Source organism: uncultured Rothia sp. (assembly GCF_963555405.1).
In the GTDB taxonomy this organism is placed as follows: domain Bacteria; phylum Actinomycetota; class Actinomycetes; order Actinomycetales; family Micrococcaceae; genus Rothia.
In genome coordinates, this window is record NZ_CAUVVO010000007.1 from 57,672 (window position 1) to 113,341 (window position 55,670).

A 55,670-nucleotide genomic window follows, 5' to 3' on the forward strand; every position below is an offset into this window, starting at 1 on the left:
CCTCGGCAGTATTCGCCAAGAGGTCAAGATTCTCAGAAGCCACCGACTCGACCGCATCCGCGGCACCGTTCTTGCCGGGGGTTACCTTCTCCAGAACAACCCTGTAAGACCCCTCATAATTCAGCGCGCTACCGGGGACGTTCAGCGTCTCCTCAGCGGCACCATCGTGGATGCGCTCAGCGGGAATAACCTGCTCCAGAGCCTTCTCGCCGGTCAGCTCGCCAAAAATATCCGTTGCCTGAACCGAGAAACGGTAATAGCCCTCGGTAAGCTTCGGAAGATTCGAGACACGCGCGGTGAGAGTATTCATCTCCTGATACGGGTTGACGCGCTTATACGGAATGTACAAGTCCGGCCGCGCTACAGGCTGGTCAGGGTTCGGCTGGTTATCGCTCGGCTGCCCCGACCGCACCGGAAGGAACTGCGCAACACTGGTCAGCAGACTACCGCTATAATCCTCCTCACCCGGGTGAGGAAGATTAGAACCGTAGATACCAATCATGTAGAGCCTACCCGGCTTCAATGTACCTGCCGGAATCGTCATCTTCGTGCCGAAATAGTTATTGCGGAAACCCGTACAGTGATGCAGGCAGTTGCCCGTCAACGGAACAACATGGGAGAAAACAGGGCGTCCCATAATCTTTCCGGTAGCCGGGTCTGCCTCGTATAGAGTGACGTACGCCTGGCTGTCGTATCCACCTACGATATTCGGGGGAAGAATATGGTAGCCCTCAACCGTCAGAGTCGTATCCTGCCACGGCTTATCAATCGCCGAAATGCTGTAGCGGTACGTCGGCTGGTCAGGCTCAGGGTCGCGCACCGTGGGCAAGGGAATTCGTGCCGTAAGACGAGAATCTTCATACGGATAGTCGTGTGGGTCAGGCTTATCGGACGGGTAGTAAGTCAGCACCACGTCGAAGAGGGTACCCTCAGGAACCATCATCCACTGCTTCGGAATGTCAAGAGTGAACGTGACGCTCCCATCGGGATTATCGTGGGCCTTACCCTCAGCGCGGAGGTCGGCAACCTTGCTGCCGTACTGTGCCTCAGGAAGGGGATTGCCGTAATGTGACTGAAGGTAATTCTCACCGCGCTCCACAATGCCGAACTCATACAGCGTGTACTTCGAGCGGAACTCGGCACTCAGCGGCGCGGTGGTTACAGAGACAGTACCGCCCTCAGAAATGTTGAGGGTGCCCGAGGTGAGCTTCATGCCAACCGGGTTGTCAGGTTTCTTATCCTCAGCGGCGGGGGAGGCGGGGGTCGCCTGTTCCGGGTCTGCTTGAGCGGGTGCACCCTGAGTCGGTTGGTCAGATGCCGCCTGGGTTGGTGTGGCCAGTGCCGCCGGGGTGATACCCGCAAGCGGGCTCAAACCCAACAGTAGCGACAGGCTGAGCGCACGGGCGCTCGCCGGGTGGCGCGGGGCGGTGGAATGGCACCGGGCGCCTCGTGGTGTGAAGAATGAAGACATCATTATCCCTTCTACAAAAAACTGTACGGTGAGTGAAGCGAGCGAGTAGATGAAGCGAGCGAAGAAGTTGAGCGGATATAGTCTGAAAAGCCAGGCTAGGGGAGAAGAAGCCCTGTAAATCCTGATGTCAGGCAAGAGAAGCCGCTGGGGAGGGGAGGAACAGAGGCTGCACCGGCGGGCTGAAAAGCCGAACTATGTCGAGCATCCCAGCCCACCGGTCACCCATCACCACAACCGGGCTCTACATGAGGTGGCTGCCGCCGTGCGCCAAGCGGTACAGCATCAACGCAAAATCACCAGAGGAAATGGAAGAATTGTCAAAGTCCTCATAAGGGTATTCCCCGTCAACTTGGTAACCCCACATGCGGTGATCAACAGCCCACTGAGCCTCACGCCAGAAAGCGCTACCCTCACGAACCTTATGCTGCCAGCCACCGGAACTCTGGGGCGCATCCTGGTTACCCGGCAGCGAAGAAGAGGTCGGTGCCTTGGGCGTGACCTGACCCATCGCCTTCTGATACCTGTACAGGAAAGCCACCGTCGACGGGGTCGAAAGGGGCGCATCCGGGTGGAACTTGCCGTCCGCCCAACCGAAGGTAATACCCTTCTGACGAGCCCAAATATACGCGGCGTAGTCCGGGTCGTTCGTTGCCACATCCGCGTACGGGCTAAAAGCAGGTAGCTCAACCTTCGGGGAACCAGCTAAGCGGTACAGCGCCACCGTTACATCGTGGCGCGTCAGATTGCTATGCCAGGACATCGGCGAAGGACCAGGTAAAATCTCACGATCGGCAAACCAGCGTTCAGCAGCCTGCAACTCATCCTCACGCGTCAGCTTCAGAGGAATATCCTCGAAAGCAAGCTGCTCCACCGACTCTCCGGCACCATCCTTACCGGGGGTGACCCTCTCCATAAACAGACGGTACGCACCCGAATAGCTCAGCTGCTGATCAATCGTCAGATTCAGCTCCACCCTGCCGTCCTTGATGAGGTCAGCCGGGATTGCCTGCTGGAACACCGTCTGACCGGTCAAATGACCCTGCTCATCAACATGCTGCACCGAGAGGCGGTACGAGCCTTCACCCGGTGCAGAGAGCCCGGTAGCGCGTGCCGTAAACGAGTTCGTCTTCGCGTACGGGCTCAAACTTACCGACCCAAGGTGCAGTGCGGGCCCCGTGGACTCCTGATCGGGGGAATGCACCGGCAGGAACTCCGCAACATCATTCAGCATAGAACCCGGAGAATCTTCCATGCCGGGGTAAGGCACCCCGCCACCGTACACGCCCATGAAGTACAGTTTGCCCGGCTTCAACGTACCCGCCGGAATCGTCATCTCCGTGTTGAGGTAGTTGTTACGGAACGTGCCGTAGTTATCCTGCCGGTTAGTGAACTCCAGCGTGTGCGTGAACACGGGCTGACCCACCATCTTGCCTGTTGCCGGGTCAGCCTCATACAAGGCGAGAACCGGCTGTTCACCATCCCCCGCGAAGTTATTAGCCTGCGAGAGGACGTGCCAACCCTCAACCCTCAGCGTCGTATCCTTCCACGGGTTATCAATCGCAGACCGGCTGAAACGGTAGGTTGCGCGGGTCGGCTGCACATCCTGAACCACATCAATATGGGCGCGGATGTAAATACGATATATCGGACTCAACAAATCCCGCTCATTTACATCCGAGGGGTAGTACGACATGAACACGTCAAAGAGCTCGCCGTCCGCCGCCTCAACGTACTGCGGGGGAACCTCAAACGTGTAGGTGAGGCTACCGTCCGGGTTCTCACGCACCTGATGCTTCAAATCCTTGAGAAACCCGCCGTACTGGTCGAGAGGCGGATTATTATTACGCCAATCATGCACGTACACCGATCCACGTCGCACCAGAGCCAGCTCGTAGAAGGTGTACTTCTGACGGAATTCAGCGCTCAACGGGGAAGTCGTCACCGACACCGTGCCGCCCTGAGAAATATTGAGGGTTCCCGAATCGACCTTCAGCTGCACGTTTCCGGGGTTCACCGGGCGAACCGTATCAGCGGGAGGCGGCACCATCGGAAGCTGCGCGCTCACCGTGAACTTATGGCTACCGTACGAATACTCAGAGTTCGAGAACGTTACCTGAACTTCTGCCGTCGAGCCCACGTGAGAGGGGTAGAACCCGTCATCATCCTGAACCTTATATTCGATTTCTACCGTACGGGTGCCGTCAGGATTGCGGGTTACGATTTCGTCGCGCTTGTAGTGCTGGCCCGCCACATCGTTGACCGCGAAAGGCTTGGACTCACCAGAGGTAGCGTTATAAATCCGCACAGAGTCAATGTAGTACCCCAGGTCCACCTCGGGTGAAATATTAGAAATAGTTACCTTATAGACGCGGTCCTGACCGGGATCAAAATTCTGCGCATCAACAGATACCTTCGGCAGGGTATTCCTGAACGAATTATCCTGGTACGCCATACGCGCGGGGTTATTGCCCACAGGAACGAAGGGGAACTTACGCGACAGCTTATTCCACCCGTGGGTTTCCACACCGTAAACATCTAGGAAATACCCCTTACCGGATTTCAGGACTCCCGCGGGGATCGTGATCTTCTTCTGGAAGTAGCCGTTAGGAATCAGGCCCTCGAAAATGCGCTGATTCTCTTCCGTATCCGGCGCCTGGAACTCGCCCAGAGAAGCCACGCTGTAGGTCCTAATTGTTCCCTGCTCAGACAGCGTGAAACTCAAGGAACTGACATCCTGAAAACCGGTACCCGTCAGCGTCACCTCAACCGGCTGACCTGAGGCAATCTGCTCCTCAGAAATAGCCGAAACATCATAGGTGATGGAGGGGAGCACAGCCTTCGGGAGGTTGAACTCCACCGGCAGTGCCGTACGGACGCGGTCCTCAGTGTTCCATGCGTAGGGGTGCGCATCGTCTACGGGGTGGTAGGTGAGAATGACCTCGTACTCCAGGTTTGCCGGCAGGCTATTTGCCGGAACCGTCAGGTCGGCACTGAAACTGCCGTCAGCGGCCGGTTTTGGGGCGTCAAAGACAAGGCCGCGGTGATCAAGCTTCTGGTAGGGGTTAGCGTAGGTCGAAGAGCCCTTCGGCGCGATTGTGAGGCTACGCAGCTCATGATGCGCCAAGAACTCGGGGGACAGCCCGGTACCATCCACGTGCACGGTACCGCCGTGAAGAATGTCGAGGGAGCCGCTGGATACGCGCAGGGTCGGCAGGGAAGCATCCTGCTTATCGCCCTGCGCAGGTTTGTTCTGCGCAGGTTCGTTCTGTACGGGTGCGTTCTGCGCGGGGGCGTTCTGTGCAGGGGCTTCTTGAGGCGCCGCCAGCGCCACCGGGGTGATACCTGCAAGCGGGCTCAAGCCCAGCAGCAGTGACAGGCTGAGTGCACGGGCGCTTGCCGGGTGGCGCGGGATATCGGAGTGGCGCGGGGCGCCTCGTGGTGTGAAGAATGAAGACATCATAATCCCATCTACAAAATTTATACGGTGATTGAAACGAGTGAGTAGATGAAGTGAGTGAAAAAGTTGAGCGGATAAAGCCTGAAAAAAACCCTCAACAGGGGAGAAGAAGCGTTCTGGAGAAACGAATAGGAGGGGCGGTACCGGCGGGCTGAAAAGTCGAACTACGTCGAGCATTCCAGCCCACCGGTTACCCCTCACCACGACCGGGCTCTACATGAGGTGGCTACCGCCGTGCTCCAAGCGGTAGAGCATCAACGCAAAATCACCAGAGGAAATGGAAGAATTATCAAAGCCCTCATAAGGGTATTCCCCGTCAAAGCGGTAACCCCACATGCGGTGATCAACAGCCCACTGAACCTCACTCCAGAAAGCGGTACCCTGACGAACCTTATGCTGCCAACCGCCAGCACTCCGAGGCGCATCCTGGTTACCCGGCACAGACGAGCTACGCGGCAACGAGGCAGAGGTCGGCGCCTTCGGCGTGACCTGACCCATCGCCTTCTGATACCTGTACAGGAAAGCCACCGTCGACGGGGTCGAAAGCTTCGCCTCCGGGTGGAACTTGCCGTCCGCCCAGCCGAAGGTAATACCCTTCTGACGAGCCCAAATGTACGCGGCGTAGTCCGGGTCGCTCGTTGCCACATCCGCATACGGGCTAAAAGCAGGTAGCTCAACCTTCGGGGAACCCGCCAGGCGGTACAGCGACACCGTCACATCGTGGCGCGTCATACCGCTATGCCAGGACATCGGCGAAGGATTAGGCAAAATATCACGCTCAGCAAACCACTGCTCAGCCGCCTGCAACTCATCCTCACGCGTCAGCTTCAGAGGAATATCCTCGAAAGCAAGCTGCTCCACCGACTCGCCGGCACCATCCTTACCGGGGGTGACCCTCTCCAAGACCAGACGATAAGCACCCGAATAGTTCAGCTGCTGAGTGATCGTCAGGTTCAGCTCCACCCTGCCATCCTGGATGCGATCGGCGGGAATCGCCTGCTGGAACACCGTCTGACCGGTCAAACGCCCCTGCTCATCAACATGCTGCACCGAGAGACGGTACGATCCTTCACCCGGATCAGAAAGCCCGGTAGCGCGCGCCGTAAACAAGTTCGTCTGCGCATAAGGGCTCAGGCCCACCGACCCAAGGTGCAGCGTGGGCCCCGCAGAGTCCTGCTCGGGAGAATGCACCGGAAGGAACTCCGCAACATCATTCAGCATAGAACCCGGAGAATCTTCCATGCCGGGGTAAGGCAACCCGTTCCCATACATACCAATAAAGTAGAGCTTGCCCGGCTTCAACGTACCCGCAGGAATCTTCAGCTCCGCACTGAAATAGTTATTGCGGAACCACCTGGTGTTAACCCCGTAGTACGTGTAGTCATCCCGCTGAGTGAACACAGGCTCACCCACCATCTTTCCCGTTGCAGGGTCAGCCTCATAGATAGCGATGACCGGCCAATCATTACCAACCATTTCACTAGCCTGGGAGAGGATATGGCGTCCCTCAACCCGCAGCGTCGTATCCTTCCACGGGTCATCGATAGCGGATTGACTGAAGGTGTAGGTTCCACGGGTCGGCTGCGCATCCTGAACCGTATCAATATGCGCGCGGGCATACAAACGGTTCGACCTACTCGAAGGTTCCGGCTCAAATTCATCCGACGGGTAGTACGTCATCACCACATCGAAGAGCTCACCTTCGGCAGCCTCAACGTACTGCGGGGGAACCTTAAACGTGTAGGTGAGGCTACCGTCCGGGTTCTCCCGCACCTGATGCACCAAATCCTTGAGCATTCCGCCGTACTCGTCGAGAGGCTCATAACTATTGTGCTCCGCATACACGTACACCGACCCGCGCTGCACCAGAGCCAGCTCGTAGAAAGTGTACTTCTTACGGAACTCGGGGCTCAACGGGGAAGTCGTCACCGACACCGTGCCACCCTGAGAAATATTGAGGGTTCCCGAAGTCACCTTCAACTCAACATTCCCCGGGTTCTCCGAATCAACAGCATCAGCGGCAGGAGGCACCATCGGAAGCTGCGCGCTCACCGTGAACTTATGGCTACCGTACGAATACTCAGAGTCCGAGAACACCGCCCGCACTTCAGCCACTGAACCGCGGGAAGAAGGCCTATTGTAGGAATCGCCGTGAACCTTATACTCAACCTCCACGGTCAGAGTACCGTCAGCGTTGCGGGTTACCAGCTCGTCACGCTTATAGTATTGGCCCGCTACATCATTCCTCGCAAAATATGCCTGCTCACCAGAGGTAGCGTTATAAATCGCCACAGAATCAAGGTAGTACCCCAGATCCACCTCGGGTGAAATATTAGAAATAGTCACCTTATAGACACGGTCCTGACCGGGATCAAAGTTCGGGGAAGATACAGAAACCTTCGGCAGGGTATTCCTGAACGAATTATCCTGATACGCCATGCGCGCAGGATTATTGCCCACAGGAACGAAGGGGAACTTGCGCGACAGCTTATTCCACCCGTGGGTTTCTACACCGGAAACACCCAGGGAATACCCCTTACCGGACTTCAGAACTCCCGCGGGGATCGTGATCTTCTTCTGGAAATAGCCGTTCGGAATCAGGCCCTTGAAAATGCGCTGATTCTCTTCCGTATCCGGTGCTTTCAGTTCACCAAGCGAAGCCACGTTATCGTTCGTGACCTTTCCCTGCTCGTCATGTTCGGATAGGGTGAATTTCACGGTACTGACATCCTGAAAACCGGTACCCGTCAGCGTCACCTCAACCGGCTGACCTGAGGCAATCTGCTCCTCAGAAATAGCCGAAACATCATAGGTGATGGAGGGGAGCACAGCCTTCGGGAGGTTGAACTCCACCGGCAGTGCCGTACGGACGCGGTCCTCAGTGTTCCATGCGTAGGGGTGCGCATCGTCTACGGGGTGGTAGGTGAGAATGACCTCGTACTCCAGGTTTGCCGGCAGGCTATTTGCCGGAACCGTCAGGTCGGCACTGAAACTGCCGTCAGCGGCCGGTTTTGGGGCGTCAAAGACAAGGCCGCGGTGATCAAGCTTCTGGTAGGGGTTAGCGTAGGTCGAAGAGCCCTTCGGCGCGATTGTGAGGCTACGCAGCTCATGATGCGCCAAGAACTCGGGGGACAGCCCGGTACCATCCACGTGCACGGTACCGCCGTGAAGAATGTCGAGGGAGCCGCTGGACACGCGCAGGGTCGGCAGGGACGCATCCTGCTGATTGCCCTGCGCGGGCGCGTTCTGCGCAGGTTCGTTCTGTACGGGTGCGTTCTGCGCGGGTTTTTCTTGAGGTGCCGCCTGCTGAGCCGCCACCGGCGTCAAAGCCAGCAGCGGAGACAAACCCAAAACCAGGGAAGCACCCGCAACCTTTCGGCGCGTGCCACGAGCAGGCTTAAAGAACGAGGACATCATTATCCAATCTGAATTTTCTGCATGAAAGAGGGCGAATGAGAAAAGAAGTTGAGAGGATAAATGAGTGACAGTCCACCGCACCGAACTCGCCCCGAATCCATATCGTAGAGGAGCCGTAGCGGCGGCATGCTGAAGTGCAATTTCAGCCTACCAACCCGCCCCTTGAACATTCAATGAAAACACGAGAAAAACATGCCGATGAGAGTTATAAGACAAAAAAATCAAAAACTACGCCCCGGCTTTGTATAAAGCCCAAACCCCCCAAAAAGACCACACATAGAGAAATAAAAACTGGAAACATCACCAGCACTAAAACGGCACCCAGCAGCGACTGCACCAGCAGCGCCCGCACCAGAAAACGGGCACACGAAAAGGGGCGGTGAAAGAAAAACTCTCACCGCCCCTTCTATAGCCACTATCTTCAGCTGCTGTTCTTAGAAGTCAACCCAAGCTAAAACGTGTAGGGTCAACCGCCTGGTTCACGGCACCTGCCGAATCCTAATCATCGATATAGGGGCTACTGGGGATGGTGTCAAGCATGTCGAGCATTGACAGGACACGAGCCAGCTCCTCGCGGGTAGCAGTCTTGGTCGGACGGAAATCCTTGCTCTTATAGTGATATCTCGTATCGATATTCACCGACGAGTGCAGCCACACCGACTCGGTGTAGAACGGGGCACCCGGCTTCATATCCTGCGGGGTAGTGGGACGGAACCAATAAGAACGACGACCGGGGGTAAGCATAAAGTAACGGTAGAAGAACGCAGCCATCGTAGCGCGGCTAGCCACCGCCTCCGGGTGCATCTTACCGTCAGACCAGCCGGAAGTCAGACCGTTCTGATACGCCCAAATATACGCCGGGTAACGCTCATCCTTCGGGGACAAATCCGGGAAAGGAGAACGCGCAGGAAGCTTCACCTTCGGCGAGCGGGCGCCTCGGTAGATTGCATCCATCAGGTCGCCGCGGGTCACCGCACGCTTAGGGTAGAAGCAACGTTCCTTATCGAGCAGCAGAACCTTTGCCTTACATGACCTGTAGATATCGGGGGCGTACTCGCCATCCATATCAATGTCCACAATGAAAGGTGCCCACGCGAACTCCGTGTCAATCTTGGGGCGAACTTCAAGAGTGCGCAGAATGGTGTACTGCTGACGGCGCGGACGAAGAGACAAGCGAACCCCGTAGTTTCCATTCGGGCCACCGGTGATCTCAGAATCAATGACGTGATGCCTAATGTAGACATCATTCTCGATGCGCTTCTTCGGCTCAAGAGAGAAGAAATAGAACTGGGTGAAGCCCTTCTCCTTGGTGTAGTAGCCAACCTCAATATACGGGGTGTACAGACCGGTATCAAGCACAGCCTGCAGGCCGGTAATCTCGTAGCTGAGGTTGAAGCCGCTAATATCAAACGACGCCTCGGTAACCTTGAAGGTCAGCGGGGTGGTCTTAACGTCCAAGGTGGCAGCCTGGGCGTTCTGCTCGCTGGCGTGGTAAGCGCCCAAAGCGCCAGCGACTGTTAGTGCTGCTGCACCCTTAAAAAGGGCGCGACGAGAGGAAAAAGTAGACATAACGTTGTCCCATCGATGTGTTTCTGAGTGGTTACTTCTACGCTAGCAAACCAATAACCATTGGGTAAGCCTCTAGTCGTTTGCTATACGTACGTGGCGTGACGTGTTTCCATATGTGTTGAGTTGAAAATGTGAATGTTAGTGAGTGAAATACCCGCCACCAATGGCGAGACGTTTAACACTATAAACATTTTTACTCGCAAAAAGAAGGCGGCTAGCTAGACACTAACCGCCTTCTCTGCTCATCAAAAGCTACCCCTAAAATGTGGGGAAATGTGGTTTTACAAGGGGTAATACAGATTTAAGCCCCTAGAAAAATAGTTAAAAAATTTTCAATATGATGCAAAAAATAAGAGGAAATAAATAGTTGGGCAACCTACTGCTCATGCACCAGCAGCGTCAAAACACCCGCCTTACGCGCCGTCGGCAGGGTGCACTCCACCGACCAGTCCTCGCTGACCGCCTCCAAAAATTCGGCAATACCCGCCGTGGAGCCATCAATAGGACGAGCCGCCAAACCCGACTGAATCAGGTAGCGCGCAAACAAGCCACGGTAATGCTTCGCCATGTGCGAGACAACCTTACGCGACCCATCAGCCGCGACACGCTCCACACGAACCGCCAGAGTCTGCGACGGGGGAGTCACCCACGACTTCGCGTAGGCGGCAGAACGGCAATCCAGAATCAGCTGGTCCTTCGCAGTTGCCTCCAGGGTGGTACCCAGCGCGCCCTTCCAGAAGGAGGCGAGCGCACCAATCGAACCCAGCTTCACGCCCATGGACAGGCGGTAGGCGGGGATTGCATCCTCGGGGCGCAGAATACCCCACAGCGCCGAAGAAATCAGCAACGACCAGTGCGCGGCGTCGCGTTCGGCGGGGGAGAAGCTTGCATAATCCAGCGCCTCGAACAGCACACCCGTGTAGGTGCAAATTGCGGGCTGCGCCGGTTCGGTGAGCAGGCGCGTGTTGCGTTCCACCTCTGCTTCGAGGGATGCACCCACCTTGAGTTCCGCCAGGGCGTCGGGGCCCGAGCTAACTGCCGCCAGCTCCTCCAGGACGCTCTCACGCTCGGCAGTGAGCTCGGGGAACGAGAGGTCAGCGAAGCATACGGGCGCGTTGCCAGCCGGGGCGGGGGTCTTACCTTCAGACGGGGGAAGAAGAATCAGCATCTCTCCAGTGTACCCGCGAGACGCAGGGTAGCTACGAGGCGCAGTGTAGTTGCGAGACGTCAGCGTGCCCGCGAGGTCGCTAGTGTACCCATGTGTACCTGCGAGACGAACCCAGAAAATAGCTACCGCCAGGGGTGTGCGTATAATGGGTGAGGTGAAACGGGCCGTCCGGGCAATCGCGAGGCACACGTGCTTCGAGGAAAGTCCGGGCTCCACAGCACAGGATGGTGGATAACATCCACTCGGGGTAACCCGCAGGCCAGTGCCACAGAAAGTAAACCGCCGCGGTTCGCCGCGGTAAGGGTGAAAGGGTGGTGTAAGAGACCACCAGCGGGCGCGGTGACGTGCCCGGCTAGGTAAACCCCATTCGGAGCAAGGTCAAACAGAATACGCCATGGTAGGGTAGTGCGCCCGATCCCCGTCAGCTTCCTTTACGGAGGTGGGGTGCGTATTCGGGTAGGCTGCTTGAGACGTGCGGCAACGTACGTTCTAGATAGATGATTGCCTCGAAACGCCCCTTTAGGCGGCGTTTTAGACAGAACCCGGCTCATAGGATGACCCGTTTCACGCTACCGTTAGCTGACGGAAAACATTATCGGCTGATGGAAAACGAAGACCGCGAATGCGCTTTTAGAGTGCATTCGCGGTCTTCGTTTTAAGTTCTCGGGAGGTCGGTCCGACCTTCAAAAGAGCTCGTGATTAGTGGCCGAAGGGATCCGGATCCACGCCGGGCATCCACGAGTTACCGTCGACGGTCCAGCCTTCCTTCTTCACGACCTTCTTCATCTTGCCGGTCCACTTCTTGTTCAGACGGTTCACGTACAGCTTGCCGTCCAGGTGGTCAGTCTCGTGCTGCATGCAGCGTGCGAACCAGCCGGTCGCCTCAAAGTGGACGGGGTTGCCGTGCTCGTCAAGACCATTCACGGTCACCCACTCGGCGCGCTTGAGGGGGAAGCCGTAACCGGGGAAGGACAAGCAGCCCTCTTCCTCCTCGTACGGGTCCGGGTCAGCGGTAGAAATCTTGCCCAGGGTCAGTACCGGGTTGATGATGCAGCCGCGCGGGGGAACGCCGTCCTCATTCTCCATCTTGTAGGTGAAGATGCGCAGGCCCACGCCAATCTGCGGTGCCGCCAGGCCCACACCGTTGGATGCGTCCATGGTTTCGTACATGTCAGCTACGAGTTCCTTGAGCTCATCATTAAACTCGGTGACGGGTGCCGCGGGGCGGTGCAGAACGGGGTTGCCGTGAATAACGATGGGGCGAATAGCCACGGAATTATCCTTTGCTTGTGTTGAATGGGAACTTGCCGGGTACACCGTGCGCGGGTGAACCGGATTGAGGGTAAGCGAAAGGGTCGTTACGGATAACCATAACGACCCTTTCCATCGGGGTGATCGACGGGGGTTGAACCCGCGACCTCCTGGACCACAACCAGGCGCTCTGCCAACTGAGCTACGACCACCATGTGCTTCGCTTGGTTTCCCTTGCGATATGCAACGGATACTACTGTACAGGAGATTCAGAAACCTGCCAAGTTGAAAAGCCGTGATGCTCGTTACATGTTGTGCTTACGTCTCGGATGCCTCAGCCGCATCAGAAACGGAAGCCTCAGCCTCGCGCTCAGCCGCCTCGCGTGCGGCACGCTCAGCCTCCACCTCACGCGCAATCTGCGCCGAAGCAATCGCGTCCGGGCCCTGCGGCACAAAAATGGCGCGGCGGTAATACTTCAACTCATCAATCGAGTCCTTGATATCGCCCAGCGCGCGGTGGTTACCGGTCTTCGCCGGGGCACTGTGACGAGCCGCCGGGTACCAGCGCGACGCCAGCTCCTTAATGGTGGACACGTCAATCACGCGGTAGTGAAGGTGCGCCATGACCTCTGGCATGTAACGCTCCAAGAAACGCTTATCCATACCCACCGAGTTGCCGCCCAGCTGCGCCTTGCCCGCCACCGGAACATACTTCTTGATGTAACGAAGCACCTGCTCCTGCGCGTAATCCATCGACACACCGTGCTCAATATCGGGCAGCAGACCCGACGCCTCATGCATCGAACGCACAAAGTCATTCATGTTCTCCAGCGCACCGGCAGGAGACTCGTCACCGGGCTTAATGACGAACTCAACGCCAGAACCCAGAATGTTCAAATCGGCATCCGTGACCAGAACGCCCACCTCGACGAGAGCGTCATTCTCCACGTCCAGGCCGGTCATCTCGCAGTCAATCCATACAATACGTTCACTAGAAATACTCACCCTCCCACTCTACCCCCAAATGCCGCCGGTCCGGCGGGCAGCACGTCACAAAAAGGGCACAAGATGGTGCAAGACGGCACAGGCGGATGCGCAAACGGCGGCAATGGGGGATAACTGCGCCACTCTGCGTGCCCTTGAGGAACGTCCACAAGTGCCTTCGCAACAGTGATTCTCGCAAGTGCATCCAAGGGCTCCGGTATGATAAAAACCAGAACGACGATGCAGACAGAAAGGGAGTTATGCGCGCACCAAAGGAGCTAGCACACCGGCTCAACACCCCCGGCGCACACGACGCACCTCTCTCACCCAAACTCTTGGACTACGTCAATAACCACCGTCTGCGCACGGTGATTATCGGCACCATCGGCTCCATCATGGTCACCCTCGGCTCCTACGCCGTCGGCTGGCTCGCCGACAGCTCCAGCTTCTGGCGCTATGACATTATCCGCGCCATCCGATTCGAAGCCGCATGGGTCATCACCGGCATTATTCTGCTCGCCCTCGGTGCTATGATCATGTGCCGTGAATGGCTGCGTATCTACCAGAAAATGGGCGACTGGAACGAACCAAACACCATGCGTTGGATGATCGCCGTCATCACCAGCTGGTCCCTGCCGCAGGTCTTCGCCTTCACCATCTACAGCCGCGACATGTTCTCCTACTATGGACAGGGCATGGTCATGGCGCACGGCCTCAACCCGTACAAGCACGGTGTCTCCGAAATCTCGAACTTCATGCAGAACGGTGCGGACCCCATGTGGGCGGAATCCCCGCCCCCGTACGGCCCGGTCTCCCTCACGCTCGAAGAGTGGATTGTGCGCCTGGCGGGGGAGAACATCGACCTCTCCCTCTTCTACTTCCGCCTGCTCTCCGTGCTCGCGGTCATCGGCATCCTCTTCTACGTGGCAAAACTCGCCAAGGCACACGGCTTCAACCAGGTCCGCGCCCTCTGGCAAATCGGCCCGAACCCGCTGTTCATCGCATCGTTCATTGCCAGCGGCCACAACGACTCGCTCATGACCATGTTCATGCTCGGCGGCCTCTACTACGCCAAGCGCTACCGTGACACCTGGTGGGGCGGCCCGCTCGGCGTGACCTTCGTAGCCCTCGGCGTTGCCGTCAAGCCGCTCGCTCTCGTGGTGCTGCCCTTCGTGGGTCTGCTCTGGGCGGGTAAGAACGCCTCCTGGCCGCGCAAGTTCATCTTCTGGGCGCTCTCCGGCGTGCTGCTGCTCGCCGAAATGGCGCTCATGGGCTGGGTGACCGGACTGGAATTCGGCTGGATTAAGGCACTGTCCACCACTGGTGGCCAGTACATCTGGTACACCCCCTTCGGCCTAGTCATCGGCGCCGCATCCCTGTTCGTTCAGGGAGACGCCTTCGAGGTCGTCCGCAAGCTCATCGAGACCGTCGGCAAGGGCATCGGCATGCTCGGCGCAGTAGCCATGGCATTCGTTGGACGCGACCGCAACATCGTGCGCCACGCCGGCCTCGCGATCCTGTTCATGCTCCTGTGCAGCCCCATGATTCAGCCCTGGTACCTGCTCTGGGCCATCCCGATGCTCGCCGCAACCGGCCTGCGCTCGCACTTCCAGCTCATGTGGTACTTCATCACCACGCTGTTCTTCATGGCGTACGGCGTGAGCGACCAGCTGAACGTGTCACCCTACCTGCGTGACTTCAACCAGGACATGGGCCGACTCATCGCGACGGTTATCTGCCTGGGCTACATCATCTACCTGGTCGCCCTCGACCCGGCAACCCGCCGCCTGGTGTACGTGAGCCTGCACCCCACGCAGATTCGACGCACCACCATCCGCCTGTGGTGGCAGCTGTTCCCCGGCGCAACCCGCCGCCGTGCACGCCGCCGCGAGGTGAAGAAGGCAGAACGCGAAGCCGCCAAGGTAGGCTCCTAGCGCGTCAGCCGGATGCGCCGCCCAACGGACCGGCCCCCGCGTGAGAGGCGCGGTGCATGAGAGGATCAAATTCTCATGTACCCTAGAGGAAGGCCTCAGTAGCTCAGAGGATAGAGCAGGAGCCTTCTAATCTCTTGGTCGGGGGTTCGATTCCCTCCTGGGGCGCCGCACAAAGAACCGCCCCGCACCTTCACAATGAGGGTGCGGGGCGGTTTTCTGTATGCTTTGACGTTTATTTGCCGCCGTACGTAAGGAGGCGGTGCCGGGAGGCTATTTCTTAGTAGGGGCTATTTCTTGGTCGGGTTCGTGTCCTTGCAGGAGTTGAGCACGCGCTCCATAACCTTCTTCTCATCCGCGGTCACCCACAGCTTGTACTTCGCCTTCACGTGCACCTGACGAGCCACGTAGGTGCAGCGGTAGGCGGTGTTGCTCGGCAGCCACTCGGAGGCGTCCGCATCGGACTTCTGCTGGTTCGCCGGACCGTCTGCGGCGAGCAGGTTCTCCGGGTCGTTCGCCAGCTGGCGGCGCTGCTCTGCGGTCAGGTCCTGCGCGCCGGTCTGCCATGCGTTCGAGAGGGCCACCACGTGGTCAATCTGCACAGCCGAGGAGGTCTTCTTGCCGCGCTTGAACTCGATGGTCTTGCCGGTGTACGGGTCAGCCAGAGTGCCGCTGATGACGGTGCATGCGTGGGTCCTGACCTTGAAACGAACGTTGGTCAGGTCGCGGCGCAGAATGTCGTCGCGGGTGTTGCACTTGTTGCCGTCAACGTCATCCCAGGCGGGGCCGAACTGGTCGCGGGAGTAACCGTTCTTCGAGGCGCGATCCTTCACCTGCAGGGACGCCAGTTCGTTCTTCGCGGTCGCAAGATCCGGTGCGAGCGCGGTCGCGGGGTCAACCGCCTTGTACGGGTTCTTGACCTCGGCGAGGGTTTCCGTTGCGACGTTCGCTTCTTCGTCATCTGCGGTGGATGAGGTGCTCTTATCGGTGCCAAGCAGCCCATCCACGCCGTTCTTGCTCACGTAGACCAGGCCAATAATCAGCACGATCACAGCAAACAGGGCGAGCAGGCCGTAAATGAGGCGCTTCTTCTGCGGGTCCATCGAATCGGGCAGCTTGGGCAGGTTGCGCTGCAGCTGCTGAAGTTCCTGCAGGGAGGGCAGGTTGTTGTTCGCGGGCTTTTTGCTCACGGGTTCTCCAAGACGGGTAGACGGGACGCGGCTGAGTGCACCGCATCATCAAGGATAGAGGGAGCGGGGTGGAAATAGTGAACTTGAGGGCAAAAATAGCCGCCCCGACGCTGAGATACCTGTCACGATGCTGTGCGGGGTGGAGGTTGCGGAGGTTTTGGTGAGTGGGGATGGGGGTCTTAGCCGTGGGGGAGCGGTCGTCATATTTCTGTGGGGAGCGCGCTACTTACGGGCGATTTTTGAAAAAACAGGGTGAAAAGTTCAAAAACTCTATCCACAGACGGCACTCAAAACCGCAAAACGCAAGGTTATCCACAGAAGCAGTAGCCGCAGGGTGCAGGGTCGGCTCAGCGCTGGCAAGGTGAAGGAACCCACCCACTAGTTTCTAAGGAGAAACCATGAGCGACACCATCCTGATCCGCGGATTCACCGCCTCCGACCCGGCACTGAGCACCCTGCCCAACGGGGTGCCCGTCGTGAACTTTCGCCTCGCCAGCACCCCGCGCTGGCAGGACGCCACCGGCACCTGGAAGGAAGGCACCACCAACTGGTACACCGTGAAAGCCTACCGCCGCCTCGCGCAGAACATCGCCACCTCCATTGAGAAGGGGCAGCCGCTGGTCGTGAGTGGCCGCCAGCGCATTAGCCGCTGGAACCGCGAAGACGGCACGCAGGGCACTACCGTAGAGGTGGATGCCCTCGGCATCGGTCACGACCTGAACTACGGTACGAGCACCTTCGCCCGCACCGTGGAGAAGCGCACGGTCAACGAGGGCTCCCTGCAGGGCGCACCTCAGCAGGGTATGCCGGGTGCGCCGCAGCAGTACGCGCCGCCGCAGGAAGCACCTCAGTACGCACCCCAGCAGAACCCGGAGGTGCCGGGCATGACCGCTCCGGGTGCTTCGGCACAGAACAGTGCATCCCAGGGCGGGGGGAGTGCAGAGTGACGAACCCCCCTTCTAAAAGTGCTCCCCGGATGCTTGCATAAACGCGGGTGCATTGGGATAATGGAGCATTGTGTTGACATCGGGCACGCCCCTGCCGCAGGGGGAAGAGCGACCAACGATGTCAACCTTCGGGCACCAATCCTGTCCGAAGCATCAAGTTTTCTGTCCCGCAGAGGGGCAGAGCAATCTGAGTCTATTTGACCTGCGGCAGATGACTCTGGAGATCTACAACTATGCAGACTCTTGACTTCCTCGACAAGAAGTCCCTCCGTGACGACATCCCCGCATTCGGCCCCGGTGACACCCTGAACGTTCACGTTAAGATCGTTGAAGGTAAGAACCACCGTATCCAGGTCTTCAAGGGCTTCGTCGTTGGCCGCCAGGGTGCAGGCGTTCGCGAGACCTTCACCGTCCGCAAGGTTTCCTTCGGCGTTGGTGTTGAGCGTACCTTCCCGGTTCACTCTCCCTCCATCGAGAAGATCGAGCTGGTGACCCGCGGTGACGTCCGTCGTGCAAAGCTGTACTACATGCGCGACCGCCACGGTAAGGCTGCTCGTATCCGCGAGAAGCGCGAGTTCTAATCTTTATAGATACAGAATTCTGTTGCAAACCGCTCCCCAACCGCATTCCGCGGGCAAGGAGCGGTTTTTGCATATTCTGAGACCCCGCTTTCTGAGAACCTTGCCGCTCTCAGAAAATAAAAGCCCAAGAGCGCAAACACTCTCGATACAATAGCTAGGTACCGTTTCACTCGAGCTAGGTATCTCTCAAACGAAAGGCTCACTCCAGCATGGCAGACGACAAGAACACTGCGAACACCAGCCCCTTCCCCGAGGGATACCAGCCTCAAAGCCGCCGCGAGCGCCGCGAAATGGAAGAGTACTTCGCGCGCCTCGCCGCCGAAAAGACGGCAGATGAGAAGGCCTCGACCGAGAAGGCAGCCCCCTGGAGCGCTGTCTCTTCCACCGAAAGCGATACTAAGAGCACCTCTGAGCGCGATCACGAGGTGGTAGCTAGCGCCGAGGCGAGCGCCGCCTCCGCAGATGCCGCCGTTGCGACTTCTTCCGCCGCGAAGAACACTAAGCGCGAAGAAGCCACCGACGAGGAGACAGCCGCAGACGTGGAAACCACCAAGGACTTCTCCGAAATGACCCCCAGGGAACGCCGCAAGGCAAAGCGCGCCGAACAGGCAGAGCTGACCTACTCCCAGGCGCAGGAAGAAGGCCGCCTCGGCGAATGGCTCTGGGTGCAGGCACGCGAAGGCGGCACCGTCATCCTCTACGCGCTGGTCATCGCATTCCTGGTCAAGACCTTCCTGCTGCGCGGCTTCTACATTCCTTCCGGCTCCATGGAGCAGACCCTGCAGGTCAACGACCGCGTGTTCATCAACGTGGCGGGCTCCTACTTTAGCGAGCCCAAGCGCGGCGACGTCATCGTCTTCAAGGACTCTCAGGGTTGGATTCCCTCCACCCAGAAGACCAGCAGCCCGCTCAAGGATGCCCTGTCCTTCGCGGGTATTCTGCCGGATACCTCCTCGAACTTCCTGGTCAAGCGCGTTATCGGTACTCCCGGTGACGTGGTCGAAAGCGACGGCAACGGCAAGATCAAGGTCAACGGCGTAGAGATTACCGAACCGTACCTGTACCCGGGCAACCCGCCCTCCGAGCTGGCGTTTAAGGTGACTGTGCCCGCCGGCAAGTACTTCGTCATGGGTGACCACCGCAGCAACTCCGCTGACTCCCGCTACCACATTAGCGACGGCACCGCGTTCATCTCCAAGGATGACGTGCAGGGTAACGTGTTCGTGGTGACGTGGCCGCTGAACCACTTCGGTCTGCTGCAGGATCAGAGCTCGGTGTTCTCCTCGATTCCCGCACCGACCTCCACCCCGAGCGAATAAGCGAGCGTAGCAATGATGGTGAGCGCCCAGAAGAGCGCAACGAAACCCGCTCAAGCTAAGCCCGCGAAGGCAACCCCGCCCGCCGCCGACCTCGAGTACGAGCAGCAGCTCTTCGCCTCCGGCGCCCGCACGGTTGCCGGAATCGACGAGGTAGGCCGCGGCTCCATGGCGGGCCCGGTCACCGTGGGCGTCGCAATCCTCACCCCGGACGCCACCCTCGAGGTGGGCGGGCTGATCGATTCCAAGGCGCTCTCACCGGCGCGCCGCGAATCCATGGTTCCCGAGATTCGCCAGTGGTGCGCCGTGGCGGTCGGGCACGTGGAACCGGCAGATATTGACCGGCTCGGCATGACCCTCTCGCTGAGGCTTGCCGCCCAGCGTGCGCTCGCCGAGCTGGCGCGCCGCGGATACCGTGCCGACGCCGCCCTGCTGGACGGTAAGCACGACTGGTTCACCCCTCCGCAGGAGGACCTGTTCAGCGCGCTGGCACCGGACCCGGCGCAGGCGCACTACAACGAACTGTGCACCCAAGCGTGGGAAGGCGTAGGCGGTGCATGTGAGCCCGCGCAGATGCCGGTGACCATGGTCATTAAGGGCGACTACAAGTGCGCCTCCATCGCCGCCGCATCGGTGGTTGCGAAGGTTGAACGTGACGAGCTGATGGTTCAGCTGGATACCCGCTACCCGGGGTACGGCTGGGCAAAGAACAAGGGCTACGGATCTGCCGCTCACCGCGAGGCGATTAGCGTGCAGGGCCCCACCCCGCAGCATCGACTGTCATGGTTGCTTCCGGCAACCGCCGAGCAGATTGAGGCTGCGGCGGCACAGCGCGGCTAGAGTGCGTGGTATTCCTGAAAACCGCGCCTCGGAAGCCTGCTAGAGCCTAACGTGCCACCGCTGAATTAGTACTAATAAAGCCCAGGAAAGGAAGAGTAGTGAGCGCAGAAGACCTCGAAAACTACGAGACCGACGCCCAAATGGCGCTCTACCGCGAATACAAAGACGTCATGTCGCTCTTTAGCTACGCGGTAGAAACCGACCGACGCTTCTACCTGGCGAACCAGGTGGACGTCACCCCGCACGTGCAGGACGGCACCCTCTACTTTGAGGTGAGCATGAGCGACGTGTGGGTGTGGGATGTATTCCGCTCCAACCGCTTTGTGAAGAAGGTGCACGCCTACTCGGTGCGTGACGTGAACGTAGAGGAGCGCCTGCCCAACCAGGAATTCACCGTGCCGGAAATGCCGGACTTCGACGCCTAGCTCAAGCATGATTCAATGCCTCGCCGAGGGTAACCGCGGGTAGGCGCGCCGGTGCTGGGCTGCTGGGTGGCGGGACTGAGTGATGAAAGTGCGCGCAGAACTAGGCAACGAACCTGCGCAAATATGACGCGCCGAATCGGCACCCGAGCCGCGTTTTTGAAAAATATGCCCCAAAATTTCAAATAAACGACTGTGGATAACCTCTAATTCCTTCTGGGAGCCGAGGTTATCCACAGTTTTTCGTTAACCGCGTTCGGGCACGCGCGCGGCGGGCACAGTAGAAGCACTACCGCTATCTACCGGGGGAGAGACCCATGACAACAGCCCGAATAACAGCCCGTACCGCAACCCGAAGCGCGCCCCGCAGAACCCAGCCTCAGAACGCCCAGCCCCGCGCCCACAGCGTCGGGCGGTGGGGCGAGGAGCTGACCGCCCGCATCCTGGAGGCGAACGGCTACCGGATTCTGGAGAGGAACTGGCGACCGCCCGCCGGACTGGAACATGAACAGATCCGCGGGGAGCTCGACCTAATCGCCATTGCCCCCGAGGATGAACTGGTTTTCGTTGAGGTCAAGACCCGCAGCAGCGAAGACTTTGGGCACCCGTTCGCCTCCATTGACCGCGATAAGGCGCGCCGCACGCGCTCACTGGCGATTCTATGGTGCCGCCTGCGCGAGAACCTGGATTTTCCGCGCTTTCGCGTTGACGCAATTGCGGTGACCGGAACCTGCGAAACCTTCACCTTCGAGCATCTGAAGGCGGTGGCGTAATGGGATTCGCACGCACCTATTCCGTGGCGCTGGTTGGTCTGCGCGGGCATATCGTTGACGTTGAGGCGGACATTTCGCAGGGCCTACCCGGCTTCGTGCTGCTGGGCCTGCCGGACACCGCACTCAACGAGTCTAAAGAGCGTGTGCGCTCCGCGGCGAAGAACACCGGCATCACCCTCACTCAGCACCGGCTCACCGTGAACCTGACCCCGGCGACCCTGCCCAAACGCGGCTCGGCGTTTGACCTTGCCATCGTAGTGGCGGCGCTACAGGCAGAAAAGAAACTACATCCCAGCGGCGATAGCGTCTTCCTGGGCGAGCTGGGCCTGGATGGAACGCTACGCCCCGTGCCGGGCATCCTGCCCGCGGTTAAAGCCGCCGTGGACGCCGGTCACCACCGCGTGATTGTGCCCGCCGAAAATGCTGAGGAGGCGGCGCTCATTCCCGGCGCGCAGGTGAGTGGTTTCCGCTGCCTGGCGGAGGTTTTTGCCGCTCTCGGCGCCGAGAGCCAGAAGCTGACCTACCCGCCCGCCCCGCAGACGGAGGCGAGCGCACCGGCGGCGAAACCGGCTGAAATCCCTTCGGATATGAGCGATGTTGCCGGCCAGTCGCAGGGTCGTTTTGCCCTGGAAATTGCCGCCGCGGGCGGCCACCACATGCTGCTGACCGGCCCTCCCGGTTCGGGTAAAACCATGCTGGCGGAGCGCCTGCCGAGCATCCTGCCGACCCTCGACAACGACGCCGCGATGGAGGTGACCGCGATTCGTTCCCTCTGCTCGGCGGGGGAGCACCTGAGCGAGCTGGTGCGTCAGCCGCCGTTTGAGGCGCCGCATCATAGTGCCTCCGCGCCGGCGATTTTGGGCGGTGGCAGCGGCATTCCCCGCCCGGGCTGTGTCTCGAAAGCGCACCGCGGCGTGCTCTTTCTGGACGAGGCGCCGGAGTTCAAACGTACTGTGCTGGATTCGCTGCGCCAGCCCCTGGAGTCGGGGACCGTGACCCTGGATCGTTCGAGCGCATCGGCGACGTATCCGGCGCGTTTTCAGCTGATTCTGGCGGCGAATCCGTGCCCCTGCGGCATGAACGTGGGTACCGGTACGGAGTGCACGTGCGCCCCGCGTGAGCGTCGCGCCTATTTTGGGCGGCTGTCCGGCCCGCTGGTGGACCGCATTGATGTGAATGTGACGGTTCCGAAGGTGTCGTCCACGGAGCTAGCGGGCGGTCAGGTGAATGAGAGTTCGGCGCAGATTCGCGAGCGCGTCATGGCGGCGCGGCAGGCTCAGCGGGAGCGCCTGGAACCGTACGGGTTGAAGACGAATGCGGAGATGAACGGCAAGATTCTGCGCGGCCCGTTGCGTCTGGATGCGAAGCTCACTGGCGAGCTGAACGCCGCCGTGGATCGGGGCACGCTGACGGCTCGCGGCTATGACCGGGTGCTGCGTATCGCCTGGACTCTTGCGGATTTGGAGGGTGCCGCCTACCCGAGCCGGGAGCACCTGGATGTGGCGCTCTTTTTGAGGCAGCAGGGGCAGCTGAAATAGAGGCGGCTGACATAGCGTGCCGGTTGATAGAACGAATCACTGATGAAAGGAGAAGAAGGTCATGAGTGAGAAGAAGCTTAGAAAACGAGCTGAAGAGGCTGAATTGCAAGAAGCTGGGCTGAAAGAAAACGGGCTGAGAGAAACAGCGCTGGAAGAGCGCGTACCGGGAGAGCATGTGCCAGAAGAGAGCGTGCACGAAGAGCACGCGGCGGAGGATTTTGTGCAGGAGGAACTTCAGATTCGCCTGCCCGGTCGCACCCTGGATAGGCACGCCCTGGTGCGTGAGAGGGTGGCGCATATTCTATCGCTGGGGCAGGAGCCTTCGCCGAGCCCGTACAACGCGGCGCGGTTGCCGGGGTTCCTCGCCTCCTGCCTGAACCCGGTGTACCTGGAAGAGATGCGCCCGGAAGAGATGAACCAGCAGGAACAGCCAGGGGAGAAACTACAGGGCGAGCGTCCCGACCCCGCGGCGGGCACAGCCTCCACCAGCTCTGAGCCCGCGCCCCTGTTCAACCCCTCCCTCAGCGCGGAGGAGCTTGAGGCAGCGTGCCGCGAGTACATCCGCTGCTGTACCGCCCAGCTGATGCGCTACGCCGAGCCCGCCGATGAGCTCGTGGTTGAATCCCTCACCACCCTGGGTGCGCCGCTGACCCTGCACTATCTGCTGACCGGGCACATCCCGGATGAGCACACCTGGGAGCACGGCGAGCCGGACGAGCAGCTGAGTGAATTTCTGCACTCGGTGGGTGCACCCGCCGAGGGGGAGTCCGCCCTGTTTTCCACTGCGAATGGCTACTACACGCCGGGTGAGCATCAGCTGAGCCGCGATAAGTTCGGCAAGGCGCTCGCGACCCGCCGCCTGCGCTGGAACCGCCGCATGGAACGTACCCTGAACGCGGAGGCGCACATGGCGGCAACCTGCGGGGCGTGGCTGGTCACTCCCGCCGATCCGCTGTGGCCGCCGCAGCTGAACGATTTGGGGCCCGCCCGCCCGTACGGGCTGTGGTGTCGAGGCGATTCTCGGCACCTGCTGGATGTGGCGTCTGCCCCGAGCGTTGCGCTGGTCGGTTCTCGTGACCCGAGCATCTACGGTACGGAGGCGACGACCCACCTCGCCGCTGAGCTGGCGCGCCGCGGGTACACGGTGATTTCTGGTGGCGCGATGGGCATTGATATTGCGGCGCATCGGGCGGCGCTGACCCAGCAGGGTAGCGACCTGCCGACCATCGCCTTCATGGCGGGCGGGCTGGATCGACTCTACCCGGCGCAGAACTCGGATGCGTTGAACATGATTGTTGACCGCGGGCTCATCATGAGCGAGGTGAGCGTGGGTAACACCCCCACGCGTTGGCGTTTTCTGGAGCGTAACCGCCTGATTGCGGCGTTGGCGCGGCACACCATTGTGGTGGAGGCGCGCTGGCGTTCCGGTGCCCTGAATACGGCTCGTCACGCGATGGAGATTGGGCGTACGCTCTGGGCGGTTCCGGGGCAGATTAATTCGCCGAATTCGGTGGGCACGAACCGTCTGCTGCGCGATGGACTAGCGCAAACACTCACCGAGGCCGCCGATATTCTCGAGTACGATGCCGCCGCCGGTTTCGAGCTGGGCACCGAACACGAGAGCGAATGGGATCAGGTGGCGTCCTCCAGTGCGCTGGATGAGCTGACCGAGCGACAGGGTAGGGTCTGGGATGACTTGAGCCCGCGCTCCTACCGCGGCGTGGACGAGATTGCCGCCGCCCTCGGGTTGAGCGCTCGCGACGTGATGGCTGACCTATTCCACCTGGGTCGCTGCGGTCTGGCGGAGAGCAGCGGAACGAGCTGGAGGAAGGTCCGCCCGGCGGTTGCGGCGTAGGGTTCTTCCTGATGACGGGGCGGCACGTGGAGATCTCGGAACCTCTCTACAATTGGGGGTAGGCTTGCGCGCACTGGCCCAGAGCCTACCCCCCCCCGCCTACCCCGCCGCCGCACCATCGATAGGCGCATCGAGAATACACGAAAGGAGGGACGCATGACCCCCGCCCGCCAGCACGAAAACTGGGCTGAAAACCGGAACGAGAATCGCGAGGAATACCGGGATGAGGCTCCCTCCACGACCCTGCCGGTGACCTACACCCGCACGCTTGCGCCGGAGCATGTAGAGAGCTCTACGCTACCCGAGTCGGCACTGGGTGTTTCCGGCGAGGTGTTCCGCCCCGTCCTGGACCGTTTTGAGCGTTTTCTGCGCTATGAGAAGCACCGTTCCGAAGAGACGATCCGCTCCTATATCTCGGATTTGGAGGGCTTCTTCGGCTATATGGCGCGCCGCGGTGTGCGGCATCTGGACAGCATTGATGCGTCCCTGATTCGTGAGTGGTTGGGTTCGTTGCATCTGCGGCAGGCGGCTCGTTCTACGGTGGCGCGCCGCGGTTCGACTCTGCGTACGTTCTTCACCTGGGCTCAGGAAGAAGAGCTGGTGCACTCGAACCCCACGCGCGGTATGCGCACCCCCAAGCGGGAGAATCACCTGCCGCCGGTGCTGAGCCGCGAGCAGATGAACCAGCTGCTGGCGACCCTGCAGGAGCGTCGGGCGCAGGATCCTCGTGATGCACGTCTGCTGCGCCTGGAGGCGGTCGTTGAGGTGCTGTACGCCTCGGGTATGCGTATTTCTGAGCTGACCGGCCTGGATTTGCAGAGCGTGGACCGGGCGAATAAGACGGTGCGCGTGCTGGGTAAGGGCAATAAGGAGCGCGTGGTGCCGCTGGGAACCCCGGCGCTTAAGGCGTTGAATCGTTGGGTGTCCTACGGTCGTCCGCAGTGGATTCCGGAAGGGTCCCAGGGCGTGACGGCGCTGTTTATTGGTCCTCGGGGTGGGCGTGCGAATGCCCGTCAGATTCGTGAGGACCTGACCCGTCTGCTGCGCACGGTGGAGAACACTCAGGCGTCGGGTGCGCACGTTTTGCGTCATTCGGTGGCGACTCACCTGGTGGACGGTGGCGCTGATATTCGTTCGGTGCAGGAGCTGCTGGGCCATTCGTCGTTAGCGACCACGCAGATTTACACGCACGTGTCGATGAAGCGTCTGGCGGAGACGTACGCGCGGGCGCATCCGCGCGCCTAGGTTTCGCGCCCGGGGAAGGCCGCCGCCTAGTGCGGGGGAGCACTTCGGAACGCCGCCGCTAATGTCTCTCTATTTGAACCTTGCCCGTCCGGGTTGTACGAATGGGTGAGTTCAATCTAAGCTATACACTGTTCAACCACCGCCTAAACTCCCAGTGCGCCCCGAATTTCTGCACTGCGATGTTTATACAAAGCGGCTGAACAAGGTAGCATAGGTAACAGACTAGCCGTGGTCTCCGTCTCTACGGAGGCACCGCGTACGAGTACTAAAAACCAGAAAGGTCGCACCGCATGCGCGCACTCGTTTGCCCCGGACAGGGCTCCCAGAAGAAGGGCTTCCTGAGCCCCTGGCTCGAGATTGAAGGTGTGCGTGAGCACCTGGAACGACTCTCCGAAGCGGCAGGCATCGACCTGATTCACTACGGCACCGAAGCCGAAGAAGAAACCATCAAGGACACCGCCATCGCCCAGCCCCTCATCGTGGCTGCAGGCATTGTGACCGGTCGCCTCGCACTGCGCGAACTCGACGGTGAAGAACTCATCTTCGCTGGTCACTCCGTCGGCGAAATCACCGCAGCAGCCCTCGCGGGCGTACTCAGCGATGAAGACGCAATGCGTTTCGTGCGCGTGCGTGCCAACGGCATGGCGGAGGCGGCAGCCGCCTCCCCGACCGGCATGGCTGCAGTACTCGGCGGCGTTGAAGAAAACGTCCGCGAAGCTATCGAGGCAGCAGGCCTCGTTGCCGCAAACTCCAACGGCGGCGGCCAGATTGTAGCCGCAGGCCCCATCCCCGCCATCGAAGCATTCGCCGCGAACCCGCCCGCACGCGCTCGCGTTATCCCCCTGAAGGTCGCCGGCGCATTCCATACCGAGGCAATGGCACCCGCCGTGCCCGCACTGGAAGAGTTCGCCGCATCCCTGAAGGTTTCCGACCCGACCTCCGCACTGCTGACCAACCGCGACGGTTCCGCTGTGGCATCCGGTGAAGAGTTCGTCAAGACCCTCGTCTCCCAGGTGACCAGCCCCGTCCGCTGGGACCTGTGCATGGCAACCCTGCTTGAGCGTGAAGTCGCAGGCATTATCGAGGTCGCCCCCGCAGGCACCCTGATCGGCCTGGCTAAGCGTGCGATGCGCGGCGTGCCCGGCACCTCCATCAACACCCCCGAGGATCTTGCCTCGCTGAAGGGCTAAACGCCGGGGGAGAGCACCCCGCTCTACTTCTGAACCCTTCACACTAGACATGCACTTTAGACATGCGAGGCACACACTGCCTTGCGAGCATTAGCACTAAGGATTGAATACGTGACTACCCTCAAGCAGTACGAAATCAACCGCTACTCCCGCATCCTCGGTTACGGCGCAGCCCGCGGCGAGGTCATCGTCCCCAACGACGACATCGTTGAGGCAATCGACTCCTCCGACGAGTGGATCAAGCAGCGCACCGGTATCGCAACCCGCCACCGCGCCAGCGAAAACCAGTCGGTAGCAGACCTTGCCATCGGTGCCGCCAAGGATGCTCTCGAAGCATCCGGTGTAGCCGGTGAGGACATTGAGGCGGTCATCATTTCGACCATTTCGCACCCCTACGCAACCCCCTCCCTGGCAACCCTGGTCGCCGACGCAATCGGCTCCAAGTGCCCCGCATACGACATCTCCGCAGCGTGTGCAGGTTTCTGCTACGGTATCGCCCAGGCAGACGCCCTCGTCCGCGCGGGTACCGCAAAGCACGTGCTGGTCATCGGCGTTGAGAAGCTCTCCGACTTCATCGACAACACCGAACGCACCATCTCCTTCCTGCTCGGCGACGGCGCAGGCGCAGCAGTCGTAGGCGTCTCCGACGAACCCGGCATTGCCCCGACCGTATGGGGTTCGGACGGTTCCCGCTGGGGCACCGTCGGCATGACCCACTCCCTGCTGGACATCCGCAACCGCGACTTCGTCGCAAACCCCGTCGAAGAAGGCGAAAAGATTTGGCCCACCCTGCGTCAGGACGGCCCCTCCGTCTTCCGCTGGGCAGTATGGGAAATGGCGAAGGTCGCCAAGCAGGCACTCGAAACCGCCGGCATTACCCCCGACGAGCTCGGCGCGCTCATTCCGCACCAGGCAAACGCCCGCATCATTGACCAGATGGTCAAGACCCTCAAACTTCCCGACACGGTGGCAGTGGCACGCGACATCGTCGATGCCGGTAACACCTCCGCCGCATCGGTCCCCCTCGCCGCGCACCGCCTGCTCAAGGAGAACCCGGAACTCTCCGGCAAGCTCGCCCTGCAGATTGGTTTCGGTGCCGGCCTGGCATTCGCAGCTCAGGTAGTCGTCCTTCCCTAAGGAAAACCACCAGAGCCCGATGCTCCCCGCCCCTCACGACCGGCACAGCGCCGGTGCGCGAGAAAGAAAAGAAAGCGGGAAAGCATCCCCACAAACTCCGAGTTGACGCATGCGTACACCACGCAGACACGATAAACTCGGTAATGCACGCGTACCCCCACCCGGCGGGTGCGATGACCATCGAAAAAACAAAGGAGCCCCTGAATGGCTAACAAGGAAGAGATCCTCGCAGGTCTGGCAGAAATCGTTAACGAAGAGACCGGCGTTGAGGTTGAGGACGTTCAGCTGGACAAGTCCTTCACCGAGGACCTGGACATCGACTCCATCTCGATGATGACCATCGTCGTGAACGCTGAGGAGAAGTTCGAGGTGACCATCCCGGACGAAGAGGTCAAGAACCTCAAGACCGTTGGCGACGCAGTCGAGTTCATCGCGAACGCTGCCTAAGCTATAACCAATAACGAGGCGGCGCGGGCTCTCACCGGCCCGCGCCGCATCGCTATTCACTCAGCTTTCAATCCAACACACCCCGGGAACACACAGCGGAATCCACAGTGCGGACCCCGCACGGAACACGCAGTGCGGAATACGCAGCGCGCAACGACAGCGCCTCTACCGCCTGAAAACGTGCACCGCTTACCCCCGGGCCCTACAGGTTTTTATCCACACACCACCGGATAAACCACCAAATCGACCACCGAAGAGAAAGTGCCACAATGTCTCGAAAAGTGCTGGTGACCGGCCTCGGCGCGACCACCCCCATTGGCGGCGACGTCCCCACCACCTGGGAAAACGCAACCAAGGGCGTATCTGGTGTATCCACCCTCGACCACCCCTGGGTCAAGGAATACGACCTGCCCGTATACATTGCAGGCCAGCTCGCTGTGCCCGCCCTCGAATCCGGCCGCCTCACCAAGGTAGAAGCAAAGCGCCTGGATCCCTCGGGCCAGCTCGCCCTCATCGCCGCACGCGAAGCATGGGAAGACGCAGGATTCTCCGGCCCCGACGCCGAATCCGCAGAAGAAGTCGACCCCGAACGCACCGGCGTAGCCTTCGGCACCGGTATCGGCGGCGTGTGGACCCTTCTCGACGCATGGGACACCCTCCGCGAAAAGGGCCCCCGCCGCGTCCTCCCCATGACCGTTCCCATGCTCATGCCCAACGGCAACGCAGCAGCCGTCTCCATGAACCTCAAGGCACGCGCCGCAGCACAGACCGTCGTCTCCGCATGCGCATCCTCCACCGAAGCCATGCAGCTCGGTGCTGAAATGATCCGCAGTGGCAAGGCAGACGTCGTTATCGTCGGCGGTGCTGAAGCAGCAATCCACCCGCTTCCCATGGCAGCATTCGCCAAGATGCAGGCACTCTCCTCCCGCAACGACGAACCCGAAAAGGCATCCCGCCCCTACGACGTCGACCGCGACGGCTTCGTCATGGGTGAAGGCGCAGCAGCGCTCATCCTCGAATCCGAAGAGCACGCCAAGGCACGCGGCGCACGCGTCTACGTGGAACTGGCAGGCACCGGCGTCTCCGCCGACTCCTACCACATCACCGCACCCGACCCCGCAGCACTCGGTGCAACCCGCGCACTGCGCGAAGCCCTCGAAGACGGCAACATCGACCCGAAGACCGTCGTGCACATCAACGCGCACGCCACCAGCACCCCCGCCGGTGACCTGCCCGAAGCAACCGCAATGCACGAAACCTTCGGCGACCACACCAAGAACATCGCCGTCTCCGCAACCAAGTCCATGACCGGCCACCTGCTCGGCGGCGCGGGTGCCCTCGAGGCAGTGCTGACCGTACTGGCGCTGCACCACCGCACCGCACCCTGCACCATCAACCTGGACAACAAGGACCCCCAGATTGACCTGGACGTGGTGACCGACGCACGCGAGCTGCCCGCCGGTGAGATTGTGGCGCTGTCGAACTCCTTCGGTTTCGGCGGTCACAACGCTGTTGTGGCATTCCGCTCCGTAGAGGACTAAAACCTCAGGGCTTCTAGCCTCATAAAGACATAACGCTCCCTCAACTACCGCGTGTAGCTGGGGGAGCGTTATGTTTTGGATGCGTTTGTGGGGGAGGCCGTACCGGACAACGCTTGCGGGGGAGTGCCCCCTCTGCGGCGCTGGGGCGCCTTGAGGACGGAGCCCCCGCTTCGCGTGCCCGGTACGCCTTCTAGGCTCGCCCGAGTTTGGGGTGCCCCCGTTTTAGACGTTAAAAACGGGTGGCGTATCCGCTCCGGCACTGCGAATACGCCACCCAAACACACCACACTCCACAAGACAATGCAGAGCGCGCGGGATCAACCATCCCGCAAGGTTCCCGTAACCTCCATCGCGCACCACGGTAGGCGACGACAGAAGAACGGGAGCTTATGACCGTTCGACACGCACAACACCCCACACAAGGGTGCACACCGTGCGATCATCCGGAAGTTTATTCGGAAGAGCTCCCACGCCGGTTCCGTTGAAAAATAATTCGGTGTGGTTGCCTCCCGATGGTGAAGCACATCAACATCGTGTGCCGCAATACTGCACAATCCAGTACGCGCAGATGTTGCGTGAAAACCATCCTCAGGAATGCAGTCCGCGGGCCAGTTTTCCAGCTTCAAATGGCAGAAGCTTAAGGGTTTGATGTGAGTGCTCGGATGGTCCGAATCAAGTAGCTCTCAACGGAACCGGTTTATCGGTGATGGGAGCTCCTGTAGATAAGAATAACCTTAAATCACCCCTGGAGTAAACCTTAAACCAATAATTTAACCTTATTGTTATAATTCCTTGTCATAAAGGTATTGACGGGTGTTCAGCGTGCCCTGAGCAACCCCCTGGAGGCCTCCGTAACTCTTTGGTCTGTTTGGTGCTCTCCGCCGTTATGAAACCGTGATAAATCATCCCCGAAAAATTGAAGAATCGGGTTCCAAAACGGTCCCGCAAGTGGCTGCCGCGAGGGTTTGTTGAGAGGGGCTTGAAGATGCGCCGAGAGTACAGTCACAAAACGTCATCTTGTCACGGAAGTTATCCCAGAGAAAACAAATTAAACCCCCGGCGTGCGCTGTGGCATAATCAATATCGACATCGTGCTCCGGGGTCGGTGAAATTCCGAACCGGCGGTCACAGCCCGCGAACCGCTCCCGCAGGCAGGCAAAAAATCGTACGAATCTTCGCATCTGCGCAGGACGCTAAATCCACACAGGACGCTAAGACTCCGCTAGAGATGCCCGCCCGCAAGAGAGGCCGAACCGGTGAAAATCCGGTGCCGACAGTACAGTCTGGATGGAAGGTAGCACGAGCAGAAAAAGGCAGGAGCGCACTCCGCCGAGCATCCCGAGGCCCCTCGGGGTAGCGTGCAGGGTGCACCAACGCAGTTGCTTCAGAGAGTTGCTGCTTCAGAAAACTGTTGCTGAGAGAGCGGTTCGTTGAGAGAACCGTTGCTTAGAGAAATAGTTTCTTGAGAGAGCCTCAGCTTTCGATGCAATAGGGGAGAGGCGCCCCACGAGGTGCCGGTACGTTAATCCCCTCGGTCGCAGTCGGCTGATTTCAGTTGCGGTTTTCAACTGTGGTTTTCAGCTGCGATTTTCAGTTGCGGTTGGCTGGTTTGCCACTCCTGCCGCATCACGGATACCCGGCACCCCACGGCGCCCACGGTACCGCTCTTTCTGTTCCTCTCCCCGGAGCCGCCGCAGATGCGCACCCCGCGCATCCGACACACGGTCCAACTCAGAGAGGAAAGAAACAATGGACATCCTGCGGTGGCTCTTCGACGCACAAATTCACGTGGGGGACCAGTCCCTCCTTGTGCGCGAAGTTCTCGGAAACGCATTCGGCCTAGCATCGGCGCTGGGCGGCATGCGACGCAAAGTATGGGCGTGGCCCGTCGGTATACTCGGCAACCTGCTGCTCCTCACCGTCTTCCTGGGCGCCCTCGTCGGTAGCCCGCACCCCGTGACCATGCTCGGCCAGGCAGGCCGCCAGATTATGTTTATTGCCGTGTCCATCTGGGGCTGGCACCGCTGGCGTGCAACTCGCGCCGCCGGTGGTGACGCCTCCGAAGGTGCCGCTGTGATTCCCAAGTGGGCGACCAACACCGAACGCACCGGCCTGGTCGTCGCCATGGTTGCAGGCACCCTGCTGCTCACCCCCATCTTCCGCGCCCTCGGCTCCTACGAACCGGTCTGGTCCGACGCCTGGATCTTCACCGGCTCGCTGCTCGCCACCTACGGCATGGCGCGCGGCTGGGTTGAATTCTGGCTCATCTGGGTTGCCGTCGACCTGGTTGGCGTGCCGCTGCTGTGGAGCGCAGGCTACTACGCAACCTCCCTCATGTACGTGTTCTACGGATGCTTCACCCTGGTCGGCTTCTTCGTCTGGTGGCGCACCCGCAACCTGGAGGCGCAGAAGACTCAGGTGCAGACCCAGTTCCCCGACGTGACCGTTGAAGTAACTGACGTGCAGAAGGGTCGTGCGTAAGATGCCGCAGAATCCCTCGCAGGAGGCGCTGGCTGGCGCGCACCTGCCCGCAACCGTTACCCCCAGCACACACCTGCTGCATAACGATTTGGACTACTCCGCCGCAGAGTACGGCCACCTCGCCGGGTTGCCCGCCGCACGCACCCTGAACCTGCCCGACCCCGAGCAGACCCTCAGCCACGACGAGGCGATGAGCCTGGCACTGCAGGCGGCACGCCAGGGCATCCGCGGCGCGAACCCGCTCGTCGGCGCCGTCATCACCGACGCGCACGGGCACCTGCTGCACGTGGGCTACCACCGAGGCGCAGGCACCCCGCACGCTGAAGCCGATGCACTCGCCGCCGCCCGTGCCGCAGGAACCGACCTCACCGACGCCCGTATGTACGTGAGCCTCGAGCCCTGCAACCACACCGGACGCACCGGTCCCTGCTCCCACGCCGTCGCCAAGGCGGGCATCAGCGAACTCTACTACGCCTACAGCGACGACACCGAAAACGCAGCCGGAGGCGCTGCCTACCTGCGCTCGCAGGGCGTCACCGTGCACGCCATGGAGGAGTTCGCGAACGCATCCTACCTGCTGAACGAGCGCTGGTTCATTGCCGCCGCCGAACGTCGCCCCTTCATCACCGCCAAGAGCGCATCCACCCTGGACGGGTTCATTGCGGCTGCTGACGGCACGAGCAAATGGATTACCGGCCCCGCCGCGCGCATTGACGGGCATCTGATTCGTCATCGCGCCGACGCTGTCATGATTGGCACCCGAACCACTCTCATGGACGACCCGACCCTGGATGCGCGCGATGCCAACGGGGAACGCTTCGATAAGCAGCCGTTGCGCGTGGTCATGGGCAAGACCGAGATTACGGAGAACTACCGGATTCGCGGCCTCAACCCGCCCGAAGGCGTGGAGGCGGACCCGCAGAACTTCCTGCAGATCTTCACCCACGACCCGCGCGAACTGCTCGACGAGCTGTACGCCCGCGGCGTGCGGCACCTCATGATTGAGGGCGGCCCCGGCATGGTCGGCCTCTTCGCCGGTGAAGACCTCATCGACGAGATGGTCTGGTACCGCGCCCCCATGATTATGGGTCGAGGTAAGAGCGCCGTGTACCGCCTGCTCGTGGACACCCTCGCGCAGGCACCGCGCCTGCAACTGGATGACCTGGGTATGTTCCCGGCGGTGCGCGTGCTCGGCAATGACACCGCAACGCACCTGGTGCCGGCACCTCGCGGAACGGCGCAGGAGCCTGGTGAGCGGCGTACCCTGCCGAAGCTGGACGCCTGCCACGCGCCCGAACCGAGGCTGGATTAGCCGCGACTGGCAGTGCTGGCTGGTTCGCATGCTGGCACAAAACCTCCCCGTCACGGGGAATATTCGAAAAATACGTATAGTTATACCGACGAACAAACCATCGCCGCCCGTCGCCCTCAACGACGACGACCCGGCGGACACGGCGAGAAAAGGAAAGCACACATGTTTACCGGAATCATTGGCGCCCTCGGCACCGTAGAATCCATCACCCCCATCGAAGGTAGCGACGCAGCCTACCTGACCCTCAACGCCGGAGACATCGTCGCCGACCTCGAACACGGCGGCTCCCTAGCCGTCAACGGTGTCTGCCTCACCGCTATCGACCTCGACCAGCTGCAGCCCGGCCAGTTCCGCGCCTACGCCATGGGTGAGACCCTGCGCCGCACCAACCTCGGCAACCTGAACCCCGGCGACACCGTCAACCTGGAGCGCTGCCTGCCCGCCGGTGGCCGCCTCGACGGTCACGTCGTGCAGGGCCACGTGGATGCGGTCGGTACCCTCGCATCCGTCACCGCGCACGAGGCGTGGAGCACCCTGCGCTTCAACCTGCCCACCGAACTGGCACCCCTGCTCGCTGAGAAGGGCTCCATCGCTGTTTCTGGTGTCTCCCTGACCGTCACCGCGGTATCTGAGGCCGGCGAAACCCCCGCGTGGTTTGAGGTCGGCCTGATTCCTGAAACTCTGAAGGCAACCAACCTCGGCGCCCTCAAGGTCGGCGACAGCGTCAACCTTGAGACCGATGCTCTCGCTAAGTACGTGCAGCGTCTGACCGCTTTCGCTGGCGTGCCCCAGGCCGACTCTGCGCACTCCGGTGAGCAGGTTGCGCCGCGTCGCGCCGACGCCGCAAGCGTCCTCGACAGCGTGCAGACCGCAGTGGACGCTATCGCAGCAGGTCGCGCCGTAGTCGTCGTTGACGATGAAGACCGCGAAAACGAAGGCGACATCATTTTCGCCGCCGAGCACGCAACCCCCGAGCTGATGGGCTTCATGATCCGCTACACCTCCGGCGTGGTCTGCGCACCCCTGAGCAACAAGCGTGCCGACGAGATGAACCTGCCGCCCATGGTCACCAACAACGAAGACCCCAAGGGCACCGCATACACCGTCTCCTGCGATGCGGCATCCGGCGTGAGCACCGGTATCTCCGCGGCGGACCGCGCCCGCACCGTGCAGATCCTCGCGGATGCAGCCTCGACCCCGGCGGACATTACCCGCCCCGGCCACATCTTCCCGCTGCGCGCCGTTGACGGCGGCGTGGCGGAACGCCCCGGCCACACCGAAGCCGCAGTGGAACTCTCCCTCGCGGCGGGCCTGTCCGGCGTGGGCGTTATCGCCGAGGTCGTGCACGACGACGGCTCCATGATGCGTTTCGACGCACTGCGCGCCTTCGCCACCGAGCACAACCTGCCCATGATTTCCATTGAGGACCTCATCAAGTACGTAGCCGAGGCGGCATAGGAGAACGCATGAGCGAAACCCCTAACACCCCCGCAGAGCCGGTAGAGGCGCAGGCTGAAGAGCTCAGCGCCGAATCCCTGCGCATCGCCTCCCAGCTCGCTGAAGGCTACCGAGTCAGCCCCCTCGACATGGTGCCCAACCCCAGCCCGCTGCTGGTCGAAAGCACCGAAGAGGTCGCCGTACCCACCCCGCAGGGTGTGTTCGGCCTGCGCGCCTGGCGATTCGCAGACGGTGCCGAGCACATCAGCGCCCGCGCCCTCGACCGTGACGGCACCCCCGTACCCGCCGAGGACGGGGGAGCGCCCGCGGTGCGCATCCACTCCGAATGCGCCACCGGCGATATTTTCGGTTCCTTCCGATGCGATTGCGGCCCCCAGCTGGAGAACGGCCTGCGCATCATTGGCCGCACCGGCGGGTACCTCATCTACGTGCGCAACCACGAAGGACGCGGCATCGGCCTGGTCAACAAGCTCCGCGCCTACGCGCTGCAGGATGCCGGGCTCGACACCCTCGACGCGAACCTGGCGCTCGGCCTGGACGGCGACATGCGCGACTACTCGCAGGCGGCACTGATCCTGCAGGAACTCGGTGTGAACGAGCTGAGGCTCGTGACCAACAACCCCGCCAAGCAGGAGGCGCTCGAAAGCCTCGGCCTGCAGGTCACCGAACTCATCCCGGATGAAATTCCCGCCCGAGTCGAGAACGCACACTACCTGCAGACCAAGCGTGAGCGTATGCGCCACGTGCTCAAAAGCGCGTAGCGGCACCCCTGCAAACCCCTAATTTTTCAAAAACCCAAAATCCACAAGGAGAACACAATGAGCGGCGTAGGCGCAGCAGACACCACCCTCAACCCCGAAGACTACAAGGGCTTCAAGCTCGCAATCGTAGCGGCAAGCTGGCACACCGAGGTCATGGACGGCCTCATTAACGGTGCTAAGCGCGCCGCCTACGCAGCAGGCATCGAGCCGACCCTCGTGCGCGTTCCCGGCACCTTCGAGCTGCCCGTCGCAGCGACCCGCCTCGCTGAGAAGTTCGACGCAATCGTCGCGCTCGGCGTGGTCATCCGCGGCGGCACCCCCCACTTCGACTACGTCTGCCAGGGCGCAACCAACGGCCTGACCGACGTGTCCGTGCTGACCGGCCGCCCCATCGGCTTCGGCGTGCTCACCTGCGACAACGAGCAGCAGGCACTCGACCGTGCAGGACTGGAAGGCTCTAACGAAGATAAGGGCTACGAGGCGACCGCAGCGGCACTGCAGACCGCAGCAACCCTCAAGCAGTTCAGCAACTAACACGGCTGAACGGTACGCGGCTCAGTTTCACGAAGAGAACTATTGAATCTTCACCGTGGAACTGGGCCGCAGCACCGGTTAAACTGAAACAACGCGCGGCACTAGAGCTACATCGAGTCACAGAGCCACACCGAGTCACAGTGCGCCGAGCCCCAGCGCACCGACGCGCCACCTCCGGCTCGGCACCCGCCGGTCGGTACAGCCACCCGGCACACCTTACTGACTAGGCTCAACACCCGCGCCGACATGCCCCCAGCTGGCATGCCCACACTGTCATGTCACGTAACGGCAGGTCCAACCCAACACCAAGGAGTACAGCAATGCAGGATTTGGGCACCATCACCCCCAGCCTCGAAGAATTCCGCGCCCGCGCAGCCGGCACCCGCGTCATTCCCGTACACATCAAAATCCTCGCCGACTCACTCACTCCCATCGGCATCTACCGATCCCTCGTACTCCAAAACGACCAGGGCGAACCCGTCGAAGCCGCCCATGGCACCTTCCTGCTCGAATCCGCCAAGATCTCCGCAGAAGGCGAATCCGCAGCCTGGGACCGCTACTCCTTCATCGGCGCCTCCTCCCGCTCGACCCTCACCACCGTTGACGGCGCCGTTCACTGGCAGGGCCGCACCCCCGCCGGCGCACCCGTCGACGGCGACCCCGTAGAAGCCATCGCCAAGACCCTGCAGATGCTCTACACCGAACCCGACCCGACCCTGCCGCCGCTGACTTCCGGCCTGGTTGGTTACCTCGGCTGGGACGTTGTGCGCCACTGGGAGCACCTGCCGTACCCGCCCGCTGATGACGTGAACCTGCCCGAATTTGCGCTCAATATGGTCTCTGACATGGCAATCCACGACAACAAGGACGGCACCGTCCTGCTCGTCGCCAACGCCATCAACTTCAACGGCACCAGCGAAAACGTCGACGGCGCCTACGAGGATGCCGTCGCGCGCCTGCACAGCATGCTCCGCCGCCTGCAGCGCGGCGCCGCAGCGACCACCTCCATTCTCTCCGGCGTGGCTGACGTTGACCGTAAGGTCCGCGAAGATGTCACCCTCACCTGGAGCGAACAGGGCTTCAAGGACGCCATCGACCGCTCCAAGAAGAACATTATCGACGGCGACGTCTTCCAGATCGTGCTCTCACGCCGATTCGAAGCCGAAACCAACGCCAAGGCACTCGACGTGTACCGTGTACTGCGCCAGTCCAACCCCTCGCCGTACATGTACCTCTTCAACTTCGAAGACAGCAACGGCACCCCCTTCCACATTGTTGGCTCCTCCCCGGAGGCGCTCGTCACCCTCAAGGACGGCATCGCCAGCACCCACCCCATCGCCGGTTCCCGCCCGCGCGGCGCAACCCGCGAAGAGGACCTCGCGCTCGCCGAGGAACTGCTCGCCGACCAGAAGGAACGCTCCGAACACCTCATGCTCGTCGACCTGGCACGTAACGACCTTTCGCGTATTGCTAAGCCCGGTACTGTCTCGGTTGACCAGTTCATGATTATTGAGCGTTTCAGCCACATCATGCACATTTCCTCCGCCGTCAGCGCCGAACTCGACCCGCAGTTCAGCGCCTACGACGTGCTACGCGTCGCCTTCCCGGCAGGCACCCTCTCCGGTGCGCCCAAGCCGCGCGCCATGCAGCTCATCGACGAATACGAACCGACCCGCCGCGGCGTCTACGGCGGCGTATGCGGCTACTTCGACTTCGCCGGCAACATGGACATGGCAATCGCCATCCGCACCGCCGTGCTCAAGGAAGGCACCGCCTACGTGCAGGCAGGTGCGGGCCTCGTCATGGACTCCAACCCGGACTCCGAAACCCTCGAAACCGTCAACAAGTCCGCCGCCCCGCTGCGCGCCGTGCTGACCGCCTCCGGCCTGGCACCCCTCGACGCAGACGCAGCCGTCAACGCCACCAAGTAACCCAAGGAGACACCATGAGCACCGTTCTCGACGAGATCATTGTCGGCGTCCGCGAAGACCTCGCCGCCCGCGTACAGCAGGTTCCCCTCGAGGAAATGAAGAAGCGTGCCCTCGCAGCCGCACCGGCCCGCGATGCGCTCGCCTCCCTGCGCGGTGAGGTACCCGGCGGCGGCAACGGCTCGACCGTGCGCATCATCTCCGAAGTGAAGCGCTCCTCACCCTCCAAGGGTGCCCTCGGCGAGATTCCGGACCCCGCCGCGCTCGCCGCACGCTACGAGGCAGGTGGCGCCGCAGCAATCTCCGTGCTCACCGAACAGCGCCGCTTCAACGGCTCCCTCGCCGACCTCGACGCAGTCCGCGCCGCCGTGAACATCCCCGTGCTGCGTAAGGACTTCACCGTCGACGAATACCAGATCTGGGAAGCACGCGCACACGGCGCCGACCTGGTGCTGCTCATCGTCGCGGCACTCGACGAGCAGACCCTCCGCGAGTTCCTGGAACTCACCGAATCACTCGGCATGAACGCCCTCGTCGAAACCCACACCCCCGAAGAAATCGAGGTCGCCCAGCGCATCGGCGCCAAGATCGTGGGCATCAACGTGCGCAACCTCAAGACCCTCGAAGTCAACAACGAACACTACGCATCCCTCGCCGCGCACCTGCCCAACTCGGTCATCAAGGTCGCCGAATCCGGTGTTGCCGGCATCGAGGACGTGCGCGCCTACGCCGGCGCCGGTGCCGACGCAATCCTCATCGGTGAAGCACTGGTCCGCTCCGGCGACCCCGAAGGTACCGTGCGCGAATTCTCCAAGGTGCCTGTGACCCGATAAGGGGTGCTAAGAGAAAGCGACCGGACAACGCTCGCGGGGGAGTACGGGTTCCGTGGGTGAGTTGTTTGAGATGGCATACCGGACAACGCTCGCGGGGGAGTGAGGCTTCCGTGGGCTAGTTGTTTGAGATGGCGTATCGGACAACGCTTGCGGGGGAGTGCCCCCTCTGCGGCGCTGGGGCGCCTTGAGGACGGAGCCCCCGCTTCGCGTGTCCGGTACACCCTCTAGGTCGCCTATCCCTCGGTGAGGTTGATATAGGGGTTGGTAGGTGGTTGCCTTCTCGGGTTAGCTTGCCTGAGTCTGGGGTTCCAGGTTGTTGGCTTGCTCTGCCAGCTCGCCTTTCGTACACATAAAGCCGGTGCCTGCTTCACAGCAGACACCGGCTTTTCACTTGTTATAGAGTGCTTAGCGGCCCGTATAGTCCGCGTCCGCAATATCCTTCGGCCAGCGCGCCTTCCGGAACGGCGCCCACGTAAACGCCGCCGCCACCAACAACAAACCACTCATAATGAACGCCGGAACAAAGCCCCACGCATCCGCAATCAAACCAGCTACCAGCGGGCCCAGAATCATACCGAAATCGCTACACATCTGATACACCGCCAACACCTGGCCGCCACTGCGGCGAGTACCAATCACATCAGACACCGCAGCCTGAATCGACGGGCCCATAAACGCCGCACCAATACCCAGGCACGCCGTCAACGACACAAACACCCACGCCACCGGCGCGAAACCCATAAACGTCACCGCAGAACCCGCCAACAGCAGACCCGAAAACGCCATCACACGGCGACCAAAACGATCTGAAAAACGACCCGAGAACGTCTGCGTCAACGCATTACCAAACGAGTTCGTCGCCATCGCCAACGAAGCCAACAGGGTACCCGCCACCGAATTCGACATGTCGCCGCCCGTCGCCAAATACGCCGCCGCCAACGGAATAATCGACGACTGCACACCAAACACCGACCAGCCAATCGCCCAATTCGAAACCAACGCAGAACGGTAATTCGAGAACTTCAACGCGTCACGAACCGTCATCGCCGGCAGGTCGCTCTTACCCGCAGCGCCGCCGGATGCAGCAGGCTTAGCCGCCTTGCCGGATGCGCCAGCCTGAGTGTCAGCAGGGGAAGGCGCCGCCGACGGCAGCACCCCGGTGCCCTTACCCTCAGCCAGTGCCGCCGCCTCCATAATCGCGTCACGCTCCGCCTCCAGCGCCGCCTGCGACGGCATCAAGAACCACACAATCAGGCCCGCCGCCAGCAGCGAAAAACCATACACAATGAACGGCGCACGCATACCAAACGGCGCCAGCGCGCTCGCAATCACCGGGCCCAGCAGGTTACCCAGCAGGAACGCCGTCGCATAATAACCCGAAATACGGCCGCGCATATGCGCCGGGGACAGGCGTACCAGCAGACCCATCGCAGAGACCGTGAACATGACCGAGCCGATACCCGCCACCGCACGCGAACCCAGCAGAACCCAATAATCCCAGGCAAACGCAATCATGAACGACGTCACCGACACAATCAGCATGCCAATCGTGTACACCGGACGCTCACCCCATCGGGTAATCATCTGACCCGCCGACGGCGCGAAAATCAGGCGCGTAATCGCCAACGCAGAAACCACCATCGTCGCCATCGTGACCGTCGCGTTAAAGTTTTGCGCATAGTTCGGCAGCACCGGCGCCACCAAACCAAAACCCACCGCAATCATGAACGAGGCAGCAATCAGAACCTTCAAGCCGGTCGGCACACGGTTCGGGTCAATCGTGCGCGGGTCAAAAACAGGCGGTGTTTTGGCAGGGTTCCTCATGTTCATCCTCGAAATCGTGCGGTGCCGTGCGGCAGCCGCGGGCCCCACCCGCAACCGCCAACCATGTGTTCGGCTAAAAAACTTAACAGTGTCCAGTCTACTCCGCCGACAGCCGGGCATGCGCGTCACCTCGACCAGCCAAACCGCCCAAACCGGTAAGCTAGTAGTGTGAATGAAACGATGATGATGATTTGCGCGATTGTGCTGGGTGTACTGGTTATCGCCGGTATACTTTTCGCCGTTCTGCGCCGACCCAAGAAGACCGCGGACCTGCAGTCTTTGCGTCAGGAGGCGGCTAAGGCCTCCGGCGGTTCGGCGGAAGAACCCGAAAGCTCGGCACCTCGCGCTATTGAACTTGATATGCCCGACCCGTCCGCGGGTCGCCTGGTGCGCCTGCGCGCCCGCCTGGCACGCTCCAACAACATGCTCGGCAAGGGCCTGCTGGCTCTGCTTTCTCGCGACCGCATCGACCAGGACGTCTGGGATGAGGTTGAGGAGACCCTGCTGCTTGCCGACCTGGGTTCCGAGCCGACTACCCGCCTGGTGGAGGCGTTGCAGCAGCGCGTGCGTGTTGAGGGTACGAGCAACCCTGCCGCGGTGAAGAAGATGCTCCGTGAAGAGCTCGTGAAGATTGTCCGCCCCGACATGGACCGCGAACTGAAGACCGCCGGTAGTGACAGCAACCCTGGCGTGGTGCTGGTTGTTGGCGTGAACGGCGTGGGTAAGACCACCACGGTCGGCAAGATTGCCCGCGTGATGGTTGCTGACGGTCAGTCCCTGATTCTGGGTGCCGCGGATACGTTCCGTGCCGCCGCTTCTGAGCAGCTGACCACCTGGGGCGACCGCGTGGGCGTGAAGACCGTGCGTTCCGAGAAGGAAGGCGCCGACCCCGCATCCGTCGCGTTTGACGCTGTGAAGGCTGGCAAGGAGCAGGGCGTTGACACCGTGCTCGTGGACACCGCGGGCCGCCTGCAGAACAAGTCCGGTCTGATGGACCAGCTCGGCAAGATCAAGCGCGTTATCGAGAAGGAAGCGCCGGTCACCGAGGTTCTGCTCGTTATCGATGCGACCACCGGCCAGAACGGTATGGTTCAGGCGAAGGTCTTCGGCGATATTGTGGACGTCACCGGTATCGTGCTGACCAAGCTCGACGGCACCGCGAAGGGCGGTATTGTGGTCGCTATTCAGGAGGAGCTCGGCGTTCCCGTCAAGCTCATCGGCCTGGGCGAAGGCCCGGACGACCTGGCGCCGTTCGACCCGGAAGCATTCGTGGACGCGCTGCTGGACTAACATCCCTCATATTCCACCGAGAAGCCACATGTGTTTGGAACACATGTGGCTTCTCTGTTGAATTGGCCTGATATATTTTGGAGACGCACAGAGAAGCCTCGAGGGAGTGTAGAAATTACACCCTCTCGAGGCTTTGCCGTTTATACGCTCACTGGTAGAACAGGACGTCGCGCTGTGATGACTTCAAAATAATGTTGAGGTACGCGCGACTTCTCTCTCAATATCTCAGATGAAACGCCTGATTCCTCGATGAGACTAATCGCATGAGGAATTAGGGACGGTTCTTCGAGAGAAGAAATAAGACCTGGTTCCTTAGCACGCCATCCGTTACGAGAAACGGTAACCATGGCGTTTCGGTAGGCATCATCTGAAAGGCGGCCCAGTTCTTTAGCCCTATACAGAAGAGCCTGCATACTGATGCCCCAGTATTCCTTAAGCTCCTTCAGCTTCATCCAGCCTTGACCGTTCATGACTGTAGGCAATTCATCCTGAATGAATGCACTTGGCGCCAAAAATTCTGAGGCAAATGCATGAGCCTGAGCCTCAAGAACCTTATGACCAGGATCAGCATCAGCATGCATTACTAGGTGGCCTAGTTCATGGGCAGCATCAAAGCGTTGACGGTAGTAATCACCCTTTGTCGGGTTCAGAACTACTACTGGTGCCTCGCTACCAAAAGTGGAGTATGCATCAATTGCTGCACTATGGAATGGTGCAAAGACAACGACGATACCATGGTTCTCCATGGCGCGGACAACATGTTGGACGGGCTTATTTCCTAAACCCCAATCTTTACGAACCTGCTCAGCTGCTAGACGAGGAATCTCAGAACCGGGAAGGTCAGAATCAGTCAAGATACTGGGAAGTACCAGGTCCGGGAAGTCGACGTACTCATTCATTGTATGTACAACATCCTGGACAACTTGCGTATACGCTTGAGCCTGGTTGCGACTAAGCTGAGTTGTCGAGCGTAAAGACCTAAAGTGAGGTGCGCCAGAAATTAACGGGGCTTCTGAGAACTGGCTTTCAAGAAAAGATGGAGCAACGCCAAGAGTCAGAGCTAGTGCGTAGACATTATCTTTAGTTGGGTTTCGGTTACCCGATTCCCAGTGAGTAATAGTGACAGCACTAACTCCAAGACTCCTAGCCAAATCGCTCTTGCGGACACCTTGAAGTTCTCGAGCTAACGTGAGCCTCCTTGGGTCAAAGGAGAGTATGGGGGAAGAATCTTGTACAGACATAATGCTTTCGCGGACAAAGAGTGTGGTGTATGAGTCATAACAGCTCCTACTCAGCTGCCTTCTTCAGCTTAACATGAGCGTCGGGAACTGCCGGGGCCTCAGAACGGTTCGTAGGCTGGACTTCCTGTGCGGAAGAAGCGGCAACGGAGGGGGAACCAGACGATGCTGCACGAGCGAGCACGTCAATATTCCATACCCAAGGGCTCTGGCTTCGACGTTCGACTGGAGCAGGTAGACCGAGGACAAACTCCTTGAGTTCACCTTCGGGTGAAATATTATACGCTACTACCAAAATGGGGAGACGCAACGGCAAATCTTCGACGAGATCATCCAACCCCGGAATATCGAGAGTGTCCTGAACGTAGTGATTCGTTGCTGAAATAATTCGCTTTTTCGTGCTGCTCTCCCAACGAATCTTGTCAATGCCACCAAAGCGGTTAGCGCTTTGCATTACCAAGGAACAACAGGTGCTGACCTCCCAAAAAGGCATGTTCTTGTACGAATCGCTGCGGTAAAGACCCCGCGGGAGACTCAAATCCCTGAGAAGGGGGTATGCTTCCTGCGGAAGGTCAGTTGCCAAAGCTTCGAGATTCTCAGCGATAGGTTCTTTTTGGAACGTAGCAAACTTATCACCGGTAAGGGTGACACGATTAAGATTTTCGGCAACAAGTTCGTAATGGTTCATGCCCTTGCTGGCATTCCGCGCATGTTCAGGGTAATCCGGGTTGTTCGCCGCAAGCTGGATGATCTTTGCTGCAGTTGCCAGCGTGTCCAAAACTCCGAGGTCTTCGAGCCAGTCCTCCATGACCTTCTTATTGGTATAGGGAGAGTGGGACATTGTTAACTCCTTTGAAAAATATTGTTTGAAAATTAACTAAAGAATATAATGCGATTCTATCATTAACAACTGATGGGTGCTTGTATATGTCGATGGTGCAAGATGGAACGCGACCAAAAATGCTCTGAAGCCCATAATGACGACGAGCAGTACACGATGCGGGGCTCTGAGATATTCTGAAATTAGAAGACGCGCAGGCCCCCAAACGGCCCGGCGCATCGCACACCATACAACCCAATTCACCCCGAAACTCAGCGAAGGAGCCACCATGGCAGCCACCCTCCCCGGAACCCTCCCCGACCCCAACTACAAGCCCACCTACCGTTCCAACGGCGTCTGCGACGACCTCGCCGCACTCGTTGCACCGTACAGCCTCTCGCGCACCCAGCTCGCTGAGGCTACCGGCATTGCCGACGAGGCGACCGTGAACAGCTGGATTGAGCAGTGCTGCCCCGACCTTGCCGCGGATGCGCCCGCACCCCTCGAGCCCGTCCTGCGCTACCTGGATGACACCTACCTGCCCGACCCCGCTAACTGGCCCGGCGATAATGCCTACGACGAGTTCGTCCTCGAGAACATTGCCGCCCGCATGCTCGCCCGCGTTGTTGCTAACACTTTCGCCGCTGACCGTTCCGCCGACTACCGCGAACTGCTCGCGCTCATTGCAACCCTCGTGCTGATTGCCCGCTACTGGGATGGCACCGATGAGGCTTTCCTGACCCTGCTCAACGCCGAGCCCACCGTGCAGGCAGACGAATACCTGAATGAGGCTATCGCGAACGCCCCCGAGTCCCTGCGCCCGCTCCTGACCGAACTTCTGCTGCCCGCCCTGCGTGAGGCGCGCGGCACCTTCACCGCCGACGAGGCACGCCTGCTGACCGGCTACGCGCTCGCCGCCGGATACTACGCGGGCGAGCACCCCTACGAGACCCTGAACGGCATCCACGTTGCGTTTGTCGCAGATGACCGTACCCTGCCTGACGCCGCGCAGATTCGCCGCGTTGAAGACGTCCTCAAGGCTAACTTCCACGCCGCCCGTGCGGAAGCCGGCGCTACCGAGAACCCGGAGCCGCACGAGTTCACCCTGCCTGGCGACCAGTACGGCTACGAGACCGCCGCGCACCTGATTGCCGCCCTGCCCCAGGCGCACGACGCTATCGCTTTCAGCACCCAGCCCGGTGAGGGAACTAGCGCGCTCGCCGACGACTGCCGCGCCGCCTTCACCCTGTACCTGTGCTACCTGCTCTTGGGTGATGACGAGTCCTCGGAGGAGCGCGCCGCGGAGCTCTACCGTGCCAACCGTGAGGGATAGGAATTGAAGAACGTTCGCTAGATAATTCTTTGGCCGCAGACGCTGAAAAGCCACATGTGTTTCGAAAAGCCACGTTTTTAGTGGCTTCTCGAAACACATGTGGCTTCTCGCGGTTAATGGTGGTGGTTAGTGTGGTGGGATTATTCTCAGTGGTGACTTTATACGGCGAATTTACACAGCTACGGGCTGTTCCGCGCGAATCGCATTATAGGTAGCGTCGCTGACGGTCACGCCGTACTGGTTGGAGGCGAGTCGCAGAATCTCCTCGACGGTGTAGATGCGGAACACGCCGCCTCCGGTTGCCTTAGTGTATTCACGTAGCAGCTGACGGTTCGCCAGCTGGCGCACGGGCTCTTTACCCGATGCGGCGCGGACCTGCGGGCCGTTGCGCAGCCAGGTGTCACGCACGCCGCCGGTGACGAATACGCAGTCGGTGCCCTTCACACGGGTGGTGGCTTCTGCGATGCACTGGTTCCAGAGCGCGAAGTCGGAGTCGAAGGTGGTGTTCGCCAGTAGCGGGTGGCCCTGTTCGAGTGCTTCGCGGCACTGCTGTTCGTGGCGTTCGGGGCTGGGCGCCGCACCCACGTGTCCGGTGAAGATGCGGTTCAGTCGCGGCAGGATCGTGTCATCTTCGCGGCGTGCCATGTTGATGGATCCGGTGTCGGTGGTGGGTTCGAGGATCCTCATGATTTGCGCGATGGAGTGGTCCAGCTGGTGCGTGACTGAACGCAGGGCACTCCAGGGGGAGTTGCGTTCTTCGGGCAGGGTTTCTTTGAAGGATGCGAGCGCTGAGCGGACGCGTTCTGCGGCGGCGGGCACGGGGGAGGCGCCGTCGAGTGCTGCCCAGAATTCTTTGAGTGCCTGGTGGGGGAGGAAGGCGTGTCCGCGGAGCTGGGAGTAGGCGCGGAGGATTTCGTCGCTAACGTGGGTTGGGTAGTTGTAGAGGCTTGCAAGCGCGGTGGAGTCGAAGGCGACGAGAATTCCGGGGTGAATGGAAGTCAGCGGTTCGCGGTCGAGTTCCTTGTACTCGACGAAGTCTGAGTACAGGGTGCGTGCTTGACGGGTGATTGACATGAATCCCCTCCGGGTATCGAGTATGGTCGGTCAAATGCGAGTGCCGGAGAAGTCGAGGAGAATAATCCATTCCAGTGTATCGGCCTTCTTTGGCAGGTCATGGAGTTTCGGTATAAATATTTTGTTTATTACGTTTGTGTCTAACCCGAGGGTGTGTTACTGCATGTCAGAGTCATTTTCGGGTCTACGTTTTAGGTGTGAATTTCGCCGCGTATGTCTATGTTGTGCGGCTTTTTCTTCACGATTTTCTTCATGGTTATGAGCAGTATAGAACAAAAACGTGCATTAAGGTGCAAAATCTGAGGGGTGGCGCTCAAAATGACATCAGAAAACCCCTCCCACCTGCACATAGGACGCATATAACACGCGGGGGACAAGGCGCGAAAGTAGATGAACATTTATTCCCTCCTGTAAACTTTAAAGTGACTGAAATTTGATAAAGGAGAAGAGTAATGTCAGAGCTGACCACTCAGGATCAGGCAGAGGAGCAGGGTCCCGCCCGCACCGTCGTCGTGGCAGAAGACGAGGCATTGATTCGCCTCGACATCGTAGAAATTCTGAAGGACCAGGGTTTCGATGTTGTTGCAGAAACCGATAACGGCAAGACCGCCGTCGAACTGGCACAGAAGCACCGCCCCGACCTCGTCCTCATGGACGTGAAGATGCCGATCATGGACGGCATCACCGCAGCTGAGGAAATCGCGAAGGAACAGATTGCTCCCGTCGTTCTGCTGACTGCATTCAGCCAGAAGGAACTCGTCGACCGTGCCGTTGAGGCAGGCGCTATGGCGTACGTCGTCAAGCCTTTCTCCCCGAACGACCTGGTCCCCGCAATCGAGGTGGCAATCAGCCGCTACGAGCAGATTCGCGCCCTCGAGAAGGAAGTTGGCACCATTCGCGACCAGTTCGAGACCCGCAAGCTCGTTGACCGCGCAAAGTCGCTGCTCATCACCAAGATGAACCTGACTGAGCCGGAAGCATTCCGCTGGATTCAGAAGACCTCCATGGACCGCCGCCTGTCCATGCGCGAAGTTTCTGACACCATCATCAAGCAGCTCTCCTAAGCACGAGACGTACACAGTACGTGACAGTACAGGTACGAATGCACGCTACGGCGAAGACTAGGATTCGCCGCTGAGCACACACAGCTGGTGCAGCGATGAGCCAGCGCCTTTATTCATGACACACAAACGCCCCACCCCTCACGATGAAGCTGAGGACGGGGCGTTCGTGTTTAACCGTTCGTTTCTGACCGTTCGCGGGTGCGCGCGGCGAACCGGGTGCCTAGCGCGGGTGGGAACCTAGCGCTGGTTGGAACCCTAAGGTAGGCAGAGCCTAGCGCAGGTAGCGGTTCAAATCGTCGTCATCATTGTTCGGGCCGCTAATGGGGCGGTCCGTCGGAGAACCAGCCCAGAGCATGCCGCCGGTACCGAGCATCACGCCCAGCCACCAGAAGCTGCCGGGGTTGTTGATGGCGGTCACCAGGCACACCAGCATCACACCGATTGCGATGGGCAGGACAATGCGCTTGGCGCGCACAATCTTCGGGTAACGCTTGAAATAGGGGGTGCGCTCGCGGGCCATGGTTGTCCTTTCGTTGGGGGTCGTTCCCTCTACCTTAGCTTAGACGGTGTTGGCTTAGGCGGTGGGGCGGGGAATCAGCATGTTGGTGATGCGTGCGGTGCAGGTGGTGCGGCCGCGCTCATCCACAATGTCGATGGAGTGGATGCACAGGGTGCGTCCGAGCTTGACGGCGGTGCAGGTTGCGGTGACGACACCGGAGACTGCCGGGCGCACGTGGGTTGCGTTGATGTCCACGCCGACTGCTACGAGGTCTTCACCGCCGTGCACGCCCGCGGAGAGCGAGCCGAGGGTCTCGGCGAGAACCACGTTGGCGCCGCCGTGCAGCAGGCCGATGGGCTGGGTGTTACCGGCGACGGGCATGGTTGCGACGGTGCGTTCTGCGGTGAGTTCCTGGAACTTAATGCCCATGGCGGGGATGAGCTCGCCCAGGCCGCGGGGGAAGTAAGAGTGCAGGTGCTCGGGGATGCCGCTCTCGGTCAGCTGTGCCTTGATTTCTTCTGCGGTGAGGGTGGTGGGTGCTGCCGCGCGGACGGGTGCGTGCTGTGTGTTGTTTTCAGTCATGAATTCCAGTGTACTCCTCGGTTTTTGGTGCTTTGACCTGCGGGGGAGGCTCCGGGTACGCATCAGCCCCGCCTCCTTACGGGGGAGACGGGGCTGAAAAACGCTGCGGAGGCGGAGAGGATTAGGCGGAGATAGCTTCTGCCTTTTCGATGTCCTCGTCGCGGATTTCCTTATCGGGGTTCACGCCGCTTGCCTTGGAGATACGTTCGGTCAGGGCTGCGATGGTCGCGTCACCGGTCACGTTGGTTGCGGTGCCGAAGGAGTCTTGAGCCAGGTACAGGGCAATCATCAGGGCAATCATGGAGGCGTCGAAGCCGAGCATGGACTGCAGCAGACCGATTGCGGTCATCACGCCACCGCCGGGAACGCCGGGAGCGGCAACCATCATCACGCCGAGCACCAGAATCATGGGAATCAGGCTACCGAAGTCGGGGTGCTGACCGGTCATGAACAGCACTGCCACCGAGCAGGAGGTAATGGTGATCATGGAGCCGGAGAGGTGAATGGTCGCACACAGCGGAATCGCGAAGTCCACCACGCGGGGCGAGATGCCAGCCTTCTTTGCCGAACGCACGGTCACCGGAATGGTTGCAGCCGAAGACTGGGTACCGATTGCGGTGAAGTATGCCGGGAGCATGGTCTTGAGCATCTGGACGGGGTTGCGGCGAGATACCGCACCAGCCACCGAGTACTGCAGCGCCAGGGTAACCCAGTGCAGAATAATCACCATGACGAACACCAGACCGAAGACCGAGAGAATCTTTGCCACCTGACCGGCGAGGGTCATGTTCGCAAACACGCCCACGATGTGCACGGGCAGCAGGGGAATAATCACGTAGCCGAGCATCTTCTCAACGATGACCTGGAAGTCCTCGAAGAGGTTCAGCATCGCACGGGTCTTCAGGGCGGTAATGCCCAGGCCCAGGATGAAGGAGAGAATCAGTGCACTCAGCACGCCCATAATCGGGGTTAGCTCGAAGGAGACATAACCCTTGGAGAGAGCGTTCTCGGGGTTGTCGAAGGAGGCGAGCTGCTGGCCCTGCAGGATGATGGGGTAGAGCAGCAGAGCGCAGGTCAGCGCCAGGAAACCAGCAAGGATGCTGGAGATGTACGCCAGACCCACGGTGATGCCGAGCATCTTGCCCGCACCCTGCGCGAGGGAACCAATGCCGGGCACGATGAAGCCGATAATAATCAGCGGAATTGCGAAGCTCAGGAAGGCGCTGAACACGGTAGAGAAGGAGACGAAGAGCTGCACAATGAGGTCGGTGGGGATGGCCGCGCCGGTGGCGTCATTGATGCCGCTAATCATTCCGGGGGTCAGCATGCCGATGAGCACACCCGATGCAATCGCGATGATAATCCACGCGAGGAGGGGGAGTTTTTTGAGTACCTTCATGGGTTCCTAAATGAGGGTTCGTTGTGTGTTGAGCGCGGGAGGTGCCCTCACAGTCCGGTGGATCCTGCCGGTGAATTCTGGGTAGAGCTCTGCCTATGAATGCACGGGGTGTGGGGGTTTCCTACGCTGGAGGCGATAATAAGGTTATATATTATCTGGAAACCGTATTATTATCCACCTCACATAGTGGCTTGGGGCACAATTTTTTGGGTGAAAACTCACCAAACGTACCCCACCGGTACCTATATATGAGGTAAAACTCTTTCCGCACACCCCGTTATTCCGCTATATGGCACGGCGCGAGGACTTACACGGCGCCTGAGCCCATTACGGCGCGGGCGCCTCCTCACAGGGCTGACCCGCACCCGTCGAAACCAGCCGTTACGAACCCAGCCGTCACGAAGCCAACCACCGAGAAAACTCAGACTCGATACACTAGAGGGGTGACTACAGAGAACAAAACCCTCCTGCTCATTGACGGACACTCCCTCGCCCTACGTTCCTTCTTCGGCATCTACACCATGGCGGAAAAGACCGGGCAGCACATCTTCGTGCGTAGCGACGGCCAGCACACCGAGGCCGTGCACGCCTTCCTCTCCACGCTGCTGAGCATTATTAAAGACAACCAGCCCAGCCACATCGCCGTAGCCTTCGACCTGCCCGGCGGCACCTTCCGCACCGCCGAATACGGCGAATACAAGGGCGGCCGCAACGCCATCCCCGAAGCCTTCAACGGCCAGATTGACCTCATCAAGAAGATGCTCGGCGCGCTCAACATCCCTGCGCTCACCTACGAAAACTACGAAGCCGACGACATTGTCGCAACCCTCACCCGCCGCGGCACCGAAGCCGGCTACAAAGTCCTCATCCTCTCCGGCGACCGTGACATCTTCCAGCTCGTCACCGACGAGGTCACCCTGCTCTACCCGGTCACCACCGGCCCCTCCAAGGGTATTCAGCGCATGGATCCCGCCGCCGTCGAAAAGAAAACCAAGGTACCCCCGCACATGTACCCCGACCTTGCCGCCCTCACCGGCGAGCAAGCGGACAACCTGCCCGGCGTGCCCGGCGTGGGCCCCGGCTTCGCCGCCAAGTGGCTTGGTGAATACGGCTCCCTGCAGGGCGTGCTCGACAACCGCGACAAGATTGGCGGCAAGAAGGGCGAGGCGCTGCGCGAGAACGTGGATAACGTGGTGCGCAATCGACGCCTCAACCAGCTCGTCAACGACCTTGACCTGGACGTCACCCTCGAAGACACCGCATTCACCCCCGACCTGGATGCACTCAACACCTTCTTCGACGAGGTAGAGTTCCGCACTATCCGCAAGCGCGCCGCCGACACCCTCGGCCCCATCGTTCGCGCCGCCGGATCCGCAGGCGCTACTAGCTCCGCCGCAGAAGCAGGGGAGGAGGGCGCCCCCAAGAAGGCACCCACCGGCCCCGTCTACGCACCCATCGCTACCAGCGCACCCACCAAAAACGCAGACGCAGCAGCATTCCGCGCCTTCTGCGCCGCCGCAGCCGAAGAAAACTACGGCACCGACGAACAGGGCGCGCCCATCGCCGTACCCGAACGCCTCGAAGGCGCCGTGACCCTCTACCCGGTCACCAACCTGCCCGTAGCACGCCCCGCCATCGGCGACGCCCCCGCAGTCAAGGTCACCAAAACCAAGATCCGCGCCGCCGAAGAAAACCCCGAACTGCTCGGCGTGCTCCTCACCAGTAAGAGCACCAGCCTGTGGATTGACACCCGCAGCATCGACCCGGAACTCGACGCCGCCCTCGCCGCGTGGCTCTCCGACGAAGCTGCCCGCAAAATCGTCATGGACCTGAAAGTTCAGCGCAAACTCCTGCGCGCCTACGGCTACGAACTGGCCGGCGCCGTCGAAGACCCCGCACTGTCCTCCTACATGTGCGGCTTCATCCCCACCGCAACCCGCAAGCTCTTCTCCGAACGCATGGAAGACCTCGCCGAACGCTACCTCTGGATCCCCAAGGACCCCTACGCACAGCTCGTCTTCCAGCCCGAAGAAGAAGAGGCAGAACCCTCCCTCTTCAGCATGCCCGGCGAAGCCGAACCCGTCGAAAACCTGCGCTACTTCACGCAGATTAGCCGCATCATCCACGAGCTCGCACGCCTGCTCCACTTTGAAATGGAAGAGCACGGCCAGCTGAAGGTCTACGAAGAAATCGAACTGCCGCTACTCTACGTCCTCGCAGACATGGAACAGGCAGGCATCGCCGTGTCCGACGCGCTCCTTGCCGAACTGCACGACACCTTCTCCGCACGCGCCGCCCAGGCGCAGGACGCCGCACGCACCATCGTCGGCGACACCGTCGAAACCGACGACGGCGAAGAACCCCTCAACCTCGCCTCCGTCAAACAGCTGCAGACCGTGCTCTTCGACAAGCTCGCCCTGCCGCACACCCGCAAAATCAAGTCCGGCTACTCGACCGACGCCGAATCCGTCACCGAACTGCTCTCCAAAATCTCCCCGGAGTCTGACGGTGCCGCATTCCTCGGTGCGCTCGCCGCCTACCGCGACAACATCAAACTCGTACAGACCGTCGAAGGCCTGCAGAAGGCAGCCGCCGACGACGGACGCGTGCACACCACCTTCCAGCAGGGTGCCGCCTCCACCGGTCGACTCTCCTCGACCGCGCCGAACCTGCAGAACATCCCGATCCGCACCGAGGAAGGCCGCCGCATCCGTGGCGCCTTCATCGTCGCGCCCGCACCCATCGACGGTGTGGAATACGAGGGTCTGCTCACCGCCGACTACTCGCAGATCGAAATGCGCATCATGGTGCACCTCGCCGCCGACGAGAAGCTCATCGCCGCCTACGAAGCGGGGGAGGACCTGCACCGTTACGTCGGCTCCGAAGTCTTCGGCGTTGCCCCCGAGGACGTCACCCCCGAGCAACGTTCCAAGGTCAAGGCAATGTCCTACGGCCTGGCGTACGGCCTCTCGCGCTTCGGTCTCGCCAAGCAGCTGAACATCAGCTCCGATGAGGCCGGCGAACTGCGCACCAACTACTTCAAGCGCTTCGGACGCGTGGGACGATTCCTGCGCGGCGTGCTCAAGCAGGCACACCAGGATGGCTACACCGAAACCATTTTCGGCCGCCGCCGCGTGCTGCCCGACCTGGACTCGCCCAACCGTGTACGCCGTGAAGCCGCCGAACGCGCCGCCCTCAACGCCCCGATTCAGGGCACCGCCGCGGATATCATCAAGATTGCCATGATCAACATTCACCGCCGCCTGCGCGAAGAGGGCCTGAAGACCCGCATGCTGCTGCAGGTGCACGACGAAATCATCCTCGAAGTCGCCACCGGTGAGCGTGAAGCCGCCGAACGCGTACTCGTTGAGGAGATGAGCGGTGCAGCCTCCTTGCGTGTTCCTCTGGATGTGCAGGTCGGCTGGGGCAAGTCCTGGCAGGAGGCGGGCCACTAGGCTCACTGCCTTCTCGCGGCTTCCGTGCGGAAAGCGGTATTCGTCCTCGTTCCTACAGGGAACCCGCCCTCGCTTCGCTTCGGGCACCCTGATGTCACTACGGACGATACCGCCTTTCCGCGCTGGGATACTGTGCGGGGGCGGCCGCGTTTTCCGGTTGGGTGCTCGGGTAGTCCCTCAGTGAGCCGCTCTTGGCCCCAGGGTCGAAGCGTGCCGGTGCACCTTCCGGAAGCGACATCAGGGTACCCTCTCGGGTGCTCTCCGCAGCGAAGCAAGGAGAGAGCGGAGCGCCCGAGAGGGTGGGTTCCCCTGTAGGAGCGTAGGAAGGTGCGCACCGGTCGCATCCTTGGGTGGGGAGAGGAACGAGGACGAACACCATCCCTCAACTTCACAATCAAATAAAACCGCAAATAAGTACGGGAATCCCGGGCGCGTAACCATTGACGACACGCCCGGGATTCCCGTACACTATTAATCGCGTGTACCAACGTACAGGTTTTCTATGCTCTTTTTCTCTTCGGAGAAACGAACATGAATTGCCTGTACATCCTGCTTAAAGCATCTGCTTCCGGTGGGCGGTACACATTGTAAGTATCCGTCAGCTCGACGTTTCCTCACCCCGTTCAAAGGTGTTAGCGGCCCTATGCCGTGCGCGCCGGGGTGAAAAAGTGAGCCGGCCGGCGCCTCCACCAGGGGGCGTTGAGCGGCGAACCGGCAGCGTCGACCTATTAGAAATCCAATTGGAGCCCTCACTACATGAGCACCAACATCCCTCAGGTCGCAATCAACGACATCGGCGACGAGCAGGCATTCCTCGAGGCAGTCGAGAAGACTATCAAGGTCTTCAACGACGGCGATCTCGTCTCCGGCCAGGTCGTTAAGATCGACCACGATGAGGTTCTGCTCGACATCGGTTACAAGACCGAAGGCGTCATCCCCTCCCGCGAGCTGTCCATCAAGCACGACATCGACCCCTCTGAGGTTGTCGAGCTCGGCTCCGAGGTTGAGGCACTCGTCCTCACCAAGGAGGACAAGGAAGGTCGCCTGATCCTCTCCAAGAAGCGCGCACAGTACGAGCGTGCATGGGGCGACATCGAGAAGGTCAAGGAAAACGACGGCGTCGTTACCGGTACCGTTATCGAGGTTGTCAAGGGTGGCCTCATCCTCGACATTGGTCTGCGTGGCTTCCTGCCCGCATCCCTCGTTGAGATGCGCCGCGTCCGCGACCTCGCACCTTACATCGGTCAGCAGATCGAAGCTAAGATCATCGAGCTGGACAAGAACCGCAACAACGTTGTTCTGTCCCGCCGTGCATACCTGGAAGAGACTCAGTCCGCTGTTCGCTCCTCCTTCCTCAACGAGCTGGAGAAGGGTCAGGTCCGCGAGGGCGTTGTCTCCTCCATCGTCAACTTCGGTGCATTCGTGGACCTGGGTGGCGTGGACGGTCTGGTTCACGTTTCCGAGCTGTCCTGGAAGCACATCGACCACCCGTCCGAGGTTGTCGAGGTTGGCCAG

Annotated in this window: 41 protein-coding genes, 2 tRNA genes, 1 other RNA gene and 1 riboswitch (1 of these 45 only partly in view); of the genes, 28 read left to right on the top strand and 16 right to left on the bottom strand. The window is 60.5% G+C overall.

The features are described from left to right. The 5 genes from RWL87_RS06065 to RWL87_RS06085 form a co-directional block, all read right to left on the bottom strand. Nucleotides 1-1,474 carry the 5' portion of an S-layer homology domain-containing protein gene (locus tag RWL87_RS06065; RefSeq protein ID WP_313969251.1) on the bottom strand. Its footprint begins 590 nt before the window's first position, so 1,474 of the gene's 2,064 nt are visible here — the first part of the coding sequence; the start codon lies at nt 1,472-1,474; its stop codon lies off the left edge, out of view. A gap of 238 nt (nt 1,475-1,712) precedes the next feature. After that, the gene (locus RWL87_RS06070) at nt 1,713-4,931 is read right to left on the bottom strand and encodes an S-layer homology domain-containing protein (RefSeq protein ID WP_313969252.1); all 3,219 of its coding nucleotides are present in this window, start codon (nt 4,929-4,931) and stop codon (nt 1,713-1,715) included. Between the two features lie 210 nt (nt 4,932-5,141). Continuing rightward, a complete protein-coding gene (locus tag RWL87_RS06075; RefSeq protein WP_313969253.1) occupies nt 5,142-8,342 on the bottom strand; it encodes an S-layer homology domain-containing protein in 3,201 nt (1,066 codons plus the stop codon). A 501-nt stretch (nt 8,343-8,843) separates the two neighbouring features. Continuing rightward, a complete protein-coding gene (locus RWL87_RS06080) occupies nt 8,844-9,914 on the bottom strand; it encodes an S-layer homology domain-containing protein (protein WP_294642937.1) in 1,071 nt (356 codons plus the stop codon). Nucleotides 9,915-10,290: 376 nt separating this feature from the next. Further along, nucleotides 10,291-11,082, bottom strand: a complete 792-nt coding sequence (locus tag RWL87_RS06085; RefSeq protein ID WP_313969254.1) for a peroxide stress protein YaaA — start codon at nt 11,080-11,082, stop codon at nt 10,291-10,293. A gap of 160 nt (nt 11,083-11,242) precedes the next feature. On the opposite strand from RWL87_RS06085, the gene rnpB reads away from it, so the two are divergent. After that, nucleotides 11,243-11,648: RNase P RNA component class A (rnpB, locus tag RWL87_RS06090), an RNA gene on the top strand. A gap of 133 nt (nt 11,649-11,781) precedes the next feature. Here the strand turns inward: rnpB and def are convergent. The 3 genes from def to orn form a co-directional block, all read right to left on the bottom strand. Continuing rightward, nucleotides 11,782-12,354: a peptide deformylase gene (gene def, locus RWL87_RS06095; protein WP_044141710.1), complete on the bottom strand. Its 573-nt coding sequence runs from the start codon at nt 12,352-12,354 to the stop codon at nt 11,782-11,784. Between the two features lie 118 nt (nt 12,355-12,472). Next, nucleotides 12,473-12,545, bottom strand: a tRNA-His gene (locus RWL87_RS06100). Nucleotides 12,546-12,651: 106 nt separating this feature from the next. Then, nucleotides 12,652-13,338, bottom strand: a complete 687-nt coding sequence (orn, locus tag RWL87_RS06105) for an oligoribonuclease (RefSeq protein ID WP_297606754.1) — start codon at nt 13,336-13,338, stop codon at nt 12,652-12,654. 239 nt (nt 13,339-13,577) lie between these two features. Between orn and mptB the strand changes: the two genes are divergently transcribed. Next, the gene (gene mptB, locus RWL87_RS06110; protein WP_313969255.1) at nt 13,578-15,251 is read left to right on the top strand and encodes a polyprenol phosphomannose-dependent alpha 1,6 mannosyltransferase MptB; all 1,674 of its coding nucleotides are present in this window, start codon (nt 13,578-13,580) and stop codon (nt 15,249-15,251) included. Nucleotides 15,252-15,343: 92 nt separating this feature from the next. Continuing rightward, nucleotides 15,344-15,416: transfer RNA gene (locus tag RWL87_RS06115), tRNA-Arg, on the top strand. 122 nt (nt 15,417-15,538) lie between these two features. Here the strand turns inward: RWL87_RS06115 and RWL87_RS06120 are convergent. After that, a complete protein-coding gene (locus RWL87_RS06120) occupies nt 15,539-16,438 on the bottom strand; it encodes an HNH endonuclease family protein (RefSeq protein ID WP_070830649.1) in 900 nt (299 codons plus the stop codon). A gap of 398 nt (nt 16,439-16,836) precedes the next feature. On the opposite strand from RWL87_RS06120, the gene ssb reads away from it, so the two are divergent. From ssb to trpC, 20 genes are all read left to right on the top strand, one after another. Next, on the top strand, nt 16,837-17,385 hold the full coding sequence (gene ssb / locus RWL87_RS06125; RefSeq protein ID WP_313969256.1) for a single-stranded DNA-binding protein: 549 nt from the start codon (nt 16,837-16,839) through the stop codon (nt 17,383-17,385). A gap of 233 nt (nt 17,386-17,618) precedes the next feature. Beyond that, complete coding sequence (rplS, locus tag RWL87_RS06130; RefSeq protein ID WP_012903660.1) at nt 17,619-17,966, top strand: 50S ribosomal protein L19; 348 nt, start codon at nt 17,619-17,621, stop codon at nt 17,964-17,966. A gap of 209 nt (nt 17,967-18,175) precedes the next feature. Further along, a complete protein-coding gene (gene lepB, locus RWL87_RS06135) occupies nt 18,176-19,285 on the top strand; it encodes a signal peptidase I (protein WP_313969257.1) in 1,110 nt (369 codons plus the stop codon). A gap of 15 nt (nt 19,286-19,300) precedes the next feature. Beyond that, nucleotides 19,301-20,122, top strand: coding sequence for a ribonuclease HII (locus RWL87_RS06140; protein ID WP_313969276.1), 822 nt, complete (start codon nt 19,301-19,303; stop codon nt 20,120-20,122). A gap of 98 nt (nt 20,123-20,220) precedes the next feature. Continuing rightward, nucleotides 20,221-20,547 carry a DUF2469 domain-containing protein gene (locus tag RWL87_RS06145; RefSeq protein ID WP_313969258.1) on the top strand — a complete coding sequence of 109 codons (327 nt, stop codon included), beginning with the start codon at nt 20,221-20,223 and terminating at the stop codon, nt 20,545-20,547. Nucleotides 20,548-20,861: 314 nt separating this feature from the next. Then, entirely contained in the window at nt 20,862-21,317 is a 456-nt protein-coding gene (locus RWL87_RS06150; protein WP_313969259.1) for a YraN family protein, read from the top strand. Then, nucleotides 21,317-22,855, top strand: coding sequence for a YifB family Mg chelatase-like AAA ATPase (locus RWL87_RS06155; protein ID WP_049354771.1), 1,539 nt, complete (start codon nt 21,317-21,319; stop codon nt 22,853-22,855). Before RWL87_RS06150 ends, RWL87_RS06155 begins: the two co-directional genes overlap by 1 nt. Before the next feature lie 175 nt (nt 22,856-23,030). Continuing rightward, nucleotides 23,031-24,710: a DNA-processing protein DprA gene (gene dprA / locus RWL87_RS06160; protein ID WP_313969260.1), complete on the top strand. Its 1,680-nt coding sequence runs from the start codon at nt 23,031-23,033 to the stop codon at nt 24,708-24,710. A gap of 156 nt (nt 24,711-24,866) precedes the next feature. Further along, the gene (locus tag RWL87_RS06165) at nt 24,867-25,955 is read left to right on the top strand and encodes a tyrosine recombinase XerC (protein ID WP_313969261.1); all 1,089 of its coding nucleotides are present in this window, start codon (nt 24,867-24,869) and stop codon (nt 25,953-25,955) included. 290 nt (nt 25,956-26,245) lie between these two features. Further along, nucleotides 26,246-27,145, top strand: coding sequence for an ACP S-malonyltransferase (locus RWL87_RS06170; protein WP_313969262.1), 900 nt, complete (start codon nt 26,246-26,248; stop codon nt 27,143-27,145). A gap of 111 nt (nt 27,146-27,256) precedes the next feature. Next, nucleotides 27,257-28,282: a beta-ketoacyl-ACP synthase III gene (locus RWL87_RS06175; protein ID WP_070616430.1), complete on the top strand. Its 1,026-nt coding sequence runs from the start codon at nt 27,257-27,259 to the stop codon at nt 28,280-28,282. A 204-nt stretch (nt 28,283-28,486) separates the two neighbouring features. After that, entirely contained in the window at nt 28,487-28,729 is a 243-nt protein-coding gene (locus tag RWL87_RS06180) for an acyl carrier protein (protein WP_005507475.1), read from the top strand. A gap of 269 nt (nt 28,730-28,998) precedes the next feature. Beyond that, on the top strand, nt 28,999-30,270 hold the full coding sequence (gene fabF, locus RWL87_RS06185; protein ID WP_313969263.1) for a beta-ketoacyl-ACP synthase II: 1,272 nt from the start codon (nt 28,999-29,001) through the stop codon (nt 30,268-30,270). A 1,087-nt stretch (nt 30,271-31,357) separates the two neighbouring features. Further along, nucleotides 31,358-31,575, top strand: a riboswitch (FMN riboswitch). Nucleotides 31,576-32,019: 444 nt separating this feature from the next. Beyond that, a complete protein-coding gene (gene pnuC / locus RWL87_RS06190) occupies nt 32,020-32,751 on the top strand; it encodes a nicotinamide riboside transporter PnuC (protein WP_313969264.1) in 732 nt (243 codons plus the stop codon). A gap of 1 nt (nt 32,752) precedes the next feature. Continuing rightward, nucleotides 32,753-34,063 (top strand): bifunctional diaminohydroxyphosphoribosylaminopyrimidine deaminase/5-amino-6-(5-phosphoribosylamino)uracil reductase RibD, encoded by a 1,311-nt coding sequence (gene ribD, locus RWL87_RS06195; RefSeq protein ID WP_313969277.1) that lies wholly within the window; start codon nt 32,753-32,755, stop codon nt 34,061-34,063. A 162-nt stretch (nt 34,064-34,225) separates the two neighbouring features. Next, entirely contained in the window at nt 34,226-35,521 is a 1,296-nt protein-coding gene (ribB, locus tag RWL87_RS06200; protein ID WP_313969265.1) for a 3,4-dihydroxy-2-butanone-4-phosphate synthase, read from the top strand. An 8-nt stretch (nt 35,522-35,529) separates the two neighbouring features. Continuing rightward, nucleotides 35,530-36,282, top strand: a complete 753-nt coding sequence (locus RWL87_RS06205) for a GTP cyclohydrolase II (RefSeq protein ID WP_313969266.1) — start codon at nt 35,530-35,532, stop codon at nt 36,280-36,282. Between the two features lie 57 nt (nt 36,283-36,339). After that, entirely contained in the window at nt 36,340-36,816 is a 477-nt protein-coding gene (ribH, locus tag RWL87_RS06210) for a 6,7-dimethyl-8-ribityllumazine synthase (RefSeq protein ID WP_070643178.1), read from the top strand. 320 nt (nt 36,817-37,136) lie between these two features. Further along, nucleotides 37,137-38,747 carry an anthranilate synthase component I gene (locus RWL87_RS06215; protein ID WP_070830669.1) on the top strand — a complete coding sequence of 537 codons (1,611 nt, stop codon included), beginning with the start codon at nt 37,137-37,139 and terminating at the stop codon, nt 38,745-38,747. A 14-nt stretch (nt 38,748-38,761) separates the two neighbouring features. Further along, the gene (gene trpC, locus RWL87_RS06220; protein WP_313969267.1) at nt 38,762-39,577 is read left to right on the top strand and encodes an indole-3-glycerol phosphate synthase TrpC; all 816 of its coding nucleotides are present in this window, start codon (nt 38,762-38,764) and stop codon (nt 39,575-39,577) included. Between the two features lie 405 nt (nt 39,578-39,982). Here trpC and RWL87_RS06225 read toward each other — a convergent pair whose 3' ends face one another. Next, complete coding sequence (locus tag RWL87_RS06225) at nt 39,983-41,401, bottom strand: MFS transporter (RefSeq protein ID WP_070506470.1); 1,419 nt, start codon at nt 41,399-41,401, stop codon at nt 39,983-39,985. Between the two features lie 180 nt (nt 41,402-41,581). Between RWL87_RS06225 and ftsY the strand changes: the two genes are divergently transcribed. Further along, complete coding sequence (ftsY, locus tag RWL87_RS06230) at nt 41,582-42,691, top strand: signal recognition particle-docking protein FtsY (RefSeq protein ID WP_313969268.1); 1,110 nt, start codon at nt 41,582-41,584, stop codon at nt 42,689-42,691. Nucleotides 42,692-42,831: 140 nt separating this feature from the next. On the opposite strand, the gene RWL87_RS06235 is transcribed toward ftsY, so the two are convergent. Beyond that, nucleotides 42,832-43,932, bottom strand: a complete 1,101-nt coding sequence (locus RWL87_RS06235; RefSeq protein WP_313969269.1) for an XRE family transcriptional regulator — start codon at nt 43,930-43,932, stop codon at nt 42,832-42,834. Between the two features lie 46 nt (nt 43,933-43,978). Next, a complete protein-coding gene (locus RWL87_RS06240; protein ID WP_313969270.1) occupies nt 43,979-44,770 on the bottom strand; it encodes a hypothetical protein in 792 nt (263 codons plus the stop codon). 268 nt (nt 44,771-45,038) lie between these two features. Here RWL87_RS06240 and RWL87_RS06245 point away from each other — a divergent pair, with 268 nt between their 5' ends. Beyond that, a complete protein-coding gene (locus RWL87_RS06245; protein ID WP_313969271.1) occupies nt 45,039-46,082 on the top strand; it encodes a glycosyltransferase in 1,044 nt (347 codons plus the stop codon). Nucleotides 46,083-46,253: 171 nt separating this feature from the next. Here the strand turns inward: RWL87_RS06245 and RWL87_RS06250 are convergent, their stop codons facing one another. Next, nucleotides 46,254-47,156 (bottom strand): PIN-like domain-containing protein, encoded by a 903-nt coding sequence (locus RWL87_RS06250; RefSeq protein ID WP_313969272.1) that lies wholly within the window; start codon nt 47,154-47,156, stop codon nt 46,254-46,256. Between the two features lie 452 nt (nt 47,157-47,608). Between RWL87_RS06250 and RWL87_RS06255 the strand changes: the two genes are divergently transcribed. Next, nucleotides 47,609-48,220 carry an ANTAR domain-containing response regulator gene (locus RWL87_RS06255; RefSeq protein ID WP_049327112.1) on the top strand — a complete coding sequence of 204 codons (612 nt, stop codon included), beginning with the start codon at nt 47,609-47,611 and terminating at the stop codon, nt 48,218-48,220. Nucleotides 48,221-48,491: 271 nt separating this feature from the next. On the opposite strand, the gene RWL87_RS06260 is transcribed toward RWL87_RS06255, so the two are convergent. The 3 genes from RWL87_RS06260 to RWL87_RS06270 all read right to left on the bottom strand — a co-directional run bounded on the left by RWL87_RS06260 (nt 48,492) and on the right by RWL87_RS06270 (nt 50,700). Then, nucleotides 48,492-48,740, bottom strand: coding sequence for a hypothetical protein (locus RWL87_RS06260; RefSeq protein ID WP_049341350.1), 249 nt, complete (start codon nt 48,738-48,740; stop codon nt 48,492-48,494). Between the two features lie 54 nt (nt 48,741-48,794). Further along, nucleotides 48,795-49,301, bottom strand: coding sequence for a PaaI family thioesterase (locus RWL87_RS06265; RefSeq protein WP_070847530.1), 507 nt, complete (start codon nt 49,299-49,301; stop codon nt 48,795-48,797). A gap of 121 nt (nt 49,302-49,422) precedes the next feature. After that, on the bottom strand, nt 49,423-50,700 hold the full coding sequence (locus tag RWL87_RS06270) for a dicarboxylate/amino acid:cation symporter (protein ID WP_313969273.1): 1,278 nt from the start codon (nt 50,698-50,700) through the stop codon (nt 49,423-49,425). Between the two features lie 443 nt (nt 50,701-51,143). On the opposite strand from RWL87_RS06270, the gene polA reads away from it, so the two are divergent. Then, complete coding sequence (gene polA / locus RWL87_RS06275; protein ID WP_313969274.1) at nt 51,144-54,155, top strand: DNA polymerase I; 3,012 nt, start codon at nt 51,144-51,146, stop codon at nt 54,153-54,155. Nucleotides 54,156-54,911: 756 nt separating this feature from the next. Beyond that, on the top strand, nt 54,912-55,670 hold a 759-nt coding region (locus RWL87_RS06280), incomplete at its 3' end, for a S1 RNA-binding domain-containing protein (protein WP_313969275.1).

What these genes read in the sequence shown, in the direction of transcription:
- RWL87_RS06070 (WP_313969252.1), bottom strand. Translation starts at nt 4,931, where the DNA reads ATGATGTCTTCATTCTTCACACCACGAGGCGCCCCGCGCCACTCCGAT.
- RWL87_RS06075 (WP_313969253.1), bottom strand. Translation starts at nt 8,342, where the DNA reads ATGTCCTCGTTCTTTAAGCCTGCTCGTGGCACGCGCCGAAAGGTTGCG.
- RWL87_RS06080 (WP_294642937.1), bottom strand. Translation starts at nt 9,914, where the DNA reads ATGTCTACTTTTTCCTCTCGTCGCGCCCTTTTTAAGGGTGCAGCAGCA.
- RWL87_RS06085 (WP_313969254.1), bottom strand. Translation starts at nt 11,082, where the DNA reads ATGCTGATTCTTCTTCCCCCGTCTGAAGGTAAGACCCCCGCCCCGGCT.
- mptB (WP_313969255.1), top strand. Translation starts at nt 13,578, where the DNA reads ATGCGCGCACCAAAGGAGCTAGCACACCGGCTCAACACCCCCGGCGCA.
- ssb (WP_313969256.1), top strand. Translation starts at nt 16,837, where the DNA reads ATGAGCGACACCATCCTGATCCGCGGATTCACCGCCTCCGACCCGGCA.
- rplS (WP_012903660.1), top strand. Translation starts at nt 17,619, where the DNA reads ATGCAGACTCTTGACTTCCTCGACAAGAAGTCCCTCCGTGACGACATC.
- lepB (WP_313969257.1), top strand. Translation starts at nt 18,176, where the DNA reads ATGGCAGACGACAAGAACACTGCGAACACCAGCCCCTTCCCCGAGGGA.
- RWL87_RS06140 (WP_313969276.1), top strand. Translation starts at nt 19,301, where the DNA reads ATGGTGAGCGCCCAGAAGAGCGCAACGAAACCCGCTCAAGCTAAGCCC.
- RWL87_RS06150 (WP_313969259.1), top strand. Translation starts at nt 20,862, where the DNA reads ATGACAACAGCCCGAATAACAGCCCGTACCGCAACCCGAAGCGCGCCC.
- RWL87_RS06155 (WP_049354771.1), top strand. Translation starts at nt 21,317, where the DNA reads ATGGGATTCGCACGCACCTATTCCGTGGCGCTGGTTGGTCTGCGCGGG.
- RWL87_RS06165 (WP_313969261.1), top strand. Translation starts at nt 24,867, where the DNA reads ATGACCCCCGCCCGCCAGCACGAAAACTGGGCTGAAAACCGGAACGAG.
- RWL87_RS06170 (WP_313969262.1), top strand. Translation starts at nt 26,246, where the DNA reads ATGCGCGCACTCGTTTGCCCCGGACAGGGCTCCCAGAAGAAGGGCTTC.
- RWL87_RS06180 (WP_005507475.1), top strand. Translation starts at nt 28,487, where the DNA reads ATGGCTAACAAGGAAGAGATCCTCGCAGGTCTGGCAGAAATCGTTAAC.
- fabF (WP_313969263.1), top strand. Translation starts at nt 28,999, where the DNA reads ATGTCTCGAAAAGTGCTGGTGACCGGCCTCGGCGCGACCACCCCCATT.
- pnuC (WP_313969264.1), top strand. Translation starts at nt 32,020, where the DNA reads ATGGACATCCTGCGGTGGCTCTTCGACGCACAAATTCACGTGGGGGAC.
- ribD (WP_313969277.1), top strand. Translation starts at nt 32,753, where the DNA reads ATGCCGCAGAATCCCTCGCAGGAGGCGCTGGCTGGCGCGCACCTGCCC.
- ribB (WP_313969265.1), top strand. Translation starts at nt 34,226, where the DNA reads ATGTTTACCGGAATCATTGGCGCCCTCGGCACCGTAGAATCCATCACC.
- RWL87_RS06205 (WP_313969266.1), top strand. Translation starts at nt 35,530, where the DNA reads ATGAGCGAAACCCCTAACACCCCCGCAGAGCCGGTAGAGGCGCAGGCT.
- ribH (WP_070643178.1), top strand. Translation starts at nt 36,340, where the DNA reads ATGAGCGGCGTAGGCGCAGCAGACACCACCCTCAACCCCGAAGACTAC.
- RWL87_RS06215 (WP_070830669.1), top strand. Translation starts at nt 37,137, where the DNA reads ATGCAGGATTTGGGCACCATCACCCCCAGCCTCGAAGAATTCCGCGCC.
- trpC (WP_313969267.1), top strand. Translation starts at nt 38,762, where the DNA reads ATGAGCACCGTTCTCGACGAGATCATTGTCGGCGTCCGCGAAGACCTC.
- RWL87_RS06225 (WP_070506470.1), bottom strand. Translation starts at nt 41,401, where the DNA reads ATGAGGAACCCTGCCAAAACACCGCCTGTTTTTGACCCGCGCACGATT.
- ftsY (WP_313969268.1), top strand. Translation starts at nt 41,582, where the DNA reads ATGATGATGATTTGCGCGATTGTGCTGGGTGTACTGGTTATCGCCGGT.
- RWL87_RS06235 (WP_313969269.1), bottom strand. Translation starts at nt 43,932, where the DNA reads ATGTCTGTACAAGATTCTTCCCCCATACTCTCCTTTGACCCAAGGAGG.
- RWL87_RS06240 (WP_313969270.1), bottom strand. Translation starts at nt 44,770, where the DNA reads ATGTCCCACTCTCCCTATACCAATAAGAAGGTCATGGAGGACTGGCTC.
- RWL87_RS06245 (WP_313969271.1), top strand. Translation starts at nt 45,039, where the DNA reads ATGGCAGCCACCCTCCCCGGAACCCTCCCCGACCCCAACTACAAGCCC.
- RWL87_RS06250 (WP_313969272.1), bottom strand. Translation starts at nt 47,156, where the DNA reads ATGTCAATCACCCGTCAAGCACGCACCCTGTACTCAGACTTCGTCGAG.
- RWL87_RS06255 (WP_049327112.1), top strand. Translation starts at nt 47,609, where the DNA reads ATGTCAGAGCTGACCACTCAGGATCAGGCAGAGGAGCAGGGTCCCGCC.
- RWL87_RS06260 (WP_049341350.1), bottom strand. Translation starts at nt 48,740, where the DNA reads ATGGCCCGCGAGCGCACCCCCTATTTCAAGCGTTACCCGAAGATTGTG.
- RWL87_RS06265 (WP_070847530.1), bottom strand. Translation starts at nt 49,301, where the DNA reads ATGACTGAAAACAACACACAGCACGCACCCGTCCGCGCGGCAGCACCC.
- RWL87_RS06270 (WP_313969273.1), bottom strand. Translation starts at nt 50,700, where the DNA reads ATGAAGGTACTCAAAAAACTCCCCCTCCTCGCGTGGATTATCATCGCG.